The sequence below is a fragment of the Okeania sp. SIO2C9 genome (assembly GCF_010672455.1).
GTDB lineage: Bacteria > Cyanobacteriota > Cyanobacteriia > Cyanobacteriales > Microcoleaceae > Okeania.
Genome location: NZ_JAAHGO010000031.1, coordinates 1 through 57,671, shown reverse-complemented (window position 1 = coordinate 57,671; position 57,671 = coordinate 1). Strand labels below are relative to the sequence as shown.

At 38.4% G+C, this 57,671-nt stretch carries 37 protein-coding genes, 3 pseudogenes and 1 riboswitch (1 of these 41 running past the window's edge); of the genes and pseudogenes, 13 read left to right on the top strand and 27 right to left on the bottom strand.

The genetic code is table 11. From position 1 onward, the window contains the following. A protein-coding gene (gene ctpB / locus F6K23_RS22470; RefSeq protein ID WP_293159978.1) for a carboxyl-terminal processing protease CtpB crosses the window boundary here: on the bottom strand, positions 1-1,097 show its 5' portion. Its footprint begins 211 nt before the window's first position; the window shows 1,097 of its 1,308 coding nt (coding positions 1-1,097); its start codon is at positions 1,095-1,097; the stop codon falls past the left edge of the window. 1,236 nt (positions 1,098-2,333) lie between these two features. Here ctpB and F6K23_RS22465 point away from each other — a divergent pair. Further along, the gene (locus tag F6K23_RS22465) at positions 2,334-3,140 is read left to right on the top strand and encodes a hypothetical protein (RefSeq protein ID WP_293159976.1); all 807 of its coding nucleotides are present in this window, start codon (positions 2,334-2,336) and stop codon (positions 3,138-3,140) included. A gap of 184 nt (positions 3,141-3,324) precedes the next feature. On the opposite strand, the gene F6K23_RS22460 is transcribed toward F6K23_RS22465, so the two are convergent. Continuing rightward, the gene (locus tag F6K23_RS22460) at positions 3,325-3,462 is read right to left on the bottom strand and encodes a hypothetical protein (RefSeq protein ID WP_293159974.1); all 138 of its coding nucleotides are present in this window, start codon (positions 3,460-3,462) and stop codon (positions 3,325-3,327) included. 16 nt (positions 3,463-3,478) lie between these two features. Here F6K23_RS22460 and F6K23_RS22455 point away from each other — a divergent pair, with 16 nt between their 5' ends. After that, complete coding sequence (locus tag F6K23_RS22455) at positions 3,479-3,748, top strand: hypothetical protein (RefSeq protein ID WP_367267774.1); 270 nt, start codon at positions 3,479-3,481, stop codon at positions 3,746-3,748. Positions 3,749-3,872: 124 nt separating this feature from the next. On the opposite strand, the gene F6K23_RS22450 is transcribed toward F6K23_RS22455, so the two are convergent. Then, on the bottom strand, positions 3,873-4,028 hold the full coding sequence (locus F6K23_RS22450) for a hypothetical protein (RefSeq protein ID WP_293159972.1): 156 nt from the start codon (positions 4,026-4,028) through the stop codon (positions 3,873-3,875). Positions 4,029-4,227: 199 nt separating this feature from the next. On the opposite strand from F6K23_RS22450, the gene F6K23_RS22445 reads away from it, so the two are divergent. Then, positions 4,228-4,923: a YdcF family protein gene (locus F6K23_RS22445; RefSeq protein ID WP_287279647.1), complete on the top strand. Its 696-nt coding sequence runs from the start codon at positions 4,228-4,230 to the stop codon at positions 4,921-4,923. A gap of 917 nt (positions 4,924-5,840) precedes the next feature. Here F6K23_RS22445 and F6K23_RS22440 read toward each other — a convergent pair. Next, a complete protein-coding gene (locus F6K23_RS22440) occupies positions 5,841-7,319 on the bottom strand; it encodes an ATP-dependent DNA helicase RecQ (RefSeq protein WP_293160030.1) in 1,479 nt (492 codons plus the stop codon). Positions 7,320-8,594: 1,275 nt separating this feature from the next. On the opposite strand from F6K23_RS22440, the gene F6K23_RS22435 reads away from it, so the two are divergent. After that, on the top strand, positions 8,595-8,759 hold the full coding sequence (locus tag F6K23_RS22435; protein ID WP_293159969.1) for a hypothetical protein: 165 nt from the start codon (positions 8,595-8,597) through the stop codon (positions 8,757-8,759). A gap of 469 nt (positions 8,760-9,228) precedes the next feature. Then, a complete protein-coding gene (locus F6K23_RS22430) occupies positions 9,229-10,080 on the top strand; it encodes an alpha/beta fold hydrolase (protein WP_293159967.1) in 852 nt (283 codons plus the stop codon). A gap of 357 nt (positions 10,081-10,437) precedes the next feature. Here the strand turns inward: F6K23_RS22430 and F6K23_RS22425 are convergent, their stop codons facing one another. From F6K23_RS22425 to F6K23_RS22415, 3 genes are all read right to left on the bottom strand, one after another. Further along, complete coding sequence (locus F6K23_RS22425) at positions 10,438-10,998, bottom strand: peroxiredoxin (protein ID WP_293159965.1); 561 nt, start codon at positions 10,996-10,998, stop codon at positions 10,438-10,440. 476 nt (positions 10,999-11,474) lie between these two features. Then, positions 11,475-11,684 (bottom strand): hypothetical protein, encoded by a 210-nt coding sequence (locus F6K23_RS22420; RefSeq protein ID WP_287275840.1) that lies wholly within the window; start codon positions 11,682-11,684, stop codon positions 11,475-11,477. Positions 11,685-11,754: 70 nt separating this feature from the next. Next, positions 11,755-12,450: a hypothetical protein gene (locus F6K23_RS22415; RefSeq protein ID WP_293159963.1), complete on the bottom strand. Its 696-nt coding sequence runs from the start codon at positions 12,448-12,450 to the stop codon at positions 11,755-11,757. A 419-nt stretch (positions 12,451-12,869) separates the two neighbouring features. On the opposite strand from F6K23_RS22415, the gene acs reads away from it, so the two are divergent. Then, positions 12,870-14,837, top strand: coding sequence for an acetate--CoA ligase (acs, locus tag F6K23_RS22410; RefSeq protein WP_293159961.1), 1,968 nt, complete (start codon positions 12,870-12,872; stop codon positions 14,835-14,837). Positions 14,838-15,127: 290 nt separating this feature from the next. Here the strand turns inward: acs and F6K23_RS22405 are convergent, their stop codons facing one another. The 12 genes and pseudogenes from F6K23_RS22405 to F6K23_RS22355 form a co-directional block, all read right to left on the bottom strand. Next, entirely contained in the window at positions 15,128-15,337 is a 210-nt protein-coding gene (locus F6K23_RS22405; RefSeq protein WP_293159959.1) for a hypothetical protein, read from the bottom strand. Positions 15,338-15,340: 3 nt separating this feature from the next. After that, positions 15,341-16,555 carry a caspase family protein gene (locus F6K23_RS22400; RefSeq protein ID WP_293159957.1) on the bottom strand — a complete coding sequence of 405 codons (1,215 nt, stop codon included), beginning with the start codon at positions 16,553-16,555 and terminating at the stop codon, positions 15,341-15,343. Positions 16,556-16,850: 295 nt separating this feature from the next. Further along, positions 16,851-17,237 carry a type II toxin-antitoxin system death-on-curing family toxin gene (locus F6K23_RS22395; RefSeq protein ID WP_293159955.1) on the bottom strand — a complete coding sequence of 129 codons (387 nt, stop codon included), beginning with the start codon at positions 17,235-17,237 and terminating at the stop codon, positions 16,851-16,853. After that, a complete protein-coding gene (locus F6K23_RS22390) occupies positions 17,237-17,470 on the bottom strand; it encodes a hypothetical protein (protein WP_293159953.1) in 234 nt (77 codons plus the stop codon). Before F6K23_RS22390 ends, F6K23_RS22395 begins: the two co-directional genes overlap by 1 nt. 13 nt (positions 17,471-17,483) lie before the next feature. Continuing rightward, positions 17,484-18,662 carry a clostripain-related cysteine peptidase gene (locus F6K23_RS22385; protein ID WP_293159951.1) on the bottom strand — a complete coding sequence of 393 codons (1,179 nt, stop codon included), beginning with the start codon at positions 18,660-18,662 and terminating at the stop codon, positions 17,484-17,486. Between the two features lie 508 nt (positions 18,663-19,170). After that, positions 19,171-22,557 carry a CHAT domain-containing protein gene (locus tag F6K23_RS22380; protein ID WP_293159949.1) on the bottom strand — a complete coding sequence of 1,129 codons (3,387 nt, stop codon included), beginning with the start codon at positions 22,555-22,557 and terminating at the stop codon, positions 19,171-19,173. Positions 22,558-22,740: 183 nt separating this feature from the next. Then, positions 22,741-23,133: a type II toxin-antitoxin system VapC family toxin gene (locus tag F6K23_RS22375; RefSeq protein WP_293159947.1), complete on the bottom strand. Its 393-nt coding sequence runs from the start codon at positions 23,131-23,133 to the stop codon at positions 22,741-22,743. Then, entirely contained in the window at positions 23,130-23,363 is a 234-nt protein-coding gene (locus tag F6K23_RS22370) for an antitoxin family protein (protein ID WP_293159945.1), read from the bottom strand. Before F6K23_RS22370 ends, F6K23_RS22375 begins: the two co-directional genes overlap by 4 nt. 75 nt (positions 23,364-23,438) lie before the next feature. Then, a pseudogene (locus F6K23_RS22365) lies at positions 23,439-23,648 on the bottom strand (element excision factor XisI family protein); the annotation flags it as partial. A 460-nt stretch (positions 23,649-24,108) separates the two neighbouring features. After that, positions 24,109-24,468, bottom strand: a complete 360-nt coding sequence (locus tag F6K23_RS22360; protein ID WP_293160028.1) for an element excision factor XisH family protein — start codon at positions 24,466-24,468, stop codon at positions 24,109-24,111. 740 nt (positions 24,469-25,208) lie between these two features. Continuing rightward, positions 25,209-25,292 (bottom strand): element excision factor XisH family protein, encoded by an 84-nt coding sequence (locus F6K23_RS41995; RefSeq protein WP_367267779.1) that lies wholly within the window; start codon positions 25,290-25,292, stop codon positions 25,209-25,211. 995 nt (positions 25,293-26,287) lie between these two features. Beyond that, positions 26,288-26,650: a hypothetical protein gene (locus F6K23_RS22355; protein ID WP_293159943.1), complete on the bottom strand. Its 363-nt coding sequence runs from the start codon at positions 26,648-26,650 to the stop codon at positions 26,288-26,290. Positions 26,651-26,758: 108 nt separating this feature from the next. Beyond that, positions 26,759-26,941, bottom strand: a riboswitch (cyclic di-AMP (ydaO/yuaA leader). Between the two features lie 379 nt (positions 26,942-27,320). On the opposite strand from F6K23_RS22355, the gene F6K23_RS22350 reads away from it, so the two are divergent. Further along, a complete protein-coding gene (locus F6K23_RS22350; RefSeq protein WP_293159941.1) occupies positions 27,321-27,545 on the top strand; it encodes a hypothetical protein in 225 nt (74 codons plus the stop codon). 95 nt (positions 27,546-27,640) lie between these two features. On the opposite strand, the gene F6K23_RS22345 is transcribed toward F6K23_RS22350, so the two are convergent. Further along, the gene (locus F6K23_RS22345) at positions 27,641-28,162 is read right to left on the bottom strand and encodes a pentapeptide repeat-containing protein (protein WP_293159939.1); all 522 of its coding nucleotides are present in this window, start codon (positions 28,160-28,162) and stop codon (positions 27,641-27,643) included. Between the two features lie 447 nt (positions 28,163-28,609). On the opposite strand from F6K23_RS22345, the pseudogene F6K23_RS22340 reads away from it, so the two are divergent. Continuing rightward, a pseudogene (locus tag F6K23_RS22340) lies at positions 28,610-29,721 on the top strand (RNA-guided endonuclease InsQ/TnpB family protein). Between the two features lie 930 nt (positions 29,722-30,651). Continuing rightward, complete coding sequence (locus tag F6K23_RS22330) at positions 30,652-32,190, top strand: AbgT family transporter (RefSeq protein WP_293159935.1); 1,539 nt, start codon at positions 30,652-30,654, stop codon at positions 32,188-32,190. 891 nt (positions 32,191-33,081) lie between these two features. On the opposite strand, the gene F6K23_RS22325 is transcribed toward F6K23_RS22330, so the two are convergent. Continuing rightward, positions 33,082-34,755 (bottom strand): methyltransferase domain-containing protein, encoded by a 1,674-nt coding sequence (locus tag F6K23_RS22325; protein WP_293159933.1) that lies wholly within the window; start codon positions 34,753-34,755, stop codon positions 33,082-33,084. A 209-nt stretch (positions 34,756-34,964) separates the two neighbouring features. Beyond that, entirely contained in the window at positions 34,965-35,804 is an 840-nt protein-coding gene (locus tag F6K23_RS22320) for a transglutaminase family protein (protein WP_293159931.1), read from the bottom strand. Positions 35,805-36,657: 853 nt separating this feature from the next. On the opposite strand from F6K23_RS22320, the gene F6K23_RS22315 reads away from it, so the two are divergent. Next, entirely contained in the window at positions 36,658-37,533 is an 876-nt protein-coding gene (locus F6K23_RS22315; protein WP_293159929.1) for a YihY/virulence factor BrkB family protein, read from the top strand. A gap of 667 nt (positions 37,534-38,200) precedes the next feature. Here F6K23_RS22315 and F6K23_RS22310 read toward each other — a convergent pair. The 3 genes and pseudogenes from F6K23_RS22310 to F6K23_RS22300 all read right to left on the bottom strand — a co-directional run. Beyond that, the gene (locus tag F6K23_RS22310) at positions 38,201-40,795 is read right to left on the bottom strand and encodes an XDD3 family exosortase-dependent surface protein (protein WP_293159927.1); all 2,595 of its coding nucleotides are present in this window, start codon (positions 40,793-40,795) and stop codon (positions 38,201-38,203) included. Between the two features lie 330 nt (positions 40,796-41,125). Further along, positions 41,126-41,563 carry a hypothetical protein gene (locus tag F6K23_RS22305; RefSeq protein WP_293159925.1) on the bottom strand — a complete coding sequence of 146 codons (438 nt, stop codon included), beginning with the start codon at positions 41,561-41,563 and terminating at the stop codon, positions 41,126-41,128. A gap of 143 nt (positions 41,564-41,706) precedes the next feature. Further along, positions 41,707-42,159, bottom strand: a pseudogene (locus F6K23_RS22300) (calcium-binding protein); the annotation flags it as partial. A gap of 90 nt (positions 42,160-42,249) precedes the next feature. On the opposite strand from F6K23_RS22300, the gene F6K23_RS22295 reads away from it, so the two are divergent. Then, a complete protein-coding gene (locus F6K23_RS22295) occupies positions 42,250-42,534 on the top strand; it encodes a hypothetical protein (protein ID WP_293159921.1) in 285 nt (94 codons plus the stop codon). A 306-nt stretch (positions 42,535-42,840) separates the two neighbouring features. Next, complete coding sequence (gene mgtE, locus F6K23_RS22290; protein ID WP_293159919.1) at positions 42,841-44,247, top strand: magnesium transporter; 1,407 nt, start codon at positions 42,841-42,843, stop codon at positions 44,245-44,247. Between the two features lie 320 nt (positions 44,248-44,567). Here the strand turns inward: mgtE and hemC are convergent, their stop codons facing one another. Both hemC and F6K23_RS22280 read right to left on the bottom strand, forming a co-directional pair. Beyond that, a complete protein-coding gene (gene hemC, locus F6K23_RS22285; RefSeq protein ID WP_293159917.1) occupies positions 44,568-45,530 on the bottom strand; it encodes a hydroxymethylbilane synthase in 963 nt (320 codons plus the stop codon). A gap of 1,630 nt (positions 45,531-47,160) precedes the next feature. Then, positions 47,161-57,408 (bottom strand): CHAT domain-containing protein, encoded by a 10,248-nt coding sequence (locus F6K23_RS22280; RefSeq protein ID WP_293159915.1) that lies wholly within the window; start codon positions 57,406-57,408, stop codon positions 47,161-47,163. An 18-nt stretch (positions 57,409-57,426) separates the two neighbouring features. Here F6K23_RS22280 and F6K23_RS22275 point away from each other — a divergent pair. Continuing rightward, positions 57,427-57,671 (top strand): hypothetical protein (locus F6K23_RS22275; RefSeq protein ID WP_293159913.1); only part of this gene is annotated, 245 nt, incomplete at its 3' end.

The following is a 57,671-nucleotide window of genomic DNA, read 5'->3' as shown; positions in this document are numbered from 1 at the left end:
GCAATAGTTACTGCTAAACCAGAACCATCTGATAAAGAATGCACCGACTGTACTAAAGCTTTACCAAAAGTTTGATCTCCCATAATAACAGCACGACCATTATCTTTAAGTGCCCCTGCTAGAATTTCACTAGCACTAGCTGAGTCACCATCTACCAAAACGACTATTGGTTTATCAGTTAAAGCTGAACGGTTTGCCCGCAATTCTTGCTTTTCTCCATTACGGTTAACTGTGCTAACAATAGCACCTTTATCCATTAACATCCGAGCAATATCTATACTAATGCGCAATAAACCCCCTGGGTTGCCCCGCAAATCTAAAACATAACCATCAGCATTTTGATTATCCAGATTTTCGATCGCCTTCTGCATTTGTTCTCCAGCGTGGGCACTAAATTCTTGTAAATGAATATAGCCAATACGTTCATTCCCTTCACGCTTAAGATCGTAACGAACTGCTTGTAATTCTATTCTTGCCCTGGTTAAAGTCACATCAAATTCTGCTTCTCCAGAACGCATGACTTGCAGCAAAACATCTGTCCCTACATCACCTCGAATTAGTTTTGCTGCTGCTGATACACTCAAATTAGCAGTGGGTTTGCCGTCAATTTCCAGGATTTGATCTCCTGGTAATAAACCTGCTTTCATCGCTGGAGAATTTTCTACAACGTTCACTACCGTAATTACTTTGGTTAGCTCATCCTCTTTTAGCTGCATTCCCACTCCAGACATTTCCCCTGATGTTTGATTAGTCAAAGTTTTGAACTGCTCCGGGTCTAGAAAACGAGTATAGGGGTCATTAAGTTGATCTAATGCTTGACGTAATGCCTCATAAGCTTGTTCGCTAGAAGTATAGTTTTTCTCTAACAAAGTTTGCCTAGTCGCTTGCCAATCTGTCTGATTAAAACTACCATCAACATAGTCTCGATTGACAATTTGCCATGCTTCATCCAGAACTGCTTTCGGGCTATTTTCTAAATTTGCCTCAGCAGGCTTACTCAGGCTAGGGGCCAATAAAGATAAAGCTGTGGTTGTAGCGATCGCTCCACTGTACAAAATGGCTTGAAGGATGGAGTTGCGTTTTGAGGCTGAGTTCATTGAATTTTTTTAGTAGTTGGACATTTATTGATATTGACGTTCCCACTAATTTATGATAATGGGATAGTATTTTTTTGAAAGAAGTCTAATATACTACAATATTAGCTGAATATATTTATTATTGTATCTATAGTGACAAGGGAATTCACTGTCTAGTCAAATTTTACCGTTACGACTATTGTCTCTAATTCTATATTTGAGAATAGTTAAGTAACTGGAGAGTACAAAGTTCTTCCCAAGAAAAATTTGCATTGAAGGCTGACAGTATTACTGTAAAAGCCTTACAGTACTTACAGCTGTGAATAAAGAGTTTTTAACCTTTAGAGCGCTGAAAGCCTTAGCTAGCAATAGTTATTTCAAGAACTTTGCACTATTTAGTTAAGTAATTAAAAGACATTAATTGATAATCATCTTACAGTACTTTTTAGGATAGTGAGGTAAAGTTTAACTTGAATCAGACTTACGCACCTGCAATGTATTTTTGTCCGAAGCGACCGACAGGGTTTGCGCAGTAGTCCGGAACGGAAAGCCATCTCAAATCCTAGTTTTTCCTAGCTCATGCATGGGTAAGTCCTGTTGAAGTAAATAAGGAAGAGGGAAGAAAGTGACTAACTCTCCTGCTTCTTTCTTTCACCTGCTAAAAGCCGTATCGACTTGTAACTAATTAAGTCGAAAACTGCTGTAATTTTGGATCTGTTGATCGTTAGTTTTCTTGACTTGACATCCTCCCGACGTTGCACTTACTCGACAACACGGGATTCCCTAAAATCATTTATAGGGACTTTCTGCTGCCTCTTTACCGAAAAATTGTGGGTATGCGCCTCCCCTTTTAAGGGGATAATAAGCGGTCGTTTGCGCAGCATGACCTAGGATGGGATGGCGAGGTCTCGGAGCCATATCCAATCGACTCCTGTGAAGAAAAATTTTCATCTCTTTGTCAATCCTCTTCAATTCATGGAGAGGTAATTATTCATTATTCATTATTCATTATTAATTGTTGAAAGAGGAGCTGCGCTAAGATAGCACCTGCCTTCGAGGTCGAACCTCTTTTCGGTCTAAAGGCGCGCTCCACAGACTGACACTGCTAACCTAGCAGCCTTATGCTATTAATAGTAGCATACTATTGCAAGAACCGCTCTTATTGATTGGTTTTTCCTGCGGAATGCGCTCGCATTCATCCTGACGCTCCCCTGATCAAAGAGCGCCGGTCTTCAACCAACGTTGACATAAAAATTCATGATGGAAACAAAAGCCAAAACCTCAAATTGGCTAGGTTCATTCGTAAATCTAGCAGTTTTCATAACAGCTTTAGGAAGTATCGTCACTTTACAGGTATTGTGGCCCTCAGAAAATTCTCCCTTAAAAAAAGAAATCGTTTCAGACTTGGCAGATTCAGTAGAAGCTGAAGAAAAAGAAGCTCTAAAGCTACAATTATTAAAAGCATCTCCGACTTTTGGATTTGATAATTTGATTGCAGACTGGGTGTTTCTCCAATTTCTGCAATATTTCGGGGACGACACTGCCAGAAACCAAACAGGTTATTCTCTTAGTGAAGATTACTTTGATATCATCACCCGCTTAGATCCAAGATGGGTTGACACGTATCTATTTGTGTCTAACTCTTTATCTATATATGAAGGTAAACCAGAAGTCGCGGTAGAATATATGACTCGCGGTACTGATGTACTTTCTCCAGAAATAGATCCGAAAGCTTGGCAAGTATGGAGATGGAAAGGTATAGATCAATTACTGTTAGTAGGTGATATTCCTGGCGCAATTGATTCTCACGAAATGGCAGCTGAATGGGCTGAAAATACATCATATCAAAGCTTAACATCTCTGTTTAGACAAACAGCAGAATTTCTGAAGCGAGACCCCGATAGTAAATTAATCAAGTTTAATGCTTGGTTGTGGGTATACGGTCAAACAAGAGACCAAAGAGTACGTGATCGCGCTCAACAAGAAATTCTCAAGCTTGGAGGGAAGGTGGAAATCGATCAAAATGGAGAAATGCGTTTTGTCTTACCAGAATCTTCTGAATAACTGTGCTGATTAATAGACATCTCCATAAAAGAGGGAATAGGGAGTAGGGAGTAAAGAGAAATAATTGATTTGATTTTTAGAGATGTCTAATAGACATAGGTGCGAAAAAGAATGTAGGGAATTTCCTCATAATGTCACTATTGTATTTGTAGGACAAAGTTTTTCAATCAGATTGCAGATGACTTCAAATTATATGAAATACAAAAAATTGTGCAAATATAGGAATCTCCCCATCCCCCCATCTCCCTATCCCCCCATCTCCCTGTCTCCCTGTCTCTCTGTCTCCCCATCCCCCCATCTCCCCATCTCCCCATCTCCCCATCTTAGAAGTACGCAGTTTGCAGGATGGAAAGTATTGCTTCGAGTCAGCTAATGAGAATGGACATTTTTGGATACCGGAATTAGACTTGTTTTTGGGAATTTGGCCAGGAGAAAGACTAGGGCAAAATATTAGCTGGCTTAGATGGTGGGATAAGTCCGAAAATTTGTTGTTGTGGAGTAGCGAACAAGCCGAACAGGAAAAGCAAAAGGCCGAACAGGAAAAGCAACGGGCCGAAAAATTAGCTGCTAAATTACGCGATTTGGGTGTTGATCCAAATTCGCTCTGATATAAGAAATTATATCTGATTCAATAGTTATAGCATTATGGAACGGAAGTGGGGGAGTGAGGTAGTAGGGGAGTAGGGGAGTGGAGAACATTTTTCTACCTGCTTGGTGCGCATTCCCTTGCGACTAACGTCGTCGCGGGGTTGCATCCGCTTTTTCACCTATGATATTTCTGAGTTTCCTGACTTCTGTAGGGGCGAACGGCCGTTTGCTTCGCATAACTATCGTTAACGCCCCACTTACTTTTATGCCAAAAGCACATACTATATGCAAAGATACCATAAGGGTTCTTTAACGAAGTCATAAGTCAGAAGTCATAAGTCAGAAGTTATTTTTGTAACGGGGATTTGAGAAAAGCTCCAAAAACCCGATCGCCTTAAAAGGCGGAGTTGCGCGACCCATATTATTTTGATAAAAAATATGAAACAGGAGGAGCAGTGGGCAGATTAGAGGTAAGTTCAAATAACCCGCTATAATTTCTATGACAGGAAATCCAAACATTCGTGGCAATCAGAAAATCAGGAAAATATTGCTGTTTTTGCTTTTTTCTATACTTTCTAGTCTATTAGTGTGGTTGGTGGGAAGTACTATTTCACTCCAGTCTGCAGCAAAATCTCCTGTGGATACTTATTTAGTTTTAGGTGGGAGTATTAAACGGGAAATTTATATTGCTCAAGTGGCTAAACAATATCCTCAGACCCCAATTTTAATTTCTGCTGGATCTAAAGACCCTTGTCTTGTGGGATTATTTCAACGGGAAAATGCTCCTGTAGAGAAGGTTTGGTTAGAACATTGCGCTAAATCTACTTTTGGTAACTTCTATTTTACTTTGCCAATTCTCAAGAAATGGGGAGTGGAACATATTAAACTGGTAACATCTCCTACTCATTTACCCAGAGCTAAATGGTTAGCACAGATTATTTTGGGTGCTAATGGAATATGGGTAGAAACTGATATTGTTGAGGAAATAGGGGTGCCTGGTAATAGAGAATCTCATCTCAAGACTGGTTTAGATGTAATTCGTAGTTTATTTTGGGCTGTGGGAAGTAAGATAATAGAACCAAAATGTGCTGATGTGCTAAAATTGACACAGGTGAATATGACGCAATGGTGCAAGGATGGTTTTCGCTGCGAGCATCAAGCAAAATTGAAGTCTGAGTCAATTTGTCGGAAATAGCTTTATGGCAGAAGGAAGAAGGAAGAGGGCGTTTAGTTATTTAGGAGAGAAGGAAGGAAGAAGGAAAAATCCTGTACTTTACCTAATAATTAAGTAAGATTTAAAGTCTCTTTTTCTTTGAAGAGATAAATCAAAAAAATACTGTTCGCTAATTCTACAATTTTTAGCAGAGGTAATGATTAATTATTGCTCTGCTGATTAAATCTAAAAGCATTGACATATAAAGACAAGTGCCTTTTTGGGGCCTTTAAAAAGTGCCTGGTATCACGTCTAAAACGCTCATGCATGGAGCGTATTTTAGGCTCATAGTTGGGCATAAAAATCCCAAATTGACAATTGTTACCGAATATAGCAATGTGCGCTGGCATATTTACAAATTACAAGAACTGTCCAATAGCTAAAAGTCTTATGCTATTCCTTACGGAATGCTACGCAAACAGTTTTTTATTCCCCCTGTTGCCTCTGTTGGTCAGCATTCCGCAAGCTAGCTGGCGTCGTCGCGGGGTCTGACCGCTGTTGCCTGTTGCCAGATGAGCTGCGCACAGCGCTATAATTAAGGTGAAAATCCTCTCCTTTAAAGGAAAAACAAGAAAAAATTTTCATGATTAGTCAATCCTCTCCTTGAAAAGAAGAGGTAATAATTAATTATTCATTATTATATCAAATCCGTTGGCTTTGGAGTAATATAATTCTGTTGATAGTCATACAATCGGTAAGGGCGAATGGCCATTCGCCCCTACAGTATAGACTCTTATCTTTAAAGACTGAATAACACCGATGCTACCGGATTTGATATTAATTATTAATTGTTGAATCCTACCTGCTCGCTCATTCCCATTTCTCCTGTATCCTGTATCCTGTATCCTGTATCCTGTATCCTACCCCTACTAAAAAACTTTTTCAGCAAACCCTAATTATTAATTGTTGAATATTTTTCCTCTTCCTCTCCGAATACAATTATCGCAGTGACCACAACGCATATTCTGAGCTTCCTTAGAAAAGCCAAATGCTTGTAGTAAAAACTGCCATCGACATTTGCTTGTCGTGAAGTATTGATTCATTTCCTGAATACCGGAATTGTAATCTAAGGATGCTGTTTTGCCAGTAGCAGATTTATTCATAATATAGTTAAAGGGATCGCGCCATCTCAGTTTTCCGGAAGAGTGCAAGATAGACAGGGCGATCGCTGCATCAGGAAATTCATCTGTTACAGCATTAATATTTCCCATAGTTGGCAGTTGTTTGATTAATTTTTGGGCTGTTTGATGCTGCGATCGCAACTTATCTACTAGAAATTTTTGTCTTTGCTTATCCTCTGGGTCTAACCAACCAGTAGGTTCGCTGACTAATGTTAAAGCTTCGGCAGGTTTCCCATCTCTACCACCTCTACCGACTTCTTGAATATATTCAGACAAAAGTGATGGTGCTTGAAAATGTATTACCCACCGCACATCTGGTTTATTTATTCCCATACCAAAGGCAGATGTACAGACTACAAAATTTATTTCTCCACCTATCCAAGCTTTCTCTATATTTCGTCTTTCTTTTGCACTTAAACCTGCGTGATAAGCTGTAGTTTGATAATCTTTTTGTCGTAATATTTCGGCTAAGTTTTCACTGTCTTTTCTAGTTCTAACGTAAATTAAACCTGCTTGGTTTTTTCTGGTTTTGATAAATTTAAATAACTGTTGACGGCGACTTCTGGGAGTACAAATTTTTTGAATTTTTAAATATAAATTATTTCGGTAGGGGCTAAGTAAAAATGGTTGTGGGTTTTGCAGTTGTAAAGTTTTTTTTATAATATTTTGGGCTTGGGGGTCGGCAGTGGCGGTAAAGGCGGCAATAGCAATATTAGTATTTGGAGTTTTAGATTTTATTAGTGCTGAACGTACTGCTCCTAAGCGACGATAAGCAGGACGAAAAGTTTCTCCCCACTGTACTAGACAATGAGCTTCATCTAATATTAAACCGTTGATTTTTATCTGGGGTTGGCAGAGTAAATTCCAAACTTTTTTGTTAAGTAAAGTTTCTGGGGAAAGATAGAGTAATCTTAGTTTATTTTGTTGTAATGCTTGGAGGGTTTTTTGTTTTTGGGAATTGGGAATTTGGCTATGGAGAAGAGAGGCGGGAAGTGAGCGATCGCGCAATTCTTGAACTTGATTTTCCATCAGCGCAACTAGGGGGGATATTACTAAAGTTAAGCCTGTTTTTAGTAGAGCTGGTAGTTGAAAACAGATTGATTTTCCTCCTCCAGTTGGCATGATTATTAAGGCGTCTTTTCCTTTTAATAAGCAACTAATTATTTCTCCTTGTGGTGGTCGAAAATTATCGTATCCCCAGATTTTACGGAAGGCTTCGCGGACGTTATTCCAAGTGGTTTGTTCGGGATTATTCATGGTTGAATATGGTTTTTTTCTGATGTTTGAAGTTGTAGGGTTATTGACGAAGTCAGAAGTCATATCATGTCCGGTTGAATAATTAGACTTTGGTGGAAGGAAGGCAGAAGGCAGGAGGCAGGAGGCATAAGGTTTTCTCAAGAGTGTCACCTTAATTTTATACACAAACGATGCTACCGGACATGATATCAGAAGTCGTAGGGGCGAATGGCCATTCGCCCCTACAGAAGTTAACCCACCCCCGCCCCTCCCAGGAGGGGAAGTAGGGGATTTGAGCTTCGCTCCAAAAATATTTCGCCATTTCCCGGCGGGGTTTTAGACCCAATTATTTTGATAATTATTAATTTTTTTCTTTCTAGGGTGTCTTATGTTGAATAAAAAATCATGTTTAGGGGCGAACACCACCCAATAACATTATACTATCAAAGTTTTTTTGGGGATGCAAGCTCTTTTTTGATTCGGCTCCGACTTTTTTTGGTGCTTCACAAAATGTTTTTTTTCCTTTGGGTGATTTTGTTGGTATTGGCGATCGCTTGGCTTTCAACTATGTTGAATAAAAAATCATGTTTAGGGGCGAATACCACCCAATAACATTATACTATCAAAGTTTTTTTGAAGATGCAAGCTCTTTTTTGATTCGACTCCGACTTTTTTTGGTGCTTCACAAAATGTTTTTTTTTCCTTTGGGTGATTTTGTTGGTATTGGCGATCGCTTGGCTTTCAACTATGTTGAATAAAAAATCATGTTTAGGGGCGAATACCACCCAATAACATTATACTATCAAAGTTTTTTTGAAGATGCAAGCTCTTTTTTGATTCGGCTCCGACTTTTTTGGTGCTTCAGAAAATGAAAATATTTTGTGTCTGAGGTTCTTGTTAGGGGTGCTTGAATCTACTCAGTTTATTTAAAACCGAATTGAAGAAGTAGTCAGCAGTTAGTTTGGTAGTTGGTATAGCAGAAGGAAGAAATAAAAAGCAGAAAGCAAGAATAGACCTGTTGCAAAAAAGTTAATTAAATCAATTCAAGACTATGAAATAAACAATTTCAGGGTGCATCTCAATGCGTGAATAAAGCCAAAAATTTATTGCTTTTAGGCAACAGGCAACAGCTCCGGAAGGCAACAGCTCCGAAAGGGAATATATAGGAAAAAAGTATTTTTGCAAATATGAGATGCACCCCAATTTCATCTGTCTATTCCCTATTCTCTGACTTTTGCAAGAAGTCTAAAGAAAAATCTTGCGTTGTGTGAGTTTTAAGCTTTTGATATGTCAGTAATGGCGACTGCTTTAACGAAGTCAGAAGTCAGAAATCAACCCACCCCTAACCCGGACCGTGGAGGGGAAGTAGGGGATTTGAGTTTCGTTCCAAAAATATTTCGCCATTTCCCGATGGAGTGGCGCGACCCAATTATTTTGATAAATCCTCTGACTTTAAGGTAATGATTAATTATTAATTGTTGAATTAACCGTACTAATATCAATTCTCAAAAGTAATATGATACATCAATTTATTGATCGATGAGTTGTAGAGAAAAATGGCTTTTTACCTCTAGCAATTAATTTTGCTAACCAAATTTTCTCAACGCTACTTGCTATAATATTTAGGGTTTGCTGAAAAAGTATTTTAGTAGGGGTAGTAGACAGGAGACAACCGACCCCTCGCCCCTCCCCCTCCTGGTAGGGGAAAAAAGGATAAATGAGAATTAGCGAGGAGGCAGGAGTAAGAATTGTCCCTTGATTTTTCTGCCCAACTATGCGCCTAAAATACGCTCCTTTTTGAGCGTTTCAGACTGAAAATCAGGCATTTTTTAAAGGCCCCAAAAAGACTAAATTATTTATATGTCAATGCTTTTAGATTTAATCAGCAAGCCCTATTTAATTGCTAAATATTCAATCATCATATTTAATTATGCTTTATACTCGCAAAACTGTAAATTTGCCTGATATTCAACTTTCTTACTTGGAGTGGCAATTAGAGGAAAATCAAGATAAAAAACAGCCACTTTTGCTATTACATGGTTTGGCAGATTTGGCTTTAGTTTGGTCAAGTTTAGGAAAGTATTTAGCGGATAAATATCATATTGTTGCACCAGATATGCGCGGTCATGGAGAAAGTGGAAAACCAGAAAGTGGGTATACTTTCGAGAAAACAATTACTGATTTAGAAGCGCTCATGGAGCATTTAAACTGGTCTTCTGCTCATATTTTAGGTCATTCTTGGACAGGAAAATTAGCTTGTATTTGGGCAAGACAAAATCGAGAAAGATTTAAAAGTATGATGTTGATAGACCCGATTTTTATTGGCAAAATGCCGGGATTAATTAAAGTTACTTTTCCTATTCTTTATCGTACTTTAGAAACCTTAAAAGGTATGGGTCCATTTGATAGTTTTGCTGAGGCAGAAACTCAGGCAAAGCAGTTAGGAAAATATGCAGGTTGGAGTGAATTGCAACAGATAGTATTTCAGGAAAGTATGGAGGAAAAAGCTGATGGTAAGTGGGGAAGTAAATTTGTGATTCCGGCGCGGGATGAAATATTTGAAGAGGTGATGCGAGTTCCTGGTTTAACAGAATATATTGATGTGCCGACTTTGTTTATTCAACCAGAAAAAGGTGTGAATAGAAGTGAGTTGCAAATTAAGCCTTATCGGAAATATTTAAGGAATTTAAAAATGGAAAAAGTTCCGGGAAATCATTGGCTATTTTTGGTGGAACCAGAAAAATTTAATCAGACTGTTGGGAATTTTTTAGATATTTTTTGAAATCTGAAAAAATTAGCAGTAAATTGAGGTAACATAGTGTCTAAATATTATGTTTGTAGTTGGGCTTTAGCCCTAAGACAAGTATTTAAAGGGCTAGAGCAAAACTACAGAGAGAAATTTTATTATATAGCTATCAGCTAGAGTCAAAACTTTTAATTGTAATTTTTTGAAGTTTTTTAGCTGTCCTAATCTTAATGTGTAGTGCTATAACTCATTATCCAAAAATAATATAACTAGGGTTAAAATCTATAATCAAATATCCTATTTTTCTTAAATATTAAATTCGTTTTGGGCATAAATAATGAGCTTTTAAAATATGTAATTGCTATGTCTGTTAAACTGATTATTGACTAGCTATTAAACGAGATTATTTCGTAACCAATCAATTACATCATCAGGATTTCTATCAGGTGGGAATACTGGATAGAAAACTTTGAGAATTTTTCCTGCTTGTGCAATTAATGTAACTCTTTTGAGTAGTTGCTTTCCTTCTATTTCAAATATTGGCAATTTTAACGCTTGGGAAAAGTTTAAATCACTATCACTCAGAAGTTCAAAAGGTAAATGAAGTCGCTTCGCTGCTTCTATCTGATATTCAGTTTTTTGTGTGCTGATACCAAAAACTTGCACTTTTAACTCTGTTATTTCTTGGTGATGGTCTCGAAAAGCGCATGATTGAGGGGTACATCCTCTTGCTCCAGGAATTTTGTCCCATTGTTCGGGTAGTAGAATACCTGGTTGACCAGTCATGGGATAACAGTAAATAACGACGTAACCTGAAATTTCAGATAAATCTACATATCTATTATGGGTTGAAGGTAAAGTAAGCGATGGCAAAAACAAACCTTGTAGGTGATTACAAGTTCCATCATCTACTGGGATAGGAAGATCTGCAGGTAATTCTGTAAAATTGCTCATAAAAATCTCCATTTTAGGTGTGACATTTTTTACATATAGTAGTAGCTATAGCTGTTAGAATGGTCTAAAGAAAGAGAGCGGACATATCAAAAGCTTAAAAATCAAACAACGCCAGATTTTTTCTTCTTCCTTCTCTCCTAGATAACTAATCGCCTAGATAACTAAAACCTTCTTCCCTGTGCTATAGAATATATCAAAAGCCTAAAACCTAGAGTGTTGGATGATTTTTCCTTCTACCTTTGAGGGATAGTATCTTCATTTTTCTGAACGATCGCTCTTCATCTCCATCACAAAATATAAAGGCGATCGCTCATATAGCAGTGGAAGGAAAGGGCGCGGACATATTAAAAGCTTAAAGCTCAAACAACGCCAGTGTTTCCCTCTTCCTTCTTCTTTCTTTCTTCTGTTATACCATCTTAAATTTATAGTTCAGTCATTGTTGCTGTTTCTCCAATTATTTTTGACTTTTTGAAAGCTTATGAATTGATTGGTAACTTTTCACTTAATTCCTCTTCATTTTCACCCCATTTTTCCAGCCAATCTCCATCAATATTTTCCACGTATAAATTGACATGATTGATTCCCCAAGTTAGTCGGTCTTCTTGTAATTGTTGAGCCTCTTGGAGAGCGTGCCAAACTTTTTCTAAACGTTCTTTATTTGACAGAGTTTTGCTAATTGTTACCATGTATCCTGCCTAGTATTAAAATGCGTAGTTTGATGTGCAAGTTGAAATGTAATAGAAATTTGTTCAATTCCTATCTAAAACAAAATTTAATATATTTAGCCTCAGTTAAATGTCTGCTGTTATGCAGAACAAGATTTACTAATTGAATAACTGAGCGGTCTTGTCCGGGATTATAACTAACAAAAATACCCCTTCTAATTTTCCATTGCTGTAGTGTATCTTTCCATTCCTTATACTTATGATTACATAATTCTCCGGACATAGTAGTAAGTTGAACACAGAGAGGCTTACCTGTGCTACTACTCACAATTACATCTGTTGCCATAGACAAATCTGCTATATAACGATGAACAACACACCCATCACGACTTTTTATCTGACGAGAGACAGATTGTAGTAGTTCAGCATCTTCTTGATTAAATTCCCCCGATCTTAATTTTTGTTTCCATATATAAAATTTATGATCATTTTCATTAAACCACTTTGGAAAAAGATTTTCATACCAGTATCTGACTGGTGATGGAAGATGTTTTAAAAATAGTTGCCTTTCTTCATTTGTTAAGGATTGCAATTTTAACCAAAATTCTCCATCCTTAATTAATTCTAACAAAAATCCTACTAAGACTCCTTTCTGCATTAGCAAGCCTGGCCTAATATCCTTAATCCAGCGTGTTACTTCATCTAACCTCTGGGCTAACGCAGGTTCAGTTGACCAGGCAAGACAGCTAAGTTGTTTTAGCTTAGGCTCGATTTCTCTTGCTTGCAATCATCCTCCTACATTAAGACCCATCTTAGAATCTGTAAAAAAGTTTTTTTATATAGCAGGGAACAGGGAACAGGGAACAGGGAAAAGTGACAAAAGTTTTTCTCTGTCTCAGGTTCATTATCAATATAAGTCCTAACCTACTCTTTCCTTGCTATATCACAATGAATATTGTAGCGCTTGATTAACAGTATGAAGGGTTAAGCATTAGGAAATTATAACTACTCAAAATATTTCTACAAATATCTAGATTAAAATACTTTCATCTATTGACTAATTTCTTTCTAAATGGTAGATATTTTTGAAGACAAGACATAAGGGTATCACCCCCTACAAATCTGAAACTGAGCTTAAAAAAAATAAAGATTCTAATGTTCATTATAAGTCCACAATGATTATTAGCAGTAACTACAAATACAAAAATGTCACAACCGACTATTGAATCAATCCTACAAGAAAAACGCCTTTTTCCCCCACCTACAGAATTTGCTCAAAAAGCACATATTAAGAGCATAGAAGAATATAAACAACTCTACGAAAAAGCCAAGACTGACCCAGAAGGATTTTGGGCAGAACTAGCTGAAACAGAATTAGACTGGTTCCAGAAATGGGACAAAGTACTCGACTGGCAACCACCTTTTGTTAAATGGTTTGTTAATGGCAAAATAAATATTTCCTATAACTGTCTCGACCGTCATCTTACCACCTGGCGACGTAACAAAGCAGCCCTAATATGGGAAGGAGAACCCGGAGACTCTCGCACTCTTACTTATGCCCAACTGCATCGGGAAGTTTGCCAGATGGCGAACGTTTTTAAACAATTGGGAGTGAAAAAAGGCGATCGCGTGGGTATTTATATGCCGATGATTCCTGAAGCAGCCATTGCCATGTTGGCCTGTGCAAGAATAGGCGCTCCCCACACTGTTGTTTTTGGGGGTTTCAGCGCTGAAGCTCTTAAAGACAGACTGGTTGATGCTGAGGCTAAGTTAGTAGTGACTGCTGATGGTGGTTGGCGAAAAGATGCTATTGTTCCCCTCAAAGAACAAGTAGACAAAGCTCTAGCCGCAGGTGCCCCCACTGTGGAAAATGTGCTAGTGGTTAAACGCACTGCCCAACAAATTCAGATGGAACCTGGGCGCGACCATTGGTGGCACGATCTTCAAAAAGGTGCTTCTGGGGAATGTCCAGCGGAACCAATGGATAGTGAAGATATGCTATTTATTCTGTATACAAGTGGCACTACTGGCAAACCTAAAGGAGTTGTACACACCACAGGGGGTTATAATCTCTATACTCATGTTACTAATAAATGGGCGTTTGACCTGCAAGACACAGATGTGTATTGGTGTACTGCGGATGTAGGTTGGATTACTGGTCATAGTTATATTGTCTATGGTCCTCTTTCCAATGGTGCTACTAGCTTAATGTATGAAGGCGCACCAAGAGCTTCTAATCCTGGTTGTCTGTGGGATGTGGTAGAAAAATATGGCGTTACTATTTTTTATACTGCTCCTACTGCTATCCGAGCATTAATGAAAATGGGAGAACATCATCCCAATTCTAGAAATCTTACTTCTTTGCGGTTGTTAGGAACAGTGGGAGAACCAATCAACCCAGAAGCTTGGATTTGGTATAACCGTGTTATTGGTGGCGATCGCTGTCCGATAGTTGATACTTGGTGGCAAACTGAAACTGGTGGGTTTATGATTACTCCTTTACCTGGTGCTACTTCGACTAAACCTGGTTCGGCGACTTTCCCTTTCCCTGGGATTATTGCTGATATTGTTAATCAGGAGGGTGAGTCTGTGGATGGTAATAATGGTGGTTATTTGGTGGTTAAGCATCCTTGGCCTGGAATGATGCGGACTGTTTATGGAGATGACGACCGCTTCCGTCGTACTTATTGGGAGTATTTACGTCCGAAGAGTGGGGAGTATATTTATTTTGCTGGTGATGGTGCCCACAGAGACGAGGATGGTTATTTTTGGGTGATGGGTCGTGTTGATGATGTGATTAATGTGGCTGGTCATCGTCTGGGTACTATGGAGGTAGAGTCGGCATTGGTTTCTCACCCTGCTGTTGCTGAGGCAGCAGTTGTTGGTAAACCTGATGAGGTTAAGGGTGAGGATATTGTGGCTTTTGTGACTTTAGAAGGCGAGCGCGAACCAGATGAGGTTTTGGAGAAGGAGTTGAAGCAGCACGTTGTTCAGGAAATTGGAGCGATCGCTCGTCCTGGTGAGATCCGCTTTACTGAGGATTTGCCTAAAACTCGTTCTGGTAAGATTATGCGGAGGTTGTTACGGTCTCTGGCGGCGGGTCAGGAAATTGCTGGGGATACTTCAACGTTACAAGACCGGAGTGTATTAGATAAGTTACGGGGAGGAGCTTAGGGAATTTAGAATTTATAATTTAGAATTTAGAATTCAGAACTCAGAAGTGAGTGTACAATTCTGAGGTCTTCTACGGCGCTTTTCTAGTGCGGAACCATTTCCGCACACATCGCCTTCAGAATGTAAGACACACTTCATTACAGTCAGAAGTTATATTATTTCCGGATAATTAGTGATAAAAAAAACTGGTGGTAGTGTATTGTAATGGTCGTGCATTGCATTATTTTTGTTACGAGAACAGTGGGAGCATCTTGCTCCCGTGCCAAGCATCCCTTGTTCCTTGTATACCATTACACGAGCAGGACTGGTGGTGGTGCATTGTCATGGTCGTGCATTGCATTATTTTTGTTACGAGAACAGTGGGAGCATCTTGCTCCTGTGCCAAACATTCCTTGTTCCTTGTATACCATTACGCGAGCAGGACTACCAAAAAACTTTCTCTTTCTTCTTCTTTCTTCCCTCCTGACTCCTGACACCTTATTGGGTGTGTTGAAGCACACCCTTTAAATTTGTAATAGAGAACCAGGCTTAACAGTACCTTTAACTGTTGCAGTTCCCAATAAACCCTCACGAGATTCAAACATTAATTTACCAGCAGATTTTTCTTTTGAATTTACAACATTAAATACAGAACCTGTTGTTAATTCAGCAATGTTTTTGATATCTAATCCTCCTAACCAAATTTGAGCTTGATCATCTTCAACTTCTGTAACTACTGCATTAGCAACAGGACTAGAATATTCAGTCAAATATATAGCTTTACTGTCTAATTTAGTATCTTTCTTAACTTCATAAAGTGGATTTTGTTTTAACCTAGCTGGAATTTGTCGATTAACATAAGCGATCGCCTCTTCTGGTGTAGCTGTTTCTTGCCATAAATATTGTGTGAATAAATAACTAAAAATTCCAGCATAAAAATCAAGAATTTTCATATCTTTTGCAGTTTGAAAAGGTTTAGCAGAGGCAAAAACTACTCCTTTTGCTACACCACTTTTATAACCTTTCACAAATTCATCTTCAGACATATCAAGGCGAGATAACCATTTTTCTTGATAAGCCTTTTCTTGGGAGACAATTTCTATTTTTTCCCCTCCTGCACGAGAACGAACAGTAAAATCTCTAGTTGTCATTCCCGAAAAACAACTATCAAGAATTCCGGTAAAATTTTCTGTCTTTAAAGCTGAAGTAAGTAAAAATAAAGTATGCCCCATAATATCATTAACAGTACCACCAATATTGGGATATCCTTGAGGCAAAGAACTATCGACCGGAACTAATGTACCACTTAAACCACTACCATCCATCAAAGAAGTTTTGACAATAGGATTAGGATCTTTGACGCGGGAACCATGACCGGAATAATGAAAAACTGCCACATCTCCTGGTTTTGCTTGTTTAATTAAATGTTCTTCAAATGCTTCTAAAATTCCTTGGCGAGTTGCTTGCTCATCAGTAACAATATAGATATCTTTTGGATTAAAACCAAAACGGTGAATTAATAGATGACGTTGCATTTCTGTATCATTGACACAACCTCTTAAAGGGGCTTTTTTATATTTATTAATTCCTACTAATAAAGCAAGTTTTCGTGGAGTACTTTGAGCTAATACTTTGCCATAATTTTCGACTTGGGAGAGAAATTTTAACTGACTTATGCCAAAGGTAGCAAGTATTGAACTAGCAAATTGGAAAAAATGACGGCGAGATATAGGAGACATTTTAAATAATTCCTTATTTCTAGGTTTTGTTAAAATTTTCAACTAATTTAAACTAAATACAGCAGGTTCCACTTTAATGAGGTACACCCGTCGCGGGCAAGATGCCCGCACTACAATATTTTCACTATTCATCTTGTACATCATTATGTCCGAAATATGCTTTCATTAATGGATAATGGATAATGAATAATTGATAATTACCTCTGGTTAAAACTGAGAGGATTGAATATAAGAAAATATTATTTCTTTTTTCCCCTTAAAAGGGGAGGGTTTAAACTAAATATTATTTTAATGCTTAAATTTCTACAGAATTTTCTGCTAACCAGTTACCTAGAGATTCTTGATTTTCTTCTCCACTTGCTAACTGTTCCATTATTGTAACGACTTCTGGTTCGGGAACTTCTAGGAAATAATTATTTAGACCTAAAAAAGTATACATAACCATAAAAGCTGTTCTTTTATTCCCATCAATAAATGGATGATTTTTCGCTAGACTATAACCATAAGCTGCTGCAAGTTCAAATAAATTTGGTTGACCATAAGTAAACAAATGTCGAGGTCTAGCTAAACTAGCAGAAAGTAAATTTTCATCTCTAATTCCTGGACTTCCTCCATGTTGAATAATTTGGTCTCCATGAATAGCTTGAGTAATAATTTCATCTATCCAAATAGGTTCTTTCATTATGCTAATTCTCGTAACGCATTTTTATATTTTTCACTTCCTTTTTTATAAATAGCCATAGCTTTTTCAAAATTAGCTTTGTTAGTTTGATTAGTCTCTATTTCTTGAGCTTCAGAATCTTCTGGTACAAGAATAATAACTCGTACATTTGTAGGAGTATCTATTTCTAGAGGATGTTCTAAAATTAGATTGCCATTTTTATCAATTTTGCCGTTAGTTTCTATTGCTTTCATTAATTTCAACCCTTTAAATGTTAACTATCCTTCTGTATAAGTTGACTAGATCAACTTTTTCATATAGAGCAAGTGAACTATAGCGAGAAGTGTCCTTTTGAGTTTCTGGAAGATATAAACTCAAACCACATAATTCCTCTGAGTTTGTATTGTCAGGACTACTTATACCATAAAGTTCTCCCCCTATTTTATGGAAAGTAATCACCCTTTGACGCAGAAAATTAGCAAACTTAGTAAACTCTAGATATCCTTTCTTGCTCAAACTGGAGAGATAACCAAGAAATACAAGAGCATCACAACACTGTTCGCCAAAATAGCGAAAAATTGAAAGTTCTGATTGCCTGATTGATAGCAAATTGTTGTTGAGAATCAACTGAAGTAACCGTGAGAGTTTGTCTGGAATCAGCTTAACCTCTTGATTATCCACCAGAGTCAGAGTATGATACATATCAGCTCTTTCAGAATCCATAATAGCTATAGCTGCTTCACGTCCGCCGACATATGGCTCTTGTAAACGATTGAGAAAACCACTATAATAGTAATTTGGTGCCCCTAGAAGCAGTTGAGAAGCAAGAGTATACTTAGCACAATTCCTTGCTTCATACATAACCTCTAGGGTAGCTTTGTTACAATTTTGCCAGAAAAGTAGCTCGACTCGTCCATTAACCCCTTGGTTAAAATTGCTAAGTACATTGGTTAACTGGTCTACTCTCATCCAGCTTCGTGTTTGATTAGTTGCTCTGTGGTCATCAGGACTAACTTCGTTAATCTTGCCACCATGACCTACAATAATAATAGCCCAATTTTCTGCCTCAAAATTTTTCTTTGCCCAATCAAGATAAGCTGAAAAAGCAGATACATCACTACTATCTTCTCCTAGTATATTAATTTCTTTGATAGTTCCTTTCATCAGTAGACGACGGCGCATTTTTTTGTCACCCCAATAGTCTGATTGAACAACTACAGCAACTTCTGAGTTTTGTGTACCACGGGTTAACATTTTAATTATTGGTTCACCAAAGCGTACAAGATCGTTATCGTATGGCATCCAATACAATACTACCCAGTTATGAAATGATTTAATTGGAGAAATTTTGGCAGTAGTAGAAAGAACTAATTTTTGCTCTAAAGCACCAGCAAAATAAGCTGAACTCAGAGCAATATAACGACAAAATGTTCTACGCTTTATCATTATCATAATCTTGATATAATCAATACTATTATAGTTTCAATTTCAAGGAAAATATGCAGTCGGTCTAGTAGGTTTGGTTAAGCGATCGCGGAGCGGAACGGATATTCTATTGCGCAACCCAAAAGATACCTATCTTTGTTAGGTGTTGTTGTTTATTCAAGCAATTTGTTGGGTTTTCGACCTCAAACCAACCTACATTGATAAATGTTAAAACTCAGTCAGAGATTAATTTTAACTTTTAACTTTTAACTTTATTTAGGGTTTGCTGATTAAATATCAAAGTATTGACTGATATTGGTTTGAGCCTTTTTCATAACTGAAAAAGTACCTAGTTTTTGGCTATTGTTGTCTCAAAATGGTAAAGTTTTGACCCTGACAATGCCCAAAATTTGACCGTAGCAGATAGTTTAAACTGTTCCCTGTTCCCTGTTCCCTTCCTTCACTAACAAACTTTTTCAGCAAACCCTATTTATTCTTACTTTTGAATTTTGAATTTTGAATTTTGAATTCATTTCCATTCTCCCTGCACCACAAATGGCGCCCAATAATAAGGTGCTTTCCAATTTTCTGAACTCAACATTTCTAACTGAGTTTCTCTCATTGCCTCCACAGGATTTTTACCTGTTTCTAATATTTTCCGATAATAATTTTGCATTAATTTAGAAGTCGAATTATCTGCCACACTCCATAAACTTACTACCACTCGTTTAGCTCCCGCATACATAAATCCTCTAGTTAAACTCACTAACCCTTCTCCTCTTATTTCTTCTCCAACTCCTGTTTCACAAGCACTTAATACTACTAATTCCGCTGGCATTTCTAAATTAAATATATCGTTTAATTGTAAAAATCCTGGTTTTTCTTTGCCAGTTTTATCATACAAAGAAAGCACTAATCCTGATAATTCAGGTTGGCTTTCATTTAATAGTCCGTGGGTGGCTAAATGTACTATTTGATATTGGGATAAATCTGGATTTATTGCTGTTTCTCGATTGGCATCGAAGTCTAAGGATAATTGTTCTAAATTGTCAGGAACTAATGCTAATATTGCTTCGGCTTCTTGACGAGTTCCTTCTAAGCGAGAGAATGATAAACCGAGAAAATCTTCTAGAGAACGAGTTAATGCCATTGCAATTAAATCCTTAGTTTCGGTTTCTTTTTTTGTTTGAGAAGCTGTTTGAAATCTGGGGTCGTTATCTGCAAATACTGGGTCGGCAAAAACGGCTACTTTTTTCGGGGCAGGGGTTCTGCCTTTGACTTGTTCTCTGAGAATATCAATACTTGAAGCTGAAGGTAAGGTGACAATTTCATGGTTGACAATTAGGGGTTGATAGTTAGTTTGATTGAGATTTTGTGGCAGTGGTAAAGCTGCAAAGGGTATGGTTTGTAAGATGCCATCTCCTACTATTAATAGTCTTTTATTTCCTAATTTATTTGCTACCGATGATAATAATATTTCACTTAATTTATTTCCGGTTTCTGGCACTGGGGAAAGGGATATAATTTCTTCTCTAAATTGTTTAGCTAATTCTTCTATTTCCTTTCTTGGAGGAAGTTCATAACTGCTAATTTCTGTGGGAGTTACTAACCATAAATAACTGCGTTCTTCTCCGAGGGAATATTGTAAAAGTATGCTTTCTTTGTCGATAACTTGTTGTTGAATTTCTGAAGCGGTGAGGGGGTCTGGATATTTAAGGTTGGCGTAACGAGGGCTATTTTGTTTGATTTTGACTTCTAATTGTTGGAGTTCGTTGCTGAGAGTTTCAATTTGTTGTTTGAGTTCGTCGGGGTTGTATCCAGGGGTGTTGAGTTGTCGCGCTTGGTCTAATGTGTTAAGTTTTTGTAGTAGTTGCTTTTCTTGGGCGAGAAGTTGGGGGTCTACTCCGGTTTTGATGTCTGCTCCTGATTCTGCTAGGATGTCTAGTAGACTTCTGGCACGACTGCGTTCGCTAGCGTTTAATGCTCTGCTTTCATAATCTTCGTTGGGGTTTTGTTTGTGGAGTTGCATTAATAGATCGATGTATTGCTGATAATAATCTTGGACTGTAGCAAAGTATGATGTCCGGAGGTCTTGACTGATAATATTAGTCCGCAGTTTTTCCACAATATTGATAGCTGATTCAATATCTGTTAATGCTTCATTAAGCTTACCTTGAATGCGTTTGACCGATGCCAAGTTAGAAAGTGTTCTCGCTTGCCACCCGCGAGCGCCAATATCTTGTGCAATACCTAAAGACTGCTGATAGAAGTCTGTCGCTTTCTCATACTCTCCTAAGCTACTGTAAGTACTGCCGAGGTTTCCCAGAGATGCGACTTCCCCCCAATGATCGCCAAGTTCTCGTTTAATGATTAAAGACTGCTGATAGAAGTCTATTACCTTCCTATAATCTCCTAAACTTTGATAAGCAAGACCCAAATTGTGAAGAGTCCTCGCTTGTCCCTGACGATCGCCAATTTCTTGATGAATTGCTAGAGACTCCTGATGAAAATCTATTGCCTTCTGATATTGCTCTAAACTATTATACATCAGACCCAAATTACCGAGAGATTGAGCTTCCCCATCGCGATCGCCAATTTCTTGATGAATTGCTAGAGACTCCTGATGAAAATCTATTGACTTCTCATATTCTCCCAGAATGTGATAAACAAGAGCTAGATTGTTCAGAGATCCAGCTTCCCCATCGCGATCGCCAATTTCTTTTGCTATTGCCAGAGACTGTTGATGAAAATCTATTGACTTCTGATATTCTCCCAATATATAGTAAGCATTCCCTAGACTGTTGAGAGATTTAGCTATCCTCTGGGGGTCTTCAATTTTTTTGGCAATAGCTAAAGACTGCTGATGTACTTCTATTGCTTTCTCATATTCTCCTAAAAAGTCATAAGCATTACCCAAATTAGTCAGAGATTGAGCTTCTCTGTGCCGATCGCCTATTTGATGGAAAACTGCTACAGATTGCTGATAAGCTTCTATTGCCTTCTGTGACTCCCTTAAACTCATATAAGTTTCACCCAAATTATTCAGAGATTGAGCTTTTCTGTGCCGATCGCCTATTTGATGGAAAACTGCTACAGATTGCTGATGAGCTTTTATTGCTTTCTCATATTCTCCTAAAAAGTCATAAGCATTACCCAAATTAGTCAAACTACCAGCGATACTCTTCCTATCACCTATCTCTGCTGCAATAACTATAGACTGCTGATAAAGTTCTACAGCTTTCTTATACTCCTTTAAATTCTTGTAAGCGACACCCAACTTGTTAAGAGAACTAGCTTCCTGAGAGCGATCATTAGTTTCTCGTGCTATAGCTAAAAGCTGCTGATGAGCTTCGATCGCCTGTTGATATTGCTTTAAGTTATAATAACCATCACCCAAAAGGTTGAGAGAATTAACTTCCATTCGACGGTTGCCAATTTCTAGGGAAATAACTAAAGACTGCTGCAAAAATTCCACCGCCTTCTCATTCTGTCCAACAGCATTGTAAGCGAATCCCAATAAACTTAGAGATTCACCTTCACCCTGGCGATCGCCAATTTCTTGATAAATTTTGAGTGCTTGCTGCCAATATTGAACCGCAGTTTTCAACTGTCTACTTTTCAAATTCTCAATTCCTTGTTTTAGGAGTTGGTCTGCTTGAGCTTTTTGCTTGGTTGAAGTCTGTGCTAAAACTTCAGTAGCGCTAGCAGATTTTGCGGTTGAGGTGATACAAGTAACAGCAACCCCACTCAATAAGTAAAGGAGGGTCAATAACGTACTCCCTGAAGTTTTCAAATTTAATTTTTTCAGACTCATCAAATTCATAATACTCGGCAACATTAATACAGGAAAACTGACATTAAATAACATCAGACTATTAACACTGAGAATAGATAACCATTTCTTAGGAAAAACCATAAATTTAACCATTTCCTAACAACTATAAATTTTCATCTATTATATTTCTAGTTTCAAGGAAGATATGCAATTTCAGTTATCAGTCATCAGTTATCAGTTATCAGTTATCAGCTCCCATAAATGTCCTACCAGAAACTGAGTTTGCCTAAACTCAATATTGAACTCTGGATTAAGTCGCTTATTTTATGGCACGACAGCGATCAAACCAAAGTGACGAAAATAGCGATCAAAACTAAATGCTTGAGTTACCCCTAGCTTTTCCATAACTACCTTACTGCTACAGTCAGTACTCCAATCTTTATCAGAAAATTGACGGAAAACTTGCCATGTTAACTGTATGTCTACCTCTGTAAAATAATAAATAGTAGCTAAATTGCCGGAAAAAAAGGCATCTCCCAAAGCGATCGCCCGGGAATTTTCTCTTCGAGCTTTTAGCAAAGTCAGAGTTTCATCCACCACATAATCCGTTGTTAGTAGAGGTTGAGTATTTCCACTTATCCAAGTAGTAGCAGCTAGATAGCACGAATCTGATGGAACAACACTAGAAAACCAAGCACTTGTATCTACAAAAATCATTGTCTATCTTGCTCTGGATAAAGAATTCGATCGTGGTCTCTACCTGAAAATTCATCCTGCTCTCCCTCTAGGGGTAGTGAAGCGATCGCTGCCAAAATATCGGCAGGTTTTTTCTGTTGAAAATTTGTTTCGCTCTTAACAAAAGTAATTTCGACTCGCGTTCCCTCTGGTAAATTTAGAGGTTTGGTTAACCGCAATACTCCTTGTTCGTAAACTGCTTCTAGTATCATTTTTATTTGTTATTTTTACTATAAATTCTATTATCCCACATAAATCATCAATTATTTCTCCCTGTTCCCTATTCCCTATTCCCTGTTCGCGAAATTTTCAGCATTCATTTCCCATAAATGTCCTAAAATTATATGATTCTGAGGAATGCCTTGGTCAATTAAATCTTGAGTAATGCCGTGTTCTATACCATCATATTCAACATAAACTTTTCCCTCTCCTAAAGTAATATAAATAATATTTCCTCGAACTCGCTTACCTCTATTCCATCCCACTTGCATCAGAGCATAGCGATCGCGTCAGCGGAACGGAGTTCTATCGCTCTGTTCATCAAAAACAGTATCCAATCTAATATTTCCATGAGAAGGACTTTAACAATTAATAATTAATAATTAATAATTAATAATTACCTCTCCTTGAAAGCGGATAGGATTGATTCAAAGGAAAATTTTTTCTTGTTTCTCCTTTAAAGGAGAGTCTTTAAACCTTAATCATTCGGTGATTTAGCATATTTCCCAATTACTTGTTTGACGATTTATCTATAGGTCTTTGGGGGTAAGCATTCAGCTCTTAGCAGTCAGCACTTCCCTGCGGGATGCGCTCGCATTCAGCAAATAATTAATAATTCCTTATAAGCTTAAAAGTTGCGTAATTTGACAGTAAGTTTTAACTCTATCCAAATTTATCAATTACTTTTATCTTCTCCTATCATCAATAGCTGATAGCTAATAGCTGACCGCTGAATGCTTACCTTTGGGGTATCCATTGTAAAACCTCCACTTTTTCTAAATCTACAACCAACAATTTCTTATGTAAATTATTAATTACTAATTCACCAATAGATTCACTAAATATATTATTAAAAGTAAAGCTACTAATAGCTAGATAAATTTCCCTAACTGGGTCAACTTCTTTGAGTAACAATTGATAAAGAATATACTGCCCAATAGCTTGTTCTAAATCTACTACTGGAGAATTACCTCTAAACTCCTTTATTTCAATAGCAAGCTGGAAATTTCCTTGTTTAGCAGCAATCAAATTTCCATTATTAAACTCGTGACCCGTAGCAGCTAAGTCTATAAACAAAAATCTTTCACCATAAGAAATTACCGAATAATTAATAATTAATAATTAATAATTAATAATTAAATAATTCGCGCCTTGAAGCCGACCCTTTTAAGGGGAAAAAAGCGGTCGTTTGCGGAGCAGTCCGTTAGGATGGGATGGCGAGGTCCCCTCGCCATATCCAATCGACCAAGACAGCGGTCTATCTTCGGAGGGGGTCTGCAAGAACGGGTCTCCTAGCCATATCCAATCGACCAAGAGAAGAAATAATATTTTCTTATATTCAATTCCGTAACGGTTTTAACCAGAGGTAATTATCAATTATCCATTATCCATTATCAATTAATGAAATAGGGGTCATCTTTGACATACTCTCCGGCCTAAAGGCGCGGAGATTCTCCTGAAACCAGGATTCTTGGTTCAACGAGTCCACTTAAATTAAACACCTTGCGGCATCTAACCCAGAGATGGTTCTCTCCCCAAGCGTTTGCTCTATTCCAAGAGCCTGTTCCCGTATGCCCTACGGTACAGTTCAAACCTTAAAAATTTTGGTTCTCTGGTACTTGGTGCTTAAAGCAATTCCTAAGCACAAGCATTCCTGTGCAAAACCCCATAACTCTTCTCTTGGTCAGCATTCCCTTGCGCCTAACGGCGACGCGGGGTCTGACCGCAGTTTTCAAGGTGCAAACGCTACAGTTAAGTAGCTATAGGTTTTTAGAGCGGTTGAATACCTTTCCGCTATTTCCACTATAACACAAAGTCCCCCTGGAAGGGGGAGGCTTTCAACCCAATTTTCCGGTAATTTCCCAACGAGCTTTAATAATGGCTTGCTTAACCAGATTATGAATAGAATCTCTAGCAGGCATTTCAAATTAGGTTTCCTGATTTTTCAAATTTGCCAATATCTCCCTATTTCGTTCCGTTGCTGCTGCTAATTCTGCTGCGGTTAACTCCTCTAATTCTTGTTGTTCTTCCCTAGATAATAATTTTGGTAGTGCGTCAAGGAAGTGTGGGAAGTGTGGGAAGTGTGGGGAGTGTGGGGAGTGTGGGAAGTGTGGGAAGTGTGGGAAGTGTGGGAAGTGTGGGGAGACGCTCGAAAGTAGGAGGAATAATTGTACCTGTATCTTTCTGGGAAGTGTCTGCCCAAAGTCCTAACTTTTTGGTCTTAAAGGCTGAATTCTTTGCACTTTTTTCCCGACAAAAATCCTAAAAAATTTATATATCAGTGCTTTTAGATTAGATTTGCCAGTCCTACTAGGGCGTTTCCCACACTTTACTAATGCACAACCATAATTTTTGATTATCCTGTCCTGAATAATAGCGTGATAAAAAAACTTTCTCCCTTTGAACCAATATTTCCTTCTGCCTTCTGCCTTCTGCCTTCTGCTTTCTGCCAAAGTGTAAGTATTTAAGCGAAGATCATACAAAATCTATTGTTTCTACGCAAGTTTGAGGAATTGTAATTTGCTTACTCATTTGGGTATTTTTTTTTAATATGATTATGTTAACTAAATGATTGCAAAAACTTATAGCATTTCTCACCTCTGGTCAGGTAGAGTTGTCTTTTTCTGCCTTGTTGATTGTTGTCTGTCCCCTAAAATTCAAAATTTTTGTATCTCACCAAATTTGAAAACTACTAAGAACTCCTATCTACTTACTTTGTCATATAGCAAGGAACAAGTTGCTGAGGACTTATGTAGATGATGAACCTCAGACAGAAAAATTTTTCTCCCCCTGTTGTCTGGTATCACATTATTCTAATTTATCAATCACATAATTTTTTCAAATAACAAGCACTACCTTGCAATGATAAAATCAAGTAAGGTAGTATCTATTAAATATAATATTGTAACAATATGCGTTAAACAGATGCGTAAGCTTGTTCTATTTGAGAACCAACTTGCGGAATAGACATAGCATTTATATTCTGAGTTTTACCAGAACACTGCCAGAAAGCTTGAGCTACTCCTAAGTATCCTCTGGAAACTTTAGAAACATTTATAGCTGTGCTGATAACTGTTGGTAAACAAGGACTGGGTATCAAGGTTGTGAAAAAGGTATTCACCATAGAACACAAGACTATAGTCCAAAAGAATCCTAATGCGGGCAATAAAACTAATTCAGGCGTGATGAAGCGACAGACGCGCTTCCATACAGCTTGTTGAGGTATTACAATAACTACGGCAAGCGTCGCAAAAAGGGAAATATTCAGTTTTTCTAACATTATTCTATATCGTCAGAGTCAGGTTTATCGGGCGCAACAAATCAAACCTATACCAACCAAGGATACTGAATTGACAATCTGTCTAAATTTTCATAGAAAGTTGACTCTTCATTCTCCTCTCAATGCCTACGAAGTTAGCTGACGGGCTAGGGCTGAGAGATTCCCTTCTCTGTATCTTTGTTTTTCTACATCCAAAGACTTCTAATCAGAGATAAGCCCCCTGTATTTGGTTCCTCCGCTCCAGCGACACTCTTACTGTGTCTTTCTTGCCGGATTAGGCTGACTGTCTTTTGCTTTTGATATTATATTAACTTTTTTCTATAAGCTTTGTCAACACTTTTTTACAGAAATTTTTGTAAATTGTATCAAAATTTTCAGCATGAAATTTGAGAGGATGGTTGGTAAAGTATTGAACTGTGGTTATACTGTTGCTCCTACAAAGTTAAGGTACACCTAATATATTCCTCACACTTAGTACAGTTTTCCGCAAAATTTTAAATTTAGTGATTTGCAACATAAGTCACTAAGCCCATTGTTAGTTGTCACATACTAATCGTGATTAAAATCACTAAATATAGTAAGTGTCATCACTTACTATATTAATGTTGCATCACTATGTAACAATGGAAAATTAGTAATACTAGAACTGTAGAATTTCAAGGTAATTCTTATGTCTGTAGATCCTCCTGTCCATCTTCTTCCATGTGCATTAGGAGACCTTTTTGCTCAAGCTAACGAAAACGGCTACATTACCCTAGCCGACCGCTATGGATTAATGGCTGCTATATTTGATGAATCTTTACAAGAATATGAAAAACGCTCAATAGACCGACTAATTCGTTCAATTTGTAGAGGACGAATTAAAGTAGTTGATGAAATCTCTGCTGTAGTATAAAATTATACTAAAAAAATAGTAAATTCAACCGTATCAAAACCTTTGCATAAAAACTCCGATCAACAACCTCTATATTTTTGCCATTAGAGCAATCTCTATTTTTTGTCATTAGAGCAATCTCCTTTTTTACCACTAGGTAGAGTAGCTCCACAAAAATCTGTTTGCTCTAATTTTGCTTGATTAAGATTTGCATTAGATAAATTAGCTCTGTTTAACTTAGCTTCCTCCATATATGCCTGGTACAAATCAGCCCAAGATAAATTAGTATCTGTCAAATCTGCCTTTTGCATAGTTGTACCATGCATAATTGCACCTGATAAATTAGCCCCTGCTAAATTTGCTTCAATCAAATTAGCACCGCTGAGAATAGCACCTCTTAAATTAGCTCCTTTCAAGTTTGCTTTTTGTAAGTTAGCTCCTAATAAATTGGCTTCACTTAAATCCGCTTCGCTTAAGTCCGCTTCGCCCAAATCACAACCTTGACAGTCATAAGTACTTAATAAACGCTGAATAGTTTTGATGCGTTCCATTGAATTAGATTTAGATTGAGCAAATACTGGAATAGTTAACCAGGATACTGTTAATAATGTCGCTGTTAATGGGTATAAAAATTTCATATTTTACTTTTAATAAATTACTGAATTTAATGTTATCTTAGATATTTAATTTTGTTGACATCATATCATAAAAATTACATCATCATTTGGCGTTGGTAAAGCGCGTGTATGATATTAATCTTACAGCGCTTTTCGCTCTTGATGAACCACATCTTCACAAGCAAAACTCTGTAGGGACGTTCCATGGAACGTCCCTACTGTGGTCTACTAATCATGAAAACCGCTGTAATTCTTGAGGAGTCAACCCACCCGCGCGCCCCTCCCAGGAGAGTTTTGACCTAGTTGACAATTTACGTTACAACGCAGTATAATTAGATAGTTTTGTCTGGCTATTTAAAAATTATAGTCCTCAACTCAAAAAAGAGCATTGACGTAAATCAAATAATAAGTATATAATACTTTACACTCGCACACACTTTAGGCAGACTCTTCTCACTCATCTCATACATGAAATCCATTAGAACCAAGCTCAAATTAAATAATCAGCAAAAAACGCTTTTAGCCCAACACGCAGGTTATTCAAGATGGGTTTATAATTGGGGTCTAAGTTTATGGAATGCAGCCTACAGAGATGGTTATAAACCCAATGCCCGCAAGCTTAGAGAAGTTTTTACCAATCATACAAAACCACTAATACCTTGGATGAAAAACTTGTCCTCTAGGGTTGATCAATACGCTTTCCGAAACTTAGGTGAAGCATTTAAGAGGTTCTTTCAAGGGTTGGGTAAACGCCCACGATTTAAGAAAAAAGGCAGATCGGATTCTTTCACTATTGATAATTGTGGAAAACCGATAGAACTTAATGGTTGGTCTCACAAGTTACCTTTTATCGGTTGGGTAAAAACTTATGAACCCATTGAGGCAACAACTAAAAAAATAACTATTAGTAGACTTGCGGGTGATTGGTATCTAAGTTTGAGCTATGAATTTCATCCCATAACCCACCCCCATCCCCTCCACCGGAGGGGAGCAAGAGGGGTGGGTGATGTAGTTGGTGTAGATTTAGGTGTAAAAACCTTAGCGACATTAAGTGATGGAAAAGTTATGACAAGTGTGAGATCATATCATAGATTTGAAGCTAAGTTATCAAGAGAGCAATACCTAAATCGTCATAAAGAGGTAGGTTCTGCTAACTGGAAAAAAGCACAACGGAAGATAGCCAGATTGCATAGAAAAGTAGCAAATATCCGTCAAGATGCACTTCATAAATTGACAACATACGCAAGCCTTGAACCACGGCACTGTGTCAATTGAAGATTTGAATGTGAGGGGAATGTTAGCCAATGGTAAGCTGGCGAAATCAATAGCCGATCAAGGATTTTATGAGTTTAGGCGACAACTAGAATATAAGTGCCAATGGTACGGTTCGGAGCTAGTAGTAGTTGATAGATTTTTCCCATCATCAAAAACTTGCAGTAGGTGTGGTCATGTTCAAGATATGCCCTTGCATCTGAGAACTTATAACTGCCCAGAATGTGGTTTGTCAATCTTATTGAGATTTAAACGCCAGTATTAATTTGAGAGATGCGGTCGGCTTGACCGTCAATGCCTGTGGATGAGTAACCGCCAACGGCCTTAGGGACGTTGCATGCAACGTCCGTACAGCAGGAAGTAAACGTCAATTTGTCACGTTATGTGACGCTTTGTATCAGTTTTATAGAGCAGTAACTTAGGAGGACTGAGTCAGGAGGGAAGAAAGAAGAAGAAACCCCGAGTAGAAGGAGAAAGTTTTTTAGTCGCGTAAAGGTCACGGAGTTCTATGGCGCTCTGATCCGGACATGATATCATACCTCTTTTCACCAACGCCCATCATTTTTGCTGATTTTCATAGCAACCCTATCTCAAGACATTTTAGTTTCCATGCTCTTGTCTCTGACTGAGAATCAGAGTGACTTATCTAGTTATCCACAAGGCTATGAATAACTATGTAGTATCTATTTTGTTTTTAAGGTACAGATGACTTGGTTTGCTTTGATCTATATTTTTATCCTACATAAATAATATAATATCATGTCCGGTTGAACAGTTATAAATAAATAGCGACGGAGGAGTCAGGAGTCAGTCCTCAGGAGTCAGGAGTCAGGAGGGAAGAAAGAAGAAGGAAGAAAGAAGAAGGAAGAAGGAAGAAGGAAGAAGGAAGAAGGAAGAAGGAAGAAGGAAGAAGAAGAACTGGAGTTGAAGGAAAAAGTTTTTTTATCACTAATTATCCGGACATGATATAAGACAAAAATTTCAAGGGTTGGAAGGAAAAAAAATTTTTTAACTGATTTGAGTTTGAGGCAATTACTCTTGACTAGGCCAAAACATAATTATGTAGTACACTCGATTAGTAATATGCAAATTCCCCAATGGGGCAAAAATATTCTTATGAGGAGTTGGAAGCGATCGCGCAATAGAGTTTTATGCTGATTTTATTCCTTCTTCCTTCTTCCTTCCTATAGTATGATGATGAGAAATTGTATTTTTCATCTCAAAAGGAAACAGTCAAGATGACAGAAACACCACCCCCAGAAAAGTCTGAAAAGTTGGGCATAGTTAATCAAGCACTTATTTTTATTGAAAAAGTTGGCAATAAACTGCCAGACCCCATTACATTATTTTTCTATCTTTCTATAGCAGTAATTTTGATTAGCGCGATCGCTAATTTAACAAATCTCTCTGTTGTACATCCTGCAACTAAAGAAACTATTAAAGCAGTCTCTCTGTTTACTCCTGAAAGTATCCGCAGAATAATTACTGAAGCGGTGAGTAATTTTGTTAATTTCCCTCCCCTAGGTACTGTACTTGTGGCGATGTTAGGGGTAGGAGTCGCAGAGTCTACAGGGTTAATTTCTGCTCTACTGCGTCAGGTAGTGTTAGTTGCTCCGGCAAAGTTTATTACTCCAGCGATTATTTTTTGTGGGGTAATGTCTAATCTTGCTTCTGATGCTGGATATGTGGTTTTAACTCCTCTTGCTGCTTTAGTATTTTTAGCATATAAACGTCATCCCATAGCAGGTTTAGCTGCTGCTTTTGCCGGAGTTTCTGGAGGTTATAGTGCTAATTTATTAATTGGTTCTCTCGATCCTTTATTAGCAGGAATTACTGAAAATTCTGCTAAATTAATTAATTCTGAATATACAGTTAATCCAGCAGTAAATTATTATTTTATGGTGGTTTCTACATTCATTATTACTTTAGTTGGTTGGTATATTACTGATAAAATTGTTGAGCCTCGACTAGGTAAATATGATGGGGAAATTGATCGAGAAGAAATTCAAGAATTGACTGCTGCTGAACGAAAAGGTTTACGTTGGGCTGGATATTCTTTATTGGCTTTTGTAGCACTTTTATTAATATTAGTTTTGCCTCCTGAAGGAATTTTGCGCCACCCGGAAACTTTAACTATTATTCCTTCTCCTTTTTTCCAGGGAATTGTACCAATAATAATGGTAGGATTTATTTTGCCTGGTATTGTCTATGGAAAAGCAGCAGGTACAATTCAGAGCGATAAAGATATTGCTCAAGGTATGACTCAGGCTATGAGTTTAATGGGTTATTATATTGCTTTATCATTTTTTGCTGCTCAATTTGTCGCTTATTTTGGTTGGAGTAATTTAGGTATTATCTTAGCTGTTAATGGTGCAAATTTTCTCAAAGCTACTGGTTTTACTGGGTTGCCTTTGCTCATAAGTTTTATCATTGTTAGTGGTTTTATTAATTTATTTATTGGTTCTGCATCAGCTAAATGGAATATTATGGCTCCGGTATTTGTGCCAATGCTAATGTTAGTTGGTTATACACCAGAGTTGACACAAATGGTTTATCGAATTGGAGATTCTACAACTAATATTATTACGCCTCTGATGCCTTATTTTCCAATTATTGTTGCCTTTGCTCAGAGATACGATAAAAAGACAGGAATGGGAACTTTAATTGCCACAATGCTCCCTTATTCTTTAGCTTTCCTAATATCTTGGTCAGCTTTATTTATCCTCTGGTTTATTTTCGGAATTCCCATTGGACCAGGAGCAGCAATTAGACTTTGAGTCAGAAGCTGATGCTGGCAGTGTGAGAAATTTATTAGATATCCCTAGAAAATCAACTTGCTCTTTATTTAAGATAAGCTAGAGTTGTAACAGTCACTTACAAAATCATTTTTCGTAGTCTTTGGCCGTGAAAATCTATTCCCTGTTCCCTGTTCCCTAATCTTGCAAAAAGTATAATAAACGCTGTATATAAATATAGTTATATGTAGTCAAGTAAGGTCAAATATCTGAAGTCTTTCTGCACCGTCAAGGGACGGGATGGTTGTCAAAAATTAATCACTCCGAAAGCCACTTTCAAAGTAAAATCAAACCAACTACTGACAAATGGCCAGACGAATGACGCTGAATTAATAGCCATAATTGTTCAAGAATTGACCATGAAATTAACGGATTAATGAGAAGTAGAAAAACATATTATTCAACCCACACATTGGTTTTATACTGAAATAGACAGACTATGTTTCTTATCAAAAAATCTCTATAACTATACCAATTATTGAATTCGCCAATCATCCACATTTGAGGACATCTATCGCCACTATAATAACATTCAAAAAACTATATCTCTTTTTAATGCCTATGTCTATTAGAGGTCTTCAATAATAAAAAATAAAATCAATTCTCCCACATAAATCATACCAAATCCGGTTTAGTAAGGAGATATTCAAAAAAATCAAAATCTTTGTCTGATAAGGGTTTGGATATTTAGGTAACTACTCTATAATAACCGGATTTGGTATTATCAATTCTTTCCCCTTACTCCCTCTTTTCTGGAGATGTCTATTAGTTATCAGTTACCCAAAATCAGATTACCAACTCCGGAGTCTAGTTTCGGCGCTTGTGTGAAAATCATCCTCTCTCCCCGCCATAAATATTTGTGTTATTGTCCTATCAATTCTTCGACGGACAAACGAACTTCAATATTCCCCAACTCAAATAACCTTTGCTTCCTGCTTCAATCCAGTGCTTCAGACCTACTTTCATAGGTTCAATGTACTCCTGACCACTTGCTGCAACTGCTCCCTCATAATCTTCCTCAATACTCTTGAGAATACGTTGGTAATGATTAACTAACTGCTCGGAAAGATCTACCACTTCCAATTCCTGCAAACCAGCTAAACTTGCAGCTTTTCGATAAAAAGCGATCGAACCAAGGGAAGTCAAATGAATTCGGTCTAAAACTGGCTGAAGCACTCCCTCCGGACAATCATCACTTTGCATTGGATCGGTAAATATAAACTTCCCACCAGATTTCAGTACCCGCTGGACTTCTTGGAATACCAGAATCCGATTCCCGCTATGCAGAATGGCATCTTGAGACCAAACAAAATCTACACTATTGTCATCTATTGGAATATCTTCAAAGCTACCATCAATAACTTCTATCAGCGATGTCAGATTCTTTTCCTCGTTCAACTGACGGTTTCTCTGATTCTGGATTTCACTCAGATTTAAACACTTTACCCTACAACCAAAAGTTTGAGCCAGATAACGAGCTGCTCCCCCATATCCAGCACCAATATCTAAAACTACAGTATCTTTGCTCAAATTGAGGTGAGATGCCATAGTCTCTACCGTGCGACGACTAGCATCAAATACTGGCTCATTCTCACTCTCGTAAATTCCAATATGAATATCTTCACCACCCCACATCTTAGCATAGAAACTGTCTGCACTATCACTATTGTAGTACTCGCGAGCTGTGTTAACTGTTGGGGAATATTTCATTGTACTATTTTCCAAGGTAGGATTTTTGTAACTTTTTTCAGCGACATGAATAAAAAAATCTTGTTCATCTTGATGGTATGTTTCCTGAAAATCACCATAAGTTTTAATCCGTTGGAAAGCTACCTCAAACATCAACTTCCTGGTGTAATTTTTCCGCAGGGGAAACATATTCAGATGATAGATTGAACTATCGGGGAATTCATACTTGAACCTAGCCAAACCTTCGTCAATATGTTCTGGTTCAGCTTTGATATTTTCCCCGCAGTAATAATAGATATGCTTTGAGGAAAATCCAACATCAAGTATGGTATCATAGTTGCGCTGATCTAAAATCAGAATTCCATCATGGTTCAAGGCAGCATAAAATTCAGCAAGGGCCTTGCGACGGTCTTGTTCTGAGAACAAGTGGGTAAAAGAGTTGCCCAAACAGATAACTGCATCAAATTTACCATGAATGTCGCGATTTAGCCAGCGCCAGTCTGCTTGTACAGTTCGTAAAATAAGCCCGTGAGAACGAGCATTTTCAAATGCTTTGGCCAGCATCTCTGGACTTCCATCTGCACTAACCACATCAAATCCTGCTTGCAGAAGGCGAATAGAATGAAATCCGGTTCCAGTTGCAACATCTAGAACCTTCTGTACACCGTGCTGTTTGAGGATGTCAATAAAAAAACTGCCTTCACTTTTTGCCCGAGTTTCCCAACTGATTAACTCATCCCATTTAGAAACAAAACTTTGAATGTACTCAGCTTGATAATGGGATGTATCTCTAACACCTAGAGGATCGTTACCATATTCCTGCCGATTGGGGTTGATTTTTTGTTTATTGATACTCATTAATTTCTAGATTATGTCTTTATTCATGGTCAGGCTTCTTTGGCTATACCATCCTATATTAAGGTGAAACTCTTGTCAAATTGAGTTTTTTTATTATCTAGATTCTATAGTCCATATTTATTTTAAATCAAATCGCTGTTTGCTAATTTAACAATTACCCAAACAGCAGAATTGAACAAATGGGGATAATTATCGTCAAATATTGGCAGTTAACAAATAGCGATCGCCTGAAACTCCTCTGATTTTTGAGTGTCTTGAACATCAGAAATATCTTCTACACATAAATACTGATTATTCATTTCAACTGTGCCAAATAAAGTTGCAAAAGAAACATCCGCAGCATCTCTACCTGTACTAATTTTAATAATATTTGTTAGTGGTACTAATTTAGTTGGGTCAAACAAATACCAGCGATCGCCTAAATAAGCTTCAAAACAAGCATGAAAATCTGGAGGATTAAGATTATAAGCATAAGCAGAAACAAAACGAGCCGGAATATTTAATGTCCGACAAAAAGCAATTCCTAAGTGAGCAAAATCACGACAAACACCCGCCCTTTCCGTAGCAGTATCAAAAGCTGAAGTTTGAGAATCTGTACTACCAAATAAATATTTAACCTTATCATAAATCCAATCACAAATTATCATTACTCGAGAATAACCAGGGTTTAAATTGCCAAATTCTGATTGTGCTAAACCAAATAATAAATCTGACTGACAATAACGACTAGGATAAAGATAAGCAAGTGTTTCTACAGGCAACTCAGCAAGTGGAACTTCATAAATATTATGATAATTGTCATAATAATGTGATAATTCTACAGTCGCTTGATAAGAAATTTCTAATTTACCAATAGGAGCATTAACTCGAATAAATCGATTTTTTTCGTTGCTACTAATATATTCATCTCTTGCCAAAAATGGATTCAACTGTAGTTGTTCCTGCACAATATTTTGACAGTTATTATTAACTACTTGAACATTAAATAGGAAAGTGGTAAATTGAAAAATAGTGTAATTAAGTTGACAACCAAGTTTGAATTTTTTCATAATATTTTTTGTACGACTTATGATAGATATAAATAGCGGTTTAATTTGCTAACCTCTAGTTCTAAATTAGTAATATTTTTGGCGTTGCTGATTTGAGGTATGATATCTTGTCCGGATAAGAGGGCTAGCAAAAGACTTTCTCCTTCTACTCCTGTTTATTTTTATTCTTCTTTCTTCCCTCCTGACTCAGTCCTCCCCCTCCTGGGACTATGCTTTATAAACATCTTTCTTAACATAAAACCTAGACATTATAGAGAAGTTATGTATTTGCTATTCAATGCAGATTTCGGGAGAGTAAACCTATTTAATTAGAGGCTTTTCTCCCATATTCACCTCCTGGGAGGGGCGAGGGGTGGGTCCCATCTCCCCATCCCCCCATCTCCCTATCAGAAAAGGGTTTTAGGAGTTCCTTATCAGGGATAGCTCCTGGGAGAGGGGTGGGTTGACTCCTAATATCAAATCCGGTAGCATCGGTGTAATTAGATGGTGAGTAGGGGAGTAGGGGAGTAGGGGAGTTAGGGAGATAGGGAGATCGAGAAATGTTTGTTCATTAATGGATAATGGATAATGGATAATTGATAATTACCTCTGGTTAAAACCGTTCTTGATTGAATATAAGGAAACATTATTTCTTTTTTTTCCCCTTAAAAGAGGAGGCTTTAAACCAGAATTATTTAATTATTAATTATTAATTATTAATTATTAATTATTAATTATTCGGTAATGGTTGAAGATGGAACATTTTTTACGTGCCGAATTAAACGGATTTGATATAAGTAATTAGAATTAATATCATACACGCTCTTCAGCAACGCCATATTTTTTTGTATACTATATCAAGGAAACTCAAGTTGTGAACTTTAAAATAATCTTTCGACTACTCAAAAAAACCGTTCAAGAATGGCAAAAAGATAAAGCACCAATTTTAGCCGCAGCTTTAACTTATCATACATTATTTTCTATCGCACCATTATTTATTATTGCAGTGGCGATCGCCGGTTTTGTCTTTGGCAAATCTGCTGCTGAAGGGGAGTTAGTTACACAACTAGAAAATTTTATGGGTAAGCAAATTGCAGAAACCATTGAACAACTGGTAATCAATATTTCTCGTCCGGAGTCAGGAATTATTGCCACTCTCATCGGTGTCGCTACCTTGTTTTGGGGAGCATCAAATTTATTTGCCCAATTAAAGCTTGCCTTAGATATGATTTGGAATGTTTCACCCCCACCAGACCGTGGTATTGTCGGATTTATTCAAGACCGTTTGTTGTCAGTAGGGATGGTCTTAGGTGCGGGTTTAGTATTAATTTTATTATTGGTAGCTAGTGCTGTATTAACGGCAATTAATCAATGGCTTAATAAAATACTCAATACTCCGGATGGTATTTGGAGTCTGATTGATGTTTCTATTTCCTTTGGTATAGTAATGTTATTATTTGCTGGAATTTATAAATTTTTGCCAGATGTAAAAATAGCCTGGAGTGATGTTTGGATCGGTTCAGGAATGACTGCTGTATTATTCACAGTTGGTAAAAGTTTAATCGGATTATATTTAGGTAATAGTGGAGTAGGTTCAGCTTATGGTGTTGCGGGTTCTTTGGTAGTACTATTATTATGGATTAATTACTCGTGGCAAATTCTATTTTTTGGGGCAGAATTTACTCAAATTTGGGCTAATAAATATGGTTCGAGAATAGTTGCTAAAAGTAAGAAAAAATTGAAGAGATAAATTCAGTTAAATCCTTCAAAATATAAGAGCTTCAATACTTAGTAAATAAATAGGGTTTGCTGATTAAATATCAAAGCATTGACTGATATTGGTTTCAGCTTTTTTTTGCCTTTAAAAAGTGCAAGCTTTTTAGACCGAAAAGCTCATGCATGCTAGTATTTTGGGATGATTATGGCAGACAAATCAAGAAACCATTATGAACGACTACTTCCTCTATAACTCCCCTAAACTCCTTACTCTTAACTACTCCCTACTCCCTACTCCCTACTCCCTACCTCAACAAAAAGACTTTTTCAGCAAGCCCTAAATAGTAATATAGATCATAAAACAGGAAGGAGAAAGTTTTTTATCAGCAATTAAGCAGATATAATATAACTCTCTCCTTCCGATTAAATAAAATTACACACAAACCTAAATATCTTAAATCAAAGCTAATAAAAAAATAATAATTAGAGCATAATTAGTCAAATATTAATTTCAGTCTTAAAGTAGATTTTTATTCCATTTCTACCTAATGTCTTGCCTGAGTAGAAAATCTGCTGATAGTAAAACGAAGAATGAAAGACCGAAGGAGCGAAAAATATTGCATTGTCTGAATTTTAAACTTTTGATATGTCTGCACCCTTTCCTTTGATATGTCCGCTACCTTCCCTTCGACTGCCATAATTTAGTCTTGACGATGGCGACGCAGAGCAGCAAAACCACTTCCGATAGCAGCAATTAAACCCAGGACTGAAGACGGTTCAGGCACATCCATAGCTATCACTTCTTCACCAGGTATCACTCCTTGAGCAGCCATCACTTCTTCAGGAGAGGTAGGAATGCCACCAGGATTATCGATAGTCCGTGCGCCATAACGTTCCTCAAGCTCTTGTTCTTTCTGATTTTCTACTTCAGCAGCAGCTAGAGATTCGCTCATCTGCTCCCGTCTTTCCTGTGCAATTGCTTCGTCACGAACTTGGGCTATTTGTGTTTCAATTTCCAAGAGCAGTTCATCTCTCAGGTTAATTTGCTCCTGTTGCTGTGCTAAACTGTTATTCCTATTGTTCAATGCCTGGTTGCGACTGTTGATATCTTCTTCCTTAGCAGCAAGTTCGTTGTCGCGAGCAATTTCATTATTCTCTTGTTCTTGAATTCTGTCTTTGCGAGCATTGTTAAATAGTCTTGATTCAGCACTGAGGCGAGCATATTCGCTAGCAACGGTTTTCGGTGCCCCCTCTACAACCATCGGTGCCCTCTCTTCAGCCAAAACTTTGGTCTCGTAGCCGTCAAATTCACCGGTTTCTTCATCGTAAACTGGAACCTGCACAGTTACCTCATCAGGACCATAGACCTCTTGATTGCCATTATCATCAAATATTGGGCTATCGCTATTTTTAGCATCTGCTCTCAAGACATTCTTGAAATATTGGTCAGCTCCATCAAAAAGAGTATCTAGAGACTCCTGGGAGTTGTCAATTTCATTGATGAGTGCTTGGGTGCGAGCAATATCGGTTTCGTAAAAGGCACGGAGTTCCTCTTTCTGGGTATCGTTGAGGCTGTTGTCAGTGTCAATAGCTGCTCGTTCCTGTTCTGCATTAGCTTTAACTGCTTCAAGTTGATCGCGCAGGTCGTTGGTTGTGTAGAAATTCTCTAGATTATTCTCCAGTTGTGGCTTGAGAGCTTCAGCATCATTAAGTTCTGTTAACAAGTCATCTATATTATTTTGCTTCTGGTTAATTTGTGTCTGGTATTGCTGAATTTCTGCTTGCCGGTCCTGTTCAACTTCAGATTCAAAGTCGGCTAAAACCTGGCTAAACAGAGTCAACTCCTGCTCTTGCTTGGCTGGGCTGCCGTCACCACGCAGTTCTATCCAATCACCACCGTAGGCTTCTTGCACAGCAAGCTGTTGAGGTAATTCCAGATTGTCCCAGTTATTTTCTTGCTTGTATACTTCCCAAGCTTCTTTTTTGGGGGCAAGTTCTGCAACAGCTTCGTAAGCTTGCTCAATGTTTCCATTTGGATTTCTCCTAGCTATAGCGATCGCTTCTGCTTCGCTAGGAACCTCATTCAATCTAGTTGTTAGTGCATCACGTTCATCTATAGCATCAGCGATCTGTCCAGGAATTTCGTCGATTATTTCGTTGACTTCATCAATTTGTTTGAGGATTTTGTTACGGTCGTTGCGCTCTCTTTTAACTACATTGTTGGCTTCTCCGCCAGGACTGTATCTAGCAGCTCGCCATAGTTCACTGTTGCGGTCATTGCGCTCTTGTTTCAGTTTCTCGGCTTCTTCACTTGCAGTTTGACTGCGGGTATCATAGATGTCTGCCTGTGTTTGGTGAGCATTAGCTTGTGCTTGGTAAGTGTTGGCTTGACCTTGGTAAGTGTTGGCTTGCTCTTGTTGCTCGGCGATATTAGTGTCGTAAGCTGCCAATTCTCCATCCCAACCTTGGGAACCCCAGTCGAAGTCATATCCTTCAGCAATGCCTTTCAGAGTGCCGATATCTTTTGGTAGTGGTGCGGGTTCTGGAGGAACTATGGCATCAAGGTTAAATTTAAAGCCTAAAATTTCGCTGCCACGGACTGTATTTCTATCGAGTCCTACTGCAGTGAGGTCGTCGAGAGTCAACATTTCAAAGCCATCGTCCTCCACTTTTTTGCCTCCAGAAATTACGTTGTAGCCAGTGCCATCGCCGTTAAAGTAAGAGTTATTAACACCGAGGTCGCCGTAGAAGTTACTGCTGCTAGAATCAACCATGGCAGCATAGTTATTATAGGTACGATGCCCAAAGTTATTCATACCCACACCTTTTGCTGCTACGTTCTGATATACACCTAATCCTGCATGAGCTCCAGAATCTGAACTACCAGAGAAGTGAATACCGTAGAGATTTCCGGATTCCATGGAGTCTTGGAAGTTGTCACCACCTGGGGTAAAGAATAAGTCACCGTGGAAAATTGGATCGACTTTGCGGTCGTAACCTGCACCCGTTCCGGGTAAGTTACTGCCAATAGCAACGAAGACTTCATTACCGCTTTGGAAAACTCCCATTCCAGTAATATCGTAGGTGCTGCCGTCGGTCATGTCTCCAATGGCATCTTGACTGTATTGCCATCCATTCTGAGAGTCCAAGAATAAAGCAGTTCCATCATTATTACATTCTAGAAATAGGCTAAACATTCCACTTGTCAAACCTATACCCTGTGCGCTTTGTCCTGCTCCATTTAATAGTAAGGCAGCGATCGCGAAACTGGTAGTAGTTGTATAAACTTTTTTCATAATTTAAGACTTCCGAATAATTTCTTTTGTTTACTGTTCTCAGTATATTCAAAAAAATGTAAATTATTTATCACCCAATCGGGTGAATTATTTATCACCCAATCAGGTTATTTGATTTTAAATTAAGTATTTACAACAGTTTTAGCTTTTATTTTGTTTGTGTTATTTTAAGTATAAACACTATTATTTAAGTGCTTTTTTATACAAAAAAAATCCCATCATATTTGAAACAATTTCAAAGAATACATTAGGTTAAAGATGGGAAAAGGGTGTAAAAAATACTGGCCTTTTCTCAAATAAAATCTCTGGTTTATTGGAATTGTAATGATTTTAATGATGGTGAGCGATCGCTTCCACAGTTGTAACAGAATCATTATCAGTTTCTAAAGATTCAGGATCAACAGCAATATTATCCTCATCTGTAACAGAATCATTATCAGTTTCTAAAGATTCAGGATCAACAGCAATATCATCCTCATCTGTAACAGAATCATCATCAGTTTCTAAAGACTCAGGATCAACAGCAATATTATCCTCATCTGTAACAGAATCATCATCAGTTTCCAAAGTTTGCAACTCAACCTCGTCACTGCCAAAGGGGAAGAAATGAAAAGCAGTCAACTCATCAGCTTTCACACCCTCCACAAAAGCAAGTTGTTCCCCACTATCCAAAACCCTAATCACAGCATGATCACTCGACTCCGTTCCCTCAGGAATTTTTAACTCCTCAAAAGTCAAATCTATTAACTCAAAGAAATCATCATCCACCTGGAAATTATAAATTGAATCATACCCTGCACCTTGCTGCAATACAAATGTATCGCTACCACTGCCACCATACAACTCATCATCACCTTCCCCACCATCAAGAATATTATCACCCTCATTGCCATGTAAGGTAAGGAGTCGTTACCCTCACCACCTTCTAACAAGTCATTGCCTGCACCAGCACTTAACTCATCATCACCTTCCCCACCAAGAATGTAATCATCTCCATCTTCTCCTTCAATGACATCATCACCCTCTTCACCATCAAGTAAGTCGTTACCTGCGTTACCATTAATACTGTCGCTACCAGCACCTCCGTAAGCTTGGTCATCACCTTCACCTGCTGTAATTTCATCATCACCTTCCCCACCTTCCAGATAGTCGTGACCATCTCCTGCATCTAAAGTATCATTACCTGCTTTACCATAAAGTTGGTCTTCGCCTTTTCCTGCTGTAAGTTCATCATCTCCTTCACCACCCTCTAGGTTGTCATCACCATCTCCACTATCAAGAGTATCATTACCATCTTCTCCAGAAAGGTTGTCTTGGCCTCCCATGCCGTAGAGTTGGTCGTTACCTGCTTCTCCTTTGAACACTGGTATCGCTTTTGTAAACAAAGGTTACATTAGACTTTGCCCAACTTCGGTACTAAAGAGCAATGTGACCGATGGAGTGATTTCATGCCCATGCTCACTTGGGAGTTATGGTTAGCTCGTGGGAGCATAGTGGATCATCCCTTACCTTGGCAGAAATCACAGATTAATTTGACTCCCGGAAGGGTGGATCAGGGGTTTGGAGCAGTTATTGCTATCATTGGAACACCAGCATCTCCTCCTAAACCCCGTGGAAAATCTCCAGGGTTGAAGAAAGGTCAAGTTCGTAGCAAAAGAAAACCATACCCGATAGTCAAAAAAGGTAAGGGTAAGTTTGAAAGTCAGAAAAAAAACACAAAAAAAGCTACATCAGCTTAATTGATTTCAAAATTTGTTTTTCACATTTGTTGATGGTCTAAATTTTTTCAATCCTTTCCTTGATTTTATATTCAACTATTTAGTCTAAACTCCAGTACCAAATGGGTTCTATAAAAAAACAGGAAGAAGAAATTAAGCCATCCTGCCTCTTCCTTCTTCCTTCTTCCTTCTTCCTTCTTCCTTCTTCCTTACCTTTGCTATACAATACCGATGCTACCGGACATAATATGATTACCTGGTAACGAGCAAAAAGTTCATTTAGCCTCTAAACTAGATTCAGCAATCTATATATTAGGAGGGTTAACTTTGACTGAAGATAATAACTATTCATCCCCTTCCATAGCTACTATTTCTCGTCAAGAATTACGGGAGTTAGTTCGATCGCAACTTCAAGCTCTGCTAGAACAAGATAACTTATCTGGAGCTAAAGCGATGTTAGTTCCTGTACAACCAGCTGATATTGCCGAAGCGATCGAAGGTTTACCAGAAACAATGCAAGTCATCGCATTTCGCTTGCTTTCTAAACGTGAAGCGATCGAAGTCTATGAACAACTAGACTCCAGCGTACAACAGTCTCTGTGTGAAAAATTCAAACGTCAAGAAGTCATAGATATTGTTGATAAAATGTCACCTGATGACCGCGCTAAACTCTTTGAAGAATTACCCGCAGCTGTTGTCAGGCGTTTATTAGGTCAACTTAGCCCTGCTGAACGCCAAGCTACAGCGCAACTTCTGGGTTATAACTCCGGAACCGCAGGACGGATAATGACTCCGGAATACATCTCCCTCAAAGAGGAATATACTGTTGCCCAAAGTTTAGAACGTATTCGCTCATTAGCTCACGTTACTGAGACAGTTTATTCTCTATATGTCACTGACACTAACCGTCATCTCACAGGTATTCTGTCATTGCGAGATTTAGTCACTTCTCAACTAAACCAAAGCATCAGCGAAATTATGAGTCGTGATTTTGTCTGCGTGCAAACTGGTACTGACCAAGAAGAAGTTGCTCGTATTATTCAGCGTTACGACTTTTTGGCAATACCAGTAGTAGATAGCGAACAACGACTGGTGGGTATCATTACCATTGATGATGTTCTCGATATCTTGGAACAGGAAACTACCGAAGATATTTATGCTCTAGGTGGCGTACAGTCTGAAGGTGATAACTATTTCCAGGTAAATCTATTTACTGCTGCTCGCAGAAGAGTGGTCTGGTTATTTGTGTTACTGCTGACAAATAGTGTGACGGGTGGAATTATTACAGCGCAAGAAGATATTCTGAAAAAAGTAGTGGCCTTAGCAGCATTTATTCCATTGTTGACTGGTACTGGAGGGAATGTGGGAGCGCAATCTTCCACTGTTGTGATTAGAGGTATGAATACCGATGAAATTTGGAAAATAGGGCCATTTAAAGTGATTCTGCGTGAAGCTGCTGCTGGCGCAATACTTGGGAGTGTTCTCGGTTTGTTAGCAACAGTTTGGGCTTTCCTGTTTATTGTCAATGGTAATTTAGAAGTGTCAGTGACAGTGGGTGTAAGTTTGCTGGCAATCTCAATTTTGGCTTCTGTTGCTGGTTCATCTTTGCCATTCTTGTTTCGTTCATTTGGGTTAGACCCCGCCTTAATGTCAGCACCGTTTATTACTACTGCTGTAGATGTTCTCGGTGTTTTGATTTATTTCAACTTGGCACGAGTAATTCTACAAATATGAAAAAGTGTCGGGGCGGGTTTCAAGGTTGGGCAAAAATTGTTATACCTAGCTATTTATATTTAAAACCCGCCATGACGAATTTTAAATATATTATTCTGCCACGGTTAATATATCAGAACTTACGCAAGTACACTATATATAGTGTTTAATAACTATGATATGTCTATATTTAGTTAGTAAATTTGACCAGTGCCGTAAAACTATGTTATACTGTGGCCAGAGAACTTTTGTTGGGCTACGCGATCACGTCATCAACAAAACATTTAAGGCTGAAGAATCCCGCGTTGTCGCGTAAGCGCAACGTCGGGAGTATATCAAAACTAACTACGGTCAATTTCTGCCAAAATTTCATCTAAGATTTCTTGGGCACCTTGTTTTCTCAATTTTTGAGCTAATTCAGTACCTATTTGTTCTGCATCATTAACACCACCAGTAACAACATCTTTAACTAATTTCTGACCATCTAAGCTAGCAACAATACCAGTTAAAGTCAGTTGTTCCCCTTCTATTTTAGTATTGACACCAATAGGTACTTGACACCCACCTTCCAGCTCTCTCAAAAAAGCACGTTCGGCATAACATCTCTGAGCCGTGGAAGTATGTTCCAAACTCTTCAATATATCAAGAATATCATTATCTCCCGCACGACATTCTATTCCTAAAGCACCTTGTCCAACAGCATGAAGAGAAACTTCTGGTGGTATAACTTGATGAATGCGATCGCCCATACCTAATCTATGCAAACCAGCAAAAGCTAAGATTAGGGCATCATACTCTCCAGCATCCAATTTTGCTAGTCTAGTATTGAGATTACCACGAACATCCTTAAATTCAAAATGGGGGTAATGGTGGCGGAGTTGTGCCAAACGTCTCAAGGAAGATGTACCAATAACAGCACCTTCTGGCAAAGCTTCAAGTTGTTTATCTTTAAACTTTTCATGGACTACTAAAGCATCTGCCGGGTTTTCTCGTTCGGTGACACAACCTAAAACTAAACCCTCTGGCAGATTGGTGGGTAGGTCTTTGAGAGAATGAACTGCCAAATCAGTTTCGTTTTGCAGCATTCCCAACTCTAGTTCCTTGGTAAAAAGTCCTTTATCCCCAATTTTTGCTAAGGCCACATCTAGAATTTTGTCCCCTTGAGTAGACATAGTGTGGACTTCAAATGTGATATTTGGGAAATTTTTCTGGAGTTGTTCTTGTACCCAATAAGTTTGAACTAAAGCGAGTTGACTTTTGCGGGAACCGATCCGAACGGTACGAGTAGGGGCAGATACTGTCATATCTTAATAATTTCGAGTAAATAATTGTGGTCATTCTTTCTAGATTACCGTAAAAAGGGGCCTAATAGTGCTACGCGCAAGTCAGAAGTCAGAAGTCAGAATTAATCCCTGACGCTCGTTTGAGTGTTTATAGAGCCCCTGAGTGGTATCTTTAGCCCGCGTAAAAATTTTTGAGTTACGGGTCGGGAGTGGAATAGAGGCAATACAGGAATAAAGATTGAAAAATACTCCCCTACTTTCAAGATTAGAATCAGAAGATTCGTGATTGTTAGATCGCCACGTTTAGTTACCGCTAACTTTTGCATTCTGTGAAGCTCCAGAAAAAAATCAGCGCGTGAAAGGATTTTCGGCTCCATCCTCAAAATTTTTGTGATATCTGTGATATCATAGATAGTTTAATGATTTTTTCGCCCATATGCATGACTTTTTATTCAACCAAAATTCATTGTTCACAGACAATCAAGTATTCAGGAATATTTCCCAGGAACAATAACAGAAATATATTCATTTTGTGCAGCTCAAAAAATATTTGTTTTTCCCGCGGTCGAATCTTTCCATCTATACGCCCCTCTGTGGAAGACCAACAACATTTTCATTTTCTGAAGCTCAAAAAAAATCAGCGGGTCAAGGGAGGGCGCCATTCGGAGCTTGGTGGAACGCCAATACCATTCGCCCCTACAAATGGTGCTTTAAAAGTCAATTTGCGTAAGTCCTGATCATGTTCGGACGGGTCAGTGATAAATAAAATTTAATGACTGACAGTACCGACAGTACCAAAGAAATACTGAAATTATCAATACCCCATCTCCAAATATTTGCTCTTTTTCTCCTTTCTTCCCTCCTGACTCCTAAAGACTCACAACAGTTATTTATCAGTATTCAAGCGAACATGATATTAATCAAAGGTGTGCGTATATTTGGGGTCTGAAAGCCTTATTCTGTCGTGCTTCTAATATCATGTTCGGACGGGTCAGTTATAAACAAAACTTCCGGCCTTGAACCAATATTCCCTTCTGCCTACAGCAAAGCTGCCTACAGCAAAGCTGCCTTCCTTCCTCCAAAGTGTAATATCATGTTCGGATAATCAGTTATAATAAAATTTAAGGACTCTGGGTACTGACAGTACCAAAAAAATACTGAAATTCTCAATACCCCATCTCCAATATTTCCTGTGTATTCCTCCTTTCTTCCCTCCTGACTCCTGACTCCTGACTCCTGACTCCTCACAACAGTTATTTATAAGTATTCAACCGAACATGATATAAGTATTCAACCGAACATGATATAAGTATTCAACCGAACATGATATAAAACGTAGCTCCCCACCGCTCGGGTTAATGCGGATTAGTTGGAAACGCATGCCCCAGGTAGTTTACAGCGCTTTTCAAATTGATGAACCACATCTTCACAAGCAAAACATTGTAGGGACGTTCCATGGAACGTCCCTACTGTGGTCTACTAATCATGAAAACCGCTGTAATCTATCTGGGTTTTTTATTTTTTGAAATTTTACGAGTTGCGATCGCAAAGTATAACGGACTTTAGTTATCCTGCTCCCCATGAGGAAACGGAGACACGGGGACGCGGTGATACGGCGACGCGCCCTCTCCGTGTCCTCAAGAACCCACATCTACCAAGGACTACCCACAATAGTAAACCCTGCCCAATAATAGGGATGAGATAAATTTTGATTTTCAAACTTTCCTAACTCTGATGGCAATGCCACTGCACCACGAGCTGCTGTTCCTCTTAACTGACCTTCTGTAATTACTACTTCTCCTCGTAACATTGCTAACTGTGCTTGTCGTAAAGCTTCTGCTTTAATCTTGGCATTATTTAGTTGGGTATAAAATTCTGTCATTAACCCTAATGTGCCTTCATCACTCACATACCAGACACTAGCTAAGGCTGACTTTGCTCCTGCTGCGACTGCTAACCCCGCAAAACCTAATTCGGCATTTTTGTCACCAACGGCGGTGCGACAAGCTGACAATACTAATAATTCTACTGGTGGATCGTTCCAACCTAACTGTCGCATTTGGTCTAGTTGTAGTTGTTCGTTACCCCACAGTTGAATATAGGAATTGCTGATAGCACCTGGTCGGAATTCTGCATGAGTTGCTAGGTGAACGATGGGATAGGGATAATTTTGTCGTTGGGTTAGCAGGTTATTACGGGTGAAGTCTTGATTGAGAAATTGAGTACCTTTCCACAACTGTTGGGAAATAGTTTTTAATTCTACTGGCACTGCTGGTAAGGAGTTTTGTTTAATGAATTCACTTGCTCCCATTGCTAATACCCTAGTATCTTGAATTGGGCGGTAGTTGGTATTCATTAAACTGATGCTGGGAATTAAACTGAGGCTGTATTTTTCGATGAGAAATTGTTGACCATCGTGTAATACTGCTACGGGTAAAGTTCGTAAACCTTCATCCATACTGAATAGTAAGGTATCGATATTAGCTGCTTCTAATTCTGCTGATATGGGTGCAATGAGCCAATTGTACAATTTTTGTGCTGGTGGCAAGTAGCTTTGAGTATAGCGACGGGAAGGAGTTGTGATTTGAACTCGTAATTTTAGGACAACTTCCATGAGTTGTTGGCGATGAGCTGCTGGCACAGTTTTGAGGATGGGGTCGCTGTCTGATGTGTATAATATAAGTTGCAGTTCTTCTTGGTAAGCTGTGACATAGATAATTGCTGAGTTTTTGCCTGTTTCACGGGCGATATCTGTCAGCACTTCCCGGATATTTTTTATGGATGTGTTTTGAGTTAATAGGTCTTCCCCAAAGTGGTCGGTAAATTCATTATTCCGGTTTTGCTCCAAGGCAGTCAAAGTTTGAGAGTTAGCAGCAACAGTTAAGGGAGTATTGTTAATAATATTGATGTTTTGTAAAGCAGTTTTGGTGTCGGTGTTGATGTTAATTTGTTGGCGATCGCTCTTTTTGTTTGGCAGATTAGGATTATTGGTTGTGCTGATGGTACTGTTACTCTGTATTGATTGGGTAATGTTAGTGGTGGTCGGATTTGAGATGGGGTTGTTAGATTGTAAAATGTTATTTGTTGGGGTAGCTGGGGTTATTGGTGATGTGAGGTTTGATGCTCCTGGAATAGTTGAATTTTCTGGTGTCTGAGGTAATTGTTGTGGCAAAGTATTGTCTATTGGTATTGATGGAGATGGGCTAATTTGAATGATTTCACCAGTATTAAGTTCTCCTCCTGGTAAGTTGGTAATATTTGTTGTATCACCTATTGCTATTTGGTCTGCGGTCGTAATATTACCTGCTGCTTGATTATTAGTATTGGCATTACCCTGTTGAGTGGTAGTTATTTGGTCTTGGGTAGTAATATTACCTGCTGCTTGATTATTAGTATTGGCATTACCCTGTTGAGTGGTAGTTATTTGGTCTTGGGTAGTAATATTACCTGCTGCTTGATTATTAATATTGGCATTACCCTGTTGAGTGGTAGCTATTTGGTCTCCAGTAGTAATATTAGCTCCTGCTTGATTATTAATACTGGCATCACCTTGGTTTGTTACCGCTGTTTGGTCTTGGGTAGTAATATTAGCTCCTGCTTGATTATTAATACTGGCATTACCTTGGTTTGTTACCGCTGTTTGGTCTTGGGTAGTAATATTAGCTCCTGCTTGATTATTAATACTGGCATCACCTTCTTCAGTAGTAGCTATTTGGTCTTGGGTAGTAATATTAGCTCCTGCTTGATTATTAATACTGGCATCACCTTCTTCAGTAGTAGCAGTTTGGTCTCCAGTAGTAATATTAGCTCCTGCTTGATTATTAATACTGGCATCACCTTCTTCAGTAGTAGCAGTTTGGTCTCCAGTAGTAATATTAGCTCCTGCTTGATTATTAATACTGGCATCACCTTCTTCAGTAGTAGCAGTTTGGTCTCCGGTAGTAATATCACCTCCTGCTTCATTATTGATATTACTATCACCAGTAGCACTATCAACAGTTTGGTCTCCAGTTTCAATATCTTCCCCTGCCTGAACATCAATACCTCCAGCACTTCCAGACTCAGAACTAGATTGCAAATCTTCAGTAGTGACCGAACCATCGGCAGCAATAATTTCAACTGTTCCAGCCGCTTCTCCCCCTTCAGTGCTAACATTTGCAGTTCTAATATCCCCTTGAGTGCTAAAAGTATTCAGAGTAATATTACCACTGGTACCATTGGGGGCGCGGGTCTGAATAGTTCCAGTATTAATACTACCGCTATTACTTTCGATACTTACATCTCCACTACCTGCATTACCAAAAGATGCTACGTTATTAATATTGACAATGCCACTAGCATTCAATTGAATATTACCCCCAGTACCATCGTCAGCAGCAGAATAAGTAGCAATATGATTAATATTTAGGTCGCCGTTATTCAGGGTTTCGATAGATATTTGACCACCTGTACCGTTAATGGCAGTGGAAAAAATGACACCTGTGTTAATATTGCCGTCATTGTTGATAATATTAACATCTCCACTACTTTCCCCACCAAAAGAACTAATATTGCTAGTGGTAATCTCTCCTTGACCCCGCTGAATAATCACAATATTGCCTCCAGTACCTTCTGGAGCGTAAGAACTCAGGTTGGCGAGTTCCTGCTCGAAGGTAGTCGCAACATCTTCTGAAGAAACATCCGCATCGGTGGGAATATTTGCCTCCTCACCTAAAAACCCAACAGTGGTATCAATATTTCCATTAATTGTTTCCAAAGTAATATTACCACCTCTTGCTCCCGCACCGCTAAAGCTTTCGATAAAACCTGTAATAATATCTCCTGTGGCACTGAGGGTAATATTTCCACCTTCCCCTGCTTGGGAACTAGAGACTAACTCACCAACACTGGTATCTATTGCGCCATCTGTAGTAATAGATATATTTCCACCTGTACCACTACCTCCAGCAAATGATTCAATAGCTGCTGTTTTGATATTGCTATTACCTGTAATAGTGACATCTCCACCATTACCATTACCTTCTGATTCTGAAAAAATCGTTTCTACTAGAATATTACCTGTACCGATAATCTCTATATTACCGCCGTCACCTGTTCTGGAAGAAGAAGCTAACTCACCATTGATAGTGTCAATACTACCTGTTTGACTTTGGATTAAAATATTACCACCACGACCCCTATTATCAGCGCGGGAGTCAATACCAGCAGTATTGATATCGCCGTTACTGATAATACTAACATTACCTCCATCTCCTTGATTACTATAGGAAATGAGTTCTCCTTGAGTTGTTACGTTACCCTCAAGACTCTGGATGCTAATATCGCCCCCAGGACTACCCGTTTCTGATTCAAGCTGAGACTGAGTAATGGTGGCGTTTTCTGTATTGTCTCTTGCAGGTGGAATATTTTCTGGGTCTCCTGCTGAGGAAATGATTTCACTTGTAGTAATATTACCTTTAGCTTCCAGACTAATATCGCCCCCTTCGCCTCGACGAGAAAATGACTCGATGACTCCTACTGTAGTATTTATCTCACCTTCAGCTATTAGAGTAATACTACCTCCAGCACCTCCAGTATTTTCTCCAGGGTTAGAATTATTAGAATTATCTGTTGGTTGTGGGTTTGCTTCTGATACAGATCCATCTTCTGACGAGTTATTGTCGTTATTTGAATCTCGCGGGTTGCCACTTGAAGAAAATATATCACCTGTAGTCAAATTGCCATTACTGGTAATAGTCACATTTCCAGCATTTCCTGAACGTGAAAAAGATTCTAATTCACCACTTGTTGTATCAACATTTCCGGTGATACTTTCGAGGGTAATATTCCCACCTCGACCACTACCTTTTGAACTAGAGTTAATATCACCTGTTGTTAAATTGCTATTACTGGTAATAGTCACATTTCCGGCATTTCCTAATTCGGAAAAAGAAGATAATTCACCACCTGTTGTATCAACATTTCCGGTGAAACTTTCGAGAGTAATATTGCCACCTAGACCACTACCTTTTGAACTAGAGTTAGTCTCACCTATTGTTAAATTGCCACTACTGGTAATAGTCACATCTCCTGCATTTCCTAATTCGGAAAAAGAAGATAATTCACCACTGGTTGTCTCAATATTTCCGGTGAGACTTTCGAGAGAAATATTGCCACCCTGACCACTACCTTTGGAACGAGAGTCAATATCACTTGTTGTCAAATTGCCACTACTGTTAATAGTCACATCTCCAGCATTTCCTAACTCTGAAAAAGAAAATAATCTACCCTGACTAGAATTAACATTTCCGGTGAGACTTTCAAGGGTAATTTTGCCACCTTGACCCATACCGTCTGAACGAGAGTCAATATCACTTGTAGTCAAATTGCCATTACTTGTAACAGTGACATCTCCAGCATTTCCTAATTCTGAAAAAGAAGATATTCCCCGATCGCCGTTAGTTGTATCAATATTTCCATTTGTACTTTCGAGAGTAATATTACCACCCCGACCATTAACATCTGAACGGGAGTTAATATTACTTGTTTTCAAATCACCATGACTTTTAATAGTTACACTACCACCATTACCAGAAGTGGCAAAACTATTTATTTCTGCGGTGGTAGTTACTGCACCTTCGGTACTTTCAATGCTGATATTACCACTGCTGCGCTCATTTATTTCTGTTTCTGTTAGGGGTGTGATATTACTATTATCTTCGGGGTTACTTGCTTCGGGGTCGCCTGCGGTAGAAAGTACTTTAGCTGTAGTAATGTCACCTTTAGCTTCCAGAGTAATATTACCCCCTGAACCTTCTCGAGAAAATGACTCTAACTTAGATTCATCATTAGTTTCTCCGGTAGTATCAATAGTTCCTCCTGCTTTGAGGGTAATATCTCCCCCATTACTGCTGCCACTCTCGTTTGGAGATAAATCTTCTGATTCTTCCGCTTCATCTGTTCCTCGACCTGCAAAAGAAAGGATACTTCCTGTTGTAATATTGCCCTGACTGGTAAGACTCACAGTTCCCGCATTACCCCTACGGGAAGAAGACCTGACTTCACCAGCACTGGTATCAATATTTGCACCTATACTTTCTAAAGTAATATTCCCACCTTTACCATTACCGTCTGAACGAGAGTCAATGTTACCTGTAATCAAATTGCCACTACTGGTAATAGTCACATCTCCAGCATTTCCTAATTCTGAAAAAGAAGATAATTCACCACTTGTTGTCTCAATATTTCCGCTTGTACTTTCAAGGGTAATTTTGCCACCTTGACCATTAGTTGAACGGGAGTCAACATTACCTGTAATCAAATTTCCATTACTTGTGATGGTAACGTTTCCTGCATTTCCCTCCTCAGAAGCAGCGAATATTCCTGCTACATCTTGGTCTGTTCCCAAGGTTTCAATACTACCACCTGTACTTTCAATGGTAATATCTCCACCCTGACCTGCTTGTGTTTGGGAATCAATGTTACTTGTATTAATATCGCCCTGACTTTTGATAGTGACACTTCCAGCATTTCCTGCTTGTGACCTAGACACTATATCACCACCCGTGGTATCAATATTTCCCCCTGTACTGTCGAGAGTAATATTCCCACCTTGACCACTACCTTTTGACCGGGAGTTGATACTACCTGTTGCCAAATCACCACTACTGGTGATCGTGACATCTCCCGCATCTCCTAATTCTGAAAAAGAAGATAATTCACTGATTGTATCGTCGTTACTTGTCTCAACATCTTCATCATTTCCGACTTGTGACAAAGAAGCTATTGCATGACCCGTGGTATCAATATTTCCATTTGTACTTTCGAGAGTAATATTACCACCCCGACCATTAACATCTGAACGGGAGTTAATATTACTTGTTTTCAAATCACCATGACTTTTAATAGTTACACTACCACCATTACCAGAAGTGGCAAAACTATTTATTTCTGCGGTGGTAGTTACTGCACCTTCGGTACTTTCAATGCTGATATTACCACTGCTGTGCTCATTTATTTCTGTTTCTGTTAGGGGTGTGATATTACTATTATCTCCGGGGTTACTTGCTTCGGGGTCGCCTGCGGTAGAAAGAATTCGTGCTGTTGTAATGTCACCTTTAGCTTCCAGACTAATATTACCACCCGAACCCTCTCGAGAAAATGACTCTAACTTAGATTCATTATTAGTATCACCGATAGTATCAATAGTTCCTCCTGCTTTGAGGGTAATATCTCCCCCATTACTGCTGCCACTCTCGTTTTGAGATAAATCTTCTGATTCTTCCGCTTCATCTGTTCCTCGACCTGCAAAAGAAAGAATACTTCCTGTTTTGATATCGCCCTGACTGGTAAGACTCACAGTTCCCGCATTACCCCTACGGGAAGAAGACCTGACTTCACCAGCACTGGTATCAATATTTCCAGCAAGACTTTCGACGGTAATATTGCCACCTTGACCATTAGTTGAACGAGAGTCAATATCACCTGTAATCAAATTGCCATTACTTGTGATAGTAACGTTTCCTGCATTTCCCTCCTCAGAAGCAGCGAATATTCCTGCTACATCTTGGTCTGTTCCCAAGGTTTCAATACTACCACCTGTACTTTCAATGGTAATATCTCCACCCTGACCTGCTTGTGTTTGGGAATCAATGTTACCTGTCTGAATATCGCCCTGACTTTTGATTGTCACATTTCCAGCATTTCCTGCTTGTGACTTAGAAGCTATTTCACCACCGGTTGTATCAACACTTCCATTCGTACTTTCTAGAGTAATATTCCCACCCTGACCATTAATTGAAGTGGAGTCAATATTACCCGTGGTCAAATTACTATCAGCAGTAATGTTAATGTTTCCTGCATCTCCATCAATAGAAGCAGAAAATATTCCTGCTGCTGCTTCTGTGTCAGTTCCAATAGTATCAACAGTACCATTCGTACTTTCAATAGTTATATCTCCACCTTCACCACCACCTGTTTTTGATTCAATACTTTCAGTCTTAATATCTCCAAAAGCTTTGATAGTAATATCTCCAGCATTTCCTGCCTCGCCAACAGTATCTATTTCTGCTGTGATAGTTACTGCCCCTTCTGTGCTTTCAATACTGATATTACCACTATTGCCACTATTTACTTCTGTCTGTGTTGTTTCAGTAGTGTTATTATCTACAGAGTTGCCTACATCAGGATCGCCAGCAGTGGAAAGAACTTCCCTTGTAGTAATATCGCCTTTGCTGGTGATACTGATACTACCTCCATCCCCTAAGCGAGAAAATGATTCGATAGTTCCTGCGCTAGTATCAATAATACCTTCTGCTGTTAGGGTAATATCCCCACCACTACCGTTTGCACTCTGAGTTTGATTTGAGTCAGTGTTATTTGTCTCGAATGGTGATGAATTTGTTAAGTCTCCCTCTGCATCTAATGGTTCGCCTGCGGAAGAAAAGATATCTGCTGTTTTGATATCGCCATTACTGGTAATACTGACATTTCCTCCATTTCCCTCAACGGAAAAAGAGGCTAATTCCTCACTACTGGTATCAATATTACCACCTGTACTTTCTAGAGTAATATTCCCACCATTACCACTACCGTCTGAACGAGAGTCAATATAACCAGTTTTTAAATTGCGATCGCTTGTAATTGTTACATTCCCACCATCGCCATCAAAAGAGGCAGAAAATATTTCACCTGCAGTTGTATCAACTTCACCACCACTATTTATGGTAATATTTCCACCTCTATTATTGCCCATGGTAGAAGCATTAATATTTCCTGTTTTTATATCGCCATCAGCAGTGAGAAAAAGATCGCCGCCTGTAGTTGATTCAGAATTTAATTTAAGTGTGGTTTGAGTAGTATCAATATTCCCAGTACTAGAAATAGTAATTGTTCCTGGTTGTCTGTCAGGAACTGATGTAACTACCTCTTCAATTGCAGTAAAATTTCCATCAATATTTAGTTCAATATTACCGCCACCTTTAGTAGAAATTCCTGTTAATTCTTCGTTAACTCCACCAAGAGTTAAATTACTTATTGAGTTAATAAATAGTCCTTGTTCCCCTGTCAATACTTCTAAATTATTTACATCTATTCGCAAAGGTGCTTCAGCTAAACCTATTCCACCAGAATTTTGAGTTTCAAATATTGCTCTATTGGCAGTAATTAAAGAATTAGGAGAAACTTGTCTAATATTCCCCTGGTTAGCATTGATTAATAGTTGACCAGTAGTAGTTAAATTAGCCAGATTTATATCACCATTTGTGCCTAAATTTCCTAGTCTAATTGTAATATCGCCACTACCAGAATTTAATGTTGTACCTTCTATTTGATTAATCGAACCTGCTCCTTGGTCGCGATTATTAATATTTGCACTATTGTCGTTACCAAATAGAGAAATATTGCTATTACTTTGAGATGTATCTATATCTGCATTGATATTAATATTTCTTCCAGCTTTTAATTCTATTGCATCTGTAGCTTCTATTGGCTCATTAACTGTTATATCATTATCAGCTTGAAGAGTTATTTCACCCTCTATTTCTTCTATTTCTGCCACAGAAAATGTAACGTTGTCATCTTCATTTTGTTCCGTTAACTCGTTGCTATTTTCTGACACTCCTATTATGATATTTTTCGGGTCAAATAATATTGTTCCTGCTTCTCCAAATGCTGCGCTAACATTGACATTTCCATCAAATATTAATTGTTCTTTTCCTGAGATTTCAACAAAGCCTCCATCACCAGAAAAATCTCCGCCTTTAGCACTAATATTCCCGGCAAAATTAGTAGTCTTATCCGACCAAATTATGACTTGACCGCCTTCTCCATTATTAATAGCATCGGCAGAAATAATTGAGTTATTATTAACAAAAGTTTGCTGAGAATTGGGAACAATTCCATTACCTTGAAAGTCGCCTCCGATTAATATTTCCCCCCCGACTTTTAGACCATTGGCATTAATATTGGCATCGATAACTGCCACGCGATCGCCCAACACATTCACCTGTCCCCCAACACTTCCATTCGTCGAGGTATCTGATACATCAATATTACCAGAGGCAATAACTACTCCTGCTGTATCTGTCAACTCTAAATTACCTTGAGCATTCATAACCACAGATGAGGCATGATTTATGTCACCACCTGTTAATAATTCTGGTAATAAAATCGGTGTAATTGACTGCCCTGATAAATTATTATAAGTAGGTGATACATCTAAACTCAACAGATGGCCTGGTTGAGATATTCTCAATGTATCTCCACCATTAACTGCAGCAATGGTGACATTACCTCCTGCGGTAGATAATTCACCTGTGTTGATAACCGTACCACCTGTTAAAGTTAAGTCTTTTCCAGGATTTAAACTTAAATTTCCTTCGTTAACTATTGCGCCTGGGTTTGAGACATTAAAATTGTAGCCACTCGGGTTGCCTACCAAATTTGAGTAGTCATTTGTTCCCATTGCCTGAAACCAGAAGTTATTACTGTTGAAACCTATACCTGTGGCAGTAGTAACGCTGAAGGAAGCGGGAATATTGAGACTGGCATTAGGGCCAAATATGATTCCGGTGGGGTTGATTAAGAAAAGGTTAGAGTTACCCCCTATGACTTGAATTAAGCCATTAATGATAGAAGGGTCTCCACCTGTAATTCTGCCAAGAATATTACGGGTGTCTGGGGTGGAGATGAAGTTGGCGGTTTGACCAGAGTTGAGGTTAAATTTGCCGAAACTGTGAAAGAGGTTAGTGCCGTTATGAGTACCGCCTTGAATATTAAATTGATTGCCATTTTGATTTACGGTAGTTCCTGTACCGTCATTTGCCGGAGTAATAGGTTGACTATAAGCAGGAAGAGCTACTATTCCTAATAGAGACACAAAGCTCATCAGAGGACAAAGATGTAATGTGATTAGTTTCATGTTATGGACTGAGAGTTAATGGTAAAACTCACAAATGTAATGATGATTAACTCCAGTATATCTTGTCCAAAATTGTCACACCTCCTTAATAATGCGGAAGGGAGATTGGGAGTGTGGGGAGTGTGGGGAGTGTGGGGAGTGTGGGGAGTGTGGGGAGTGTGGGGTGTGTGGGGTGTGTGGGGTGTGTGGGGTGTGTGGGGAGTGTGGGGAGTGTGGGGAGGGGGGGGAGAGGTGGGTGTGGCGGAAGGGTGGGCAGAGGGTGG

Coding starts and splice junctions, on each gene's coding strand:
- F6K23_RS22425 (WP_293159965.1), bottom strand. CDS start 10,998: ATGAGCAATTTTACAGAATTACCTGCAGATCTTCCTATCCCAGTAGAT.
- F6K23_RS22450 (WP_293159972.1), bottom strand. CDS start 4,028: ATGGTATCTTTGCATATAGTATGTGCTTTTGGCATAAAAGTAAGTGGG.
- F6K23_RS22460 (WP_293159974.1), bottom strand. CDS start 3,462: ATGGGGAGATGGGGAGATGGGGAGATGGGGGGATGGGGAGACAGAGAG.
- hemC (WP_293159917.1), bottom strand. CDS start 45,530: ATGACAGTATCTGCCCCTACTCGTACCGTTCGGATCGGTTCCCGCAAA.
- F6K23_RS22430 (WP_293159967.1), top strand. CDS start 9,229: ATGCTTTATACTCGCAAAACTGTAAATTTGCCTGATATTCAACTTTCT.
- F6K23_RS22280 (WP_293159915.1), bottom strand. CDS start 57,408: ATGAAACTAATCACATTACATCTTTGTCCTCTGATGAGCTTTGTGTCT.
- F6K23_RS22380 (WP_293159949.1), bottom strand. CDS start 22,557: ATGGTTTTTCCTAAGAAATGGTTATCTATTCTCAGTGTTAATAGTCTG.
- F6K23_RS22345 (WP_293159939.1), bottom strand. CDS start 28,162: ATGAAATTTTTATACCCATTAACAGCGACATTATTAACAGTATCCTGG.
- acs (WP_293159961.1), top strand. CDS start 12,870: ATGTCACAACCGACTATTGAATCAATCCTACAAGAAAAACGCCTTTTT.
- F6K23_RS22330 (WP_293159935.1), top strand. CDS start 30,652: ATGACAGAAACACCACCCCCAGAAAAGTCTGAAAAGTTGGGCATAGTT.
- F6K23_RS22295 (WP_293159921.1), top strand. CDS start 42,250: ATGCTCACTTGGGAGTTATGGTTAGCTCGTGGGAGCATAGTGGATCAT.
- F6K23_RS22445 (WP_287279647.1), top strand. CDS start 4,228: ATGACAGGAAATCCAAACATTCGTGGCAATCAGAAAATCAGGAAAATA.
- F6K23_RS22420 (WP_287275840.1), bottom strand. CDS start 11,684: ATGGTAACAATTAGCAAAACTCTGTCAAATAAAGAACGTTTAGAAAAA.
- F6K23_RS22350 (WP_293159941.1), top strand. CDS start 27,321: ATGTCTGTAGATCCTCCTGTCCATCTTCTTCCATGTGCATTAGGAGAC.
- F6K23_RS22310 (WP_293159927.1), bottom strand. CDS start 40,795: ATGAAAAAAGTTTATACAACTACTACCAGTTTCGCGATCGCTGCCTTA.
- F6K23_RS22400 (WP_293159957.1), bottom strand. CDS start 16,555: ATGTCTCCTATATCTCGCCGTCATTTTTTCCAATTTGCTAGTTCAATA.
- F6K23_RS22370 (WP_293159945.1), bottom strand. CDS start 23,363: ATGATACTAGAAGCAGTTTACGAACAAGGAGTATTGCGGTTAACCAAA.
- F6K23_RS22390 (WP_293159953.1), bottom strand. CDS start 17,470: ATGAAAGCAATAGAAACTAACGGCAAAATTGATAAAAATGGCAATCTA.
- F6K23_RS22385 (WP_293159951.1), bottom strand. CDS start 18,662: ATGATAAAGCGTAGAACATTTTGTCGTTATATTGCTCTGAGTTCAGCT.
- F6K23_RS22355 (WP_293159943.1), bottom strand. CDS start 26,650: ATGTTAGAAAAACTGAATATTTCCCTTTTTGCGACGCTTGCCGTAGTT.
- F6K23_RS22395 (WP_293159955.1), bottom strand. CDS start 17,237: ATGAAAGAACCTATTTGGATAGATGAAATTATTACTCAAGCTATTCAT.
- F6K23_RS41995 (WP_367267779.1), bottom strand. CDS start 25,292: ATGCCTGCTAGAGATTCTATTCATAATCTGGTTAAGCAAGCCATTATT.
- F6K23_RS22325 (WP_293159933.1), bottom strand. CDS start 34,755: ATGAGTATCAATAAACAAAAAATCAACCCCAATCGGCAGGAATATGGT.
- F6K23_RS22375 (WP_293159947.1), bottom strand. CDS start 23,133: ATGATTTTTGTAGATACAAGTGCTTGGTTTTCTAGTGTTGTTCCATCA.
- F6K23_RS22440 (WP_293160030.1), bottom strand. CDS start 7,319: ATGAATAATCCCGAACAAACCACTTGGAATAACGTCCGCGAAGCCTTC.
- F6K23_RS22435 (WP_293159969.1), top strand. CDS start 8,595: ATGGCGACTGCTTTAACGAAGTCAGAAGTCAGAAATCAACCCACCCCT.
- F6K23_RS22320 (WP_293159931.1), bottom strand. CDS start 35,804: ATGAAAAAATTCAAACTTGGTTGTCAACTTAATTACACTATTTTTCAA.
- F6K23_RS22465 (WP_293159976.1), top strand. CDS start 2,334: ATGATGGAAACAAAAGCCAAAACCTCAAATTGGCTAGGTTCATTCGTA.